Genomic DNA, 55,968 nt, shown 5'->3' with positions numbered 1-55,968 from the left:
CTGCTGCGCCGTGCGCCGGACCTGTCGGCGGTCGAGGATTATCTCAGCCTCGGCTATGTGCCAGACGATGCCTGCATGGTGGCGGGGGTGCGCAAGCTCGGCGCGGGGGAGACGCTGCGTGTCGTGCGGGGACGACCGCTGCCACAGCCGCAGCGCTATTGGGACATCAGCTTCGCCGACCGCAGCAAGTCGTCGCCGCAAGCGCTGGAGGAGGAGCTTGTCGCCCTGATGCGGCAGGCGGTGCGATCCCGCATGGTGGCCGATGTGCCGCTCGGTGCCTTCCTGTCGGGCGGCGTCGATAGCAGCAGTGTCGTGGCCCTGATGGCCGAGGCTTCCAAACAGGCGGTCAAGACCTGCACGATCGGCTTCGATGTCGCGGCGCTCGACGAGACGGCCTACGCCGACCGGATCGCCCGCCGTTTCGCGACCGATCATCGCACGCGGATCGTCTCGCCCGATGATTATGGCTTGATCGACACGCTGGCATTGCATTTCGACGAGCCCTTCGCCGATGCGTCCGCGCTGCCGACCTACCGGGTATGCGAACTGGCGCGGGAGCAGGTGACCGTCGCTTTGTCCGGCGACGGCGCGGACGAGGCCTTTGCCGGCTATCGGCGGCACCGCTTCCAGATGCAGGGGGAGAGGCTGCGCGGCCTGATCCCGGCGTCGGTCAGGGAACCGCTGTTCGGCACGCTCGGCCGCTATTACCCCAAGGCCGATTGGGCGCCGCGTCCCCTGCGCGCCAAATCGACCTTGCTGGAACTGGCGGGCGAGGGCGGGGAAGCCTATGCGGCTTCGGTTGGGGTGACGCCGCATGCGCTGCGGCAGCGATTGTTCAGCCAGGATATGAAGTCGCGGCTCGGCGGCTATCGGGCCGAGGACCGCTACGTCAGGATGATGGCGCAGGCACCCGCGCGCGATCCGCTCGACCGGGCGCAATATGCCGATCTGCGGATCTGGCTGCCCGGCGACATCCTGACCAAGACCGACCGGATGAGCATGGCCGTCAGCCTGGAGGCGCGCGAGCCGCTGCTGGATCATCGCCTGGTGGAGTTCGCGGCGAAGCTGCCCGTGGCGCAGCGTATCCGTGGCAATAGCGGCAAATATCTGATGAAGAAGGCGATGGAGCCGTTCCTGCCGCAGGATATCCTCTACCGCCCGAAAATGGGTTTCGTGACGCCGATCAGCGACTGGTTCCGGGGTGCGCTGGCGGGAGAGGCGACGGCCATCGCGGGTGGATCGGCGCTGGCGAAGACCGGCTGGTTCGACACCCGGATGCTGGGCAAGGTAGCGGCTGACCATAGAGCTGGCATTGCCGATCATGGCCGGCTGCTGTGGCAGTTGCTGATGCTCGACAAGGCGCTGACGCGGCTCTTCGCGATGTGAGCTGCGTGCTCCTTCGATCGCAGGCGCCCCGTTCGAAGCAAGTGCGGAATGGGCAATGGCGGGACGGGGTTCCTGCCTTCGCGGGAACAGGGCGGATTTCAACCTTGCAAGCCATGTCGCACAGTGCCAACGGGGCTGCCAAGCAAAGGCAAGCAAGGCGCAAAGTGTCAGTCTCCAAGGAAATTGTCCGGTTGCGGCTCTATCTGCTGTGTCTGCTGGGGGACATGGCGGGGCTGTTCCTGTCCTTCCTGCTCGCCAACTTCTTCGTGCTGGGCGCGCTATGGGGTGAGCCGGGCAAGCCCCACGGCCTTGTCATGTTCGCGATGATCGCGCCGATCTATGTGCTGCTGGGCGTGCAGGGCGGCGCTTATGGCATCCATATGTTGGACGATGTGCGCCGCGGAATTTTTCGCGGGCTGCTGGCCCTTGCGCAGGCGGCGATGCTGATGCTGCTGATCGTTTATCTGGGAAAGATCGCGGAGCAGTTGTCGCGCCTGACCTTCGTGGTGGGGCTGTGCTTTTCCGCCGTCAGCGTGGCGATCGTGCGGCTGGCGATCGACCGGCTGGGGGCGCGGTTGCTGGGGGAGGTGCCGCATCTTACCGCCGTCATCATGGACGGCGTGACCATCGAGACGCGCCCACATATGGACGTGATAGAGGCGGATGCAGCGGGGCTGCGGCCGGAGCGGCACGATGCTGACATGGCCGCCCGTCTCGCGGCGGCGGTCGGCCTTGCCGAGCGGGTGATCGTCGCCTGCCCGGTGGACCGGATGGGCGACTGGTCGGTGGCGCTCAAGTCGCTCTCCGCGCGGGGGGAGATCGTCGTGCCCGAACTGCTTCGCTTCGCGCCCGCGCGGGTGGATGAGTTTGGCGGCCAGCCGACGATCATCGTAGCGGGCGGCCCCTTCCAGTTCCGCGATCGCATCATCAAGCGGCTCTTCGACATCGTCGTGGCGACGATCGCCACACTGGCGCTTTCGCCGGTCCTGATCGCGGCGGCGCTGGCGGTGAAGCTGACCAGCCCCGGCCCGATCATCTTCCGCCAGCCGCGCATCGGCCGCGATGCGGCGCCCTTCCACATCTACAAGTTCCGGTCGATGCGGGTGGAGGTGAGCGATCGCAAAGCAGACCGGCTGACCGCGCGCGACGATGACCGGGTGACGCCGGTCGGACGTTTCCTGCGCAAGACCAGCATCGATGAACTGCCCCAGCTGTTCAACGTGCTGCGCGGCGACATGAGCATCGTCGGTCCGCGCCCTCATGCGGCCGCCGCCAAGGCGGGCGACAGCCTCTATTGGGAGGTCGATGACCGTTATTGGGAGCGGCACTGTATCAAGCCGGGCATGACCGGGCTGGCCCAGGTGCGAGGGCATCGCGGATCGACCGATCATCATCAGGACCTGATCGATCGGCTCCAGTCGGACCTGGAATATGTCACCAAATGGTCGATCTGGCGCGACCTGCGGATCATCGTCGCGACCATCGGCGTGCTGGTCCATCACAAGGCCTATTGATGAGCGGCATCGACCTGATCGCGGGGGGCGTCCTGCTGCTGTCGCTCGCGGCGGTGGCCTGGCCGTTCCTCTTCTATCCGCTGATCCTGCGGTTGCTGCCGACGCGGGCTGAACATCCGCTCGCGGGTGCGGCGCCGACCGCCTCGCTGCTCTTCTGCGCCTATAATGAGGCGGCAGCGATGCCGGAGAAGCTGGCCAATCTTGCCATGCTGAAGGCGCGGCACCCCGATCTGGAAATCCTGGCCTTCGATGACGGATCGAGTGACGATACGGCGGCGCAGATCAGGGCGCGCGGCGATCTGGTGACACTGGTGCAAGGGCCGGGGCGGAGCGGCAAGGCGCACGGGATGAAGCAGCTTGCGGCGCGGGCGCGGGGTGAAGTGCTGATCTTCACCGACGCCAATGTGCTGCTGGACGCCGACGCCATTGACAATCTGCTGGCTCGCTATGCCGATCCCGAGATTGGCGGCGTGCTGGGGTCGCTGCACTATATCGGGGAGGGGGAGAGCGCGACCGCGTCGGTTGGATCGCTCTACTGGCGGATCGAGGAGCGGCTGAAGGACGAGGAATCGCGCACCGGCAATGTGCTGGGCGCGGATGGGTCGATCTTCTCGATCAGGCGCGCGCTTTATCCATCCTTTCCCGACAGCGTGCTTGACGACCTCACCGTCTCGATGGCGGTCGTCTTTGCCGGCGGGCGGTTGGTGAAAGCGAAAGATGTCATCGCGCGCGAGCGGCTGGTGGCGGGGCGTAGTGACGAATATCGGCGCAAGGTCAGGATCGCGGCGCGCAGCTGGCACACCCATGCGCATCTGAGGCCGCAACTGCGGCAGATGGCAGGCATCGACCGCTTCAAATATGCCTCGCGCAAGATCGTGCGCTGGTTCGGCGGCCTATTCATCCTGACCGGCGCAGTGGCGGCGGGAACATTGGCGATGCGCATTTCGCCCGCGCTTTACATGGTGGGGGGCCTCGGCATCGTCTTCGTGCTGTGGATCGGGCTGCGTTCGAAAAGCGGGCCTTTTGCGGCACTGGTGGACATCATGATCGCCTATGCCGCCACCCTGCAAGGCGTGGTCAAGGGCATGAGCGGGCGGACCGTCACCATCTGGAATCCGGCCAAGTCGCGCTGATCCCTCTCGCCAAAGCGGCGGCATATTGTATAGGCGCATCCGAAGATTGAGCGGAGCCGATGGCGTGATCACTTTCCAGCGGGTGGCGAAGGCCGCCGGCAAGCATCTGACCCGCACCCTGCTGGCCGTGCGCAAGGCGCTGGGCGCCCGGGCGAACCGAGGCTGTCCCGCCTGCGGTCAGGCGGTGGTCGGCTTCTTCCGCTATGGCGACAATGCCGAATGGGGTTGCCCGCGCTGCGGCGCTTCCCCGCGCGAGCGGCTGATGAACCATCTGATCGAGGGTAAGGTGCTGATAGTGCCGGAGCAGGGCGCCGTGCTCCACATGGCGCCCAATGAAGGCAGCCTGGTGCGGCGTTTCTCCGCCGCCGCCGATTATACACCGGCCGATCTCGACCCGGCGCGCTATCAGGTGCCGAACATGCGCCGCGTCGACCTGATGGCGCTCGCCGAGAAGGAGCGCTACGACCTCTTTTACGCCAGCCATGTGATGGAGCATGTGCCGGACGATCATGCGGTGCTGCGTAATATTCATCGCGCGCTGAAGCCAGGTGGGGAGGCGTGGCTGATCGTGCCATTATGGGACAGGCCGACCGAAGACGGAAGCTTCGACATTCCCCCGCGCGAGCGCGAACGGCGTTTCGGCCAGTGGGACCATGTGCGCCAATATGGTTTGGACTTTGCCGACCGTATCCGGGCAGCCGGCTTCGAACTGGAAGAGATCGACGCTAGCGGGATCGATCCCGACGTCCGCCATTTCTTCGCGCTGGATGATCGGCTGTTCCGCGCTCGCAAGCCGCTGGGAACAGCCGCGCAGTGAGCAAGCCGCTCGGCAGGGCGCTGGGCCGGATGGAAGGTTCGGCCCGCGTCCTCGCGCTGATCAAGCTCGCTAATGTCGGCCTGACGCTGATCTGGGGGTTCGCCGTCACCTATGTGTTCGTGCGCGCCTTGCCCCTGGGGGAGTTTCAAGCTTTCCTGCTGCTGGTTGCGTTCGGCAATTTCACCATTTCGGCAGAATTCGGCCTGACCAGCATCATCTATGCGCGGCTGCGGCGGCATTGGCTCGGCCTCGGCAAGGAGGATGTGGGCGGCTTCCGGCTGGAGGAGATGGGTGTGCTCTTCCTCTTCCTGGCGCTGCTGATCCTCGGCGGGCTGGCGATATTGGTGATCGCGCTGGCGGCTGGCGCTTTGCAGACGGGCATGCCGTTGCTGTTCCTGCTGTTCTTCCTTTCGGCCTGCCTCAACCTGCCCGCGCTGCTCGCCAAGCGGGCGTTGGCGGCGGTGGACGGCAATTTCCTGTGGGAGGCGCTCGACTGTCTGCGGCGGGTGATCACCATCGCGTTGCTGCTGCTGATCCTGCGCGGCCTCGATGCGCGCGTGTCGGTGGCGTTGCAGCTCGTCGTCAGCATTGCGGTGATCGGCTATGCGATCGCGCTCGTTCATCGGCGGCTGCGCATGGACGTGGAGCACTGGCTGTCCTTCCGCGTCGGCGGAGGGCATGTGCGCGCGCATTATCTGCGCGATATCGGCGCATCGGCGGCCTTCACCCTGTCCGACATCGTCGCCTATAACGCCCCCTATTTCACCATCGCGCTGGCGTCCCAGGATGCGCGGCCGATGCTGATCTTCGACTTTTTCTTCAAGATGTCGCGCGCGCTCTCGATGCTGGTCCGCGCCACGGTAGAGGCAGCGCTGCCGCGCATCACCCGCGCCTATCATGCGAAAGAGGGGGCGCGCCTGCGTCAGTTGATGCTCCGCGCACTGGGAATGGCCCTGTTTTTCGCCACAGGCGCTTCCGCCGCGCTGCTGCTGTTTGGCGGCTGGATTTTCGAACGGCTGTTCGCTGGCCGGGCGGCAATCGGACGGATCGACCTGCTGCTGATCGATGGGGCGCTGATCGCCCTCGCGGTGATCTGTGTCTCGGTTTATGTGCAAGCCGCGCTGGGGCGATTTGGCCATCTGCTGAAACGGTCGCTGCCTTTCCTTGCCGGCTCACTCTTGAGCGTGCCGATTGCCCGGATCGTGGCGGGGGAGGCGTTCGACCTGCCGTTCCTCAGCCTTTACACGCTGACCTTGGTGGTGGCGGCCTGCCTGCATTCCGTGTCGCTGCGGCGTCTGATGAGGGCGGCGGCATGAAGGTCGTGATGTGCGATCCATCGCTCTTCACCGGGCGCTATGATGACAGCCTCTGTCGGGCGCTGGGCGCAGCGGGGGTCGAGACCACGCTGCTGGCCCGGCCGACGCGGCCGACCGATGCCATCACGCCCCACGCTTATGATTATGCTCCCCACTTCTTCCGCCGCAGCGAAGCGTTACGCAGCCGCCTGGGCGAGGGTCGCGCTTTCCGCCTGGTCAAGGCGGCCGAATATGGGCTGGGCTGCGCCTTCGGCAGCATAGGCCCGCTCGCGGAAACCGACGTGGTTCATTTCCAGTGGCTGCCACTGGCGCCGGCCGACCGGATGTTGCTGAAGCGTGTGAAGGGTCGGACCGCGCTGGTTCACACCGTCCATAACGCAGACGCCTATCATGCCGACGCCGGGCTGCAGGGCAGGGGCTATCGCGCGTTGCTCGACATGTTCGACGCGCTGATCGTGCATGGCGAAACGACGCGCGCCGCTCTGCTCAATCAGGGCTTGGAGGCTGGCCGCATCCATGTGACGCCCCACCCGCCGATGCAACTGGCTCCGGCGGGCACGGCCGATCTGGCGCAGGTGCCCGATCCGATCGTGCCGCGCATCCTCTTCTTCGGCACCATCCGCCCCTATAAGGGCGTGGATCTGCTGATCGAAGCTTGCCTCACGCTCTGGCGCACCGGTCACCGGTTCGAACTCGCGCTCGCCGGCAAGCCCTTCATGGACATCGCGCCCCTACTGGACAGCGTCCGTGCCGCGGGTTTTGGTGAGCGACTGATCACCGATCTCGGCTTCCTCACCGAACCCCGGCTGGGCGCGCATATGAGCAAGGCGGACATTCTGGCCTTCCCTTATCGCCATATCGATTCCAGCGGCGCCTTTCTGTCGGCGCTGCATCATGGCAAACCGATGCTGGTGTCCGATGTCGGCATGTTCGCCAGCCTGCCCGAAGCCGTAGCCGCGCGAGTGACCGCTGGAAATGCGGCCGCGCTTGCGCAAGCGCTCTTGCCCCTCGTAGAAAGCGCGGCCATCAGGCAGGCGCTGGGCGCACAGGCGCGGGCATATGGGGAATCAATGGGTAGCTGGAAGGACATGGCGCTGGCGACGATTGCCATCTATCGATCCGTGCTGGCGGCACGCGCATGAGCCGTCATGCCCGTGAGCTGAGGGATCGCGCGCTGGCCGTCCGGTTGGCGTTGAGGGGACGGGTTCACCAATATCCCGAGGTTCAGGCGCTCCGCCGGTTCCTTACCGCGTTTGACATCGATTGCGTGTTCGACGTGGGCGCCAATCGCGGCCAATATGCGACGATGCTGCGCAAGGATGCGGGCTTCCGGGGTACGATCCTGTCCTTTGAGCCCAACCCGGATATATTCGCCGAACTCGGCCAGCGGGCGGCGTCGGATCGCAAATGGCATGTGTTCAACATGGCGCTTTCCGACTTCGATGGCCCGGCGCGCTTCAACATCATGGCGGCCGATCAGTTCAGTTCATTGAAGGCTCCCTCGCAGCAGCAGGACGCGATCTTCACCGAGCGGAACAAGGTGACGCGCACGGTTGAGATGCAATGCCGCCGGCTGGAGAGCCTGCTTTCGGAACTGAGCCGCACCCATGGTTTTGCTCGGCCTTTCCTCAAGATGGACACGCAGGGCCATGACCTGTCCGTCTGCGAAGGGGCAGGAACCGCCCTCGCGCAGATGTGGGGGGTGCAGACGGAACTCGGCGTGCGGCCGATCTATGAGGGCGGAACAAGCTATCGCGCGATGATCGATTGGCTTGCCGAGCGCGACTTCGTGCCTTCGGCTTTCTTCGCCAACAACAAGGGCCATTTCCCCCTGCTGGTGGAGATGGATGGCATCTTCATCAACCAGGCGCTGCTGCCGCAGGCGCGATGATGGGGGAGGGGACGCGACTGATCGACGCCCGCCGCCTCTTTCTGGCAGGCGCGATCGGCCTGACGCTGTGGTTGGGGGCGACGTTCCTGTGGCACGTCACCTACCGTCATGGCATCAGCCTGGCGGTCATCCTCTTTCTGGATCAGGATTTTCCGGTTCTGCTCGGTGCGGTACTGCTGCTGGCGCTCGCCGCGCCCTGGGCGGAAGGGGTCGGCTGGCGCCTGCCGCTCCCGCGCGCGCGTACGATGGTGCCGGTGATCGTCCTGTTCGGGCTGATCGCATGGGCCGGGCATTATCTCTTGTTTCAGGACTATTCGATCTCCCGCGATGAGGAGGTCGCGCGCTTTGCCGCTGCCTATATGCGGGAGGGGTTCCTGGCCCGGCCGATCCCGATGGAATGGGAGGGATATCGGCGGGCGATCATGCCCGAATTCTTCTCTCCCTTCGGCGCGGCCGATTATTGGACGGCGGCTTATCTGCCGGTGAACAGCGCGATCCAGGCGCTGTTCTGGCAAGCGGGCGATCCCAATCTGGCGGGCCCCGCGCTGCTGATGCTGGGCCTTTTCGCGCTCTGGCGCGTGGCGTTGCACCTCTTTCCGGATCGGCCGGACGCCGTGTGGGTCACGATGCTGCTGGGGCTTTCATCGACCCAGCTTTGGGTGACGGCGATGACGCCCTATGCGATGACGGGGCATTTCGCGCTTAACATGGTATGGCTGGCGCTGGTGCTTCGCGGCGGCGTGGCCGGGCATGTCAGCGCGGGCGTGGTGGCGCTCGCCGCGGCAGGGCTTCACCAATGGCACTTCCCGCCCATCTTCATCGGACCTTTCGTCCTGTGGATGCTGCTTGGCCGGCGGTGGAAGGCGGCGGCGTTCCACATATTGGTGCTGGTCGGCATCGTCATCATCTGGGCGAAGCTGTGGCCCGCCTTCCTCATCCATGTGCTGGGGCAGCCGACGGACGTTCGCCCGTCAGCGGGTGTGGCGGACAAGGTGGGCAGCCTGTTCGAGCGGCTCGGCGACCGCTGGCAGCCGCTGGTCAATCTCAGCCGCTTTGCTGCCTGGAACAACATCCTGATGGTGCCGCTGGCGGCGCTTGGCGTGCTCGCGATGCGCTGGCGGCAAGCGATCAGGGGGCAGGAGATCGCACTGCCGCTGGCGCTGGGCTGCTTTGCTGGTTGCGCGCTGGCGTTGGCGCAGGGCTATGGCTGGGGCTATCGCTACGCCCATGGCTTTATCGGACCCTTCTGCCTGCTGGCGGGGCTGGGCTGGGCGCGTTTTCGGACTGCTGCGATGCGCCCCGTCTTTTTAGGCTTTGGAATCACCCTGATGGTGAGCGCCTATCTGGTGTGGCGGACGCATATGTTCGTCGCGCCTTATGCCGCGAGCCACCGGATGATCGATGCATCGCAAGCCGATGTCGTGCTGGTCGATCCGCGCGGCGGGCTTTACGTCACCGACCTCGTGCGCGGCCGCAATGGCGTGCCCGGCAAGCCTATGGTCATGAACCTTGGCATGTTGACGCTGGATCAGGTGGATGCGCTGTGCAGAAACTATGTGGTGGAGCTGTTCGACCGCGCCGAGTTCCGCCCGCTTGGGGTGCCGCTGGCGCGTTGGAACCTGGGCCGAATGGACGCCCTGCGCGCCCATATGAAGGAAGCGGAGTGCGACAAGCCGGTACAGCCACCGCTGCCCGCAACGCCTGAAGAAGCCTTCAACGCAGCGGGCGACGTGCTGTAACGGCCCTCACTGGCCCTTCATGTAGACGCGCTTGCCGCCGATCCAGGTTTCCAGCACTTGCGTCGTGCTGATATCGACGGGGCGTGCGGTGGTTATGTCGCGGTCGATCAGGATGAAGTCCGCGCGCTGACCCGGAATGAGGCTGCCGAAACGCTTTTCCGCGAAAGCGGCGTAAGCGGCCTGCCGGGTGAAGCCGTCCAGCGCCGCCTCCAGGCTGATCCGCTGTTCGGGCGTCCAGCCGCCGGCGGGCTGGCCGGAGCGGTCCTCGCGCGTCATGGCGGTGGCGATGCCGGGGAAGGGATTGGGGCTTTCCACCGGAGCATCCGACCCGAAGGCGAGCGGGACGCGGTTGTCGAGCATCGCCTTCCAGGCGTAGGCGCCCTTCAGCCGCGCCTCCCCCATGCGCGCCACGGCCATGCGCCAGTCCGATGCTTCATGGGCGGGCTGCATCGATGCGACGATGCCGTTCTGGCTGAAGCGCGGCAGGTCGGCGGGATCGACGATCTGCGCATGTTCGATCCGCCAGCGTCGGTCGCCCTTGTAGGTTTGCGATAGTTCGGTGATCGCATCGAGCAACTCGCTGTTCGCTGCATCCCCGACCGCGTCCACGGCGACCTGGAAATTGTCCATCGCCGCGCGGCTCATGATGTTGCGGAGCTGCGTGGTCGGGATAAGAGACAGGCCGCGCTGGCCTGCGGCATCGGCATAGTCCGCCTTGAGCCAGGCGCCTCGTGACCCCAGCGCACCGTCGAGGCCGAGCTTCACGCCGCCCATGCGCAGATGATCGTCATAGAGCCACGGCGTCGGCTCCGGCCCGGCGATCAGCACCATATTGTCGATGCCGGCGGCGTAAGCCATGATCCGCACCCGTAGCGCGCCCCGGTCGGCGGAGCGGCGGAAGGCCTGCCAATCCTCGATACTGGTGCCCATGTCCGCGACGGCGGTGACGCCCTGACGGAGCAGCGCCTGCTGCGCCTTTTCCAGCGCGATGTCCCGGTCCTTCGGAGCGGGCGTGGGCACCGCCCGCTGGATCAGGTCCATCGCCTTGTCGACGAACACGCCCGAAGGCGTGCCGGCCGCCATATCGATCCGGCCGCCGGGGGGAGCCTTGCTGGCTGCGCTGACGTTCGCCGCGCGCATCGCCGCTGTGTTGGCCCAGCCCGCATGACCGTCCACGCGCTCCAGCCAGACGGGAACATCGCTGACCGCCGCGTCCAGTTCTGCCGCAGTGGGGAAGCGGCCGAGCCCCCAAAGTTCCTGATTCCAGCCGGTGCCGATGATCCACTTGCGGCCGGTATTGGCTGCCGCGAAGGCCCGGATCTTCGCCTGCGCCTCCGCTAGCGACCGGGTGCCGGACAGGTCGAGCGTGATATGGGAGAGGCCATAGCTCATCACATGCGCATGCGCGTCGATCAGCCCGGGAAGCAGCGTCTTGCCGCCTGCGTCCAGCTTGAAGGCAAGCCCCTTGGGCTGTGTGGGCAAGGGGTCGTTCTTGCGGCGCTTCTTCGGGCGAGCCTGTGCCGGCGCCTCATAGCGGCCGGGGATCAGCCTTTCGACCTTGCCTTCGTCATCGATCAGCAGCGCGCCGAAGCGGACCAGCCTGCCGTTGGCGTCAAGCGCGATGCCGTTCACATTGTCGATGACACCCGCCTCAAGGGCGGGTGCGGGCAGAGCGAGCGCGGCGAGCGCCGCGAGCAGTCCAGACTTCATGCGCGCGTGATCCGCCGCACCAGCGCGCTCGTATCCTGCCGGCTGCCGCTCATTGCCTGAACATCGGCATAAAATTGGTCGATCAGCGCGGTCACCGGGAGCGTCGCGCCATTGGCCCGCGCTTCCTCCAGCGCCAATCCCAGATCCTTGCGCATCCAGTCCACCGCAAAACCGAAGTCGAAGCTGTCCTGCGTCATCGTCTTCCAGCGATTGTCCATCTGCCAGCTTTGCGCCGCGCCGCCGGAGATCGCTTCGAACACCTTGTCGAGGTTCAATTCGGCCGCCTGGGCGAAGCGCAATGCCTCGGCCAGGCCCTGGATCACGCCGCCGATGCAGATCTGGTTCACCATCTTGGTCGTCTGGCCCGCGCCAGCGCCGCCGACATGGACGATGCGCGCGGCATAGGCCTGCATCACGATCTTGGCGGCATCCACCGCCGGCTCGGTCCCACCGCACATGATGGAGAGGCGGCCGTTTTCCGCCCCGGCCTGTCCGCCGGAGACCGGGGCATCGACGCAATGAAGGCCCAGGCTCTCGCCCTCCACGAACAGCTGGCGCGCGATGCGGGCGGAAACAGTGGTGTGGTCGATGAACAGGCCGCCCGGCTTCATCACCCGGAACACGCCGTCGCGGCCGAGCGCGATTTGCGCCAGGTCATCGTCCGTTCCCACGCAGCTAATGACGATATCCGCAAATTCGGCCGCCTTGGCGGGGCTGACCGCGACTGCGCCGCCATAGACTTCCGCCCAGCTCTTCGCCTTTCCGATCGACCGGTTATAGACGGTGAGTTGATGCCCCGCCTTTGCCAGATGCCCGGCAATCGGGCCGCCCATGACCCCCAGGCCGATAAAAGCGATATGTGCCATATGCCTCATGCAGTTAAGTGCGTGGCCTTCAGCCATAGGCAGAGTTTTCCATCAGTGCCAGTTCCTTCCGCCGCAATTTTCGGCTAGGGCGCGGCGCATGAACACGCTGAGCAAGATCGAAAGCGCCATGCCGCTGCCCATATCCGTTGACGATATATTGGCGGCGCGCGTGCGTATTTCAGGCTCGGTCGTGCACACGCCGACGCTGGTCAGCCAGACGCTGTCGCAGATGTTCGGCTGCAAGGTGTTCCTGAAGTTCGAAAATCTCCAGTTTACCGCGGCCTATAAGGAACGTGGCGCGCTCAATCGCCTGCTCCAGCTGGACGAAGAAGCGAAGAAGAAGGGCGTGATCGCCGCTTCGGCGGGCAATCATGCGCAGGGGCTTGCTTATCATGGCCGGCGGCTGGGCGTGCCGGTCACCATCGTCATGCCCACCACCACCCCCACGGTGAAGGTGACGCAGACGCAGGGCCATGGTGCGACGGTCGTCCAATATGGCGAGAAGTTCGATGACGCCTACGCCCATGCACGGCTGCTGGAGGTGGAGCAGGGGCTGACCTTCGTTCACCCGTTCGACGAGCCGGACATCATGGCGGGGCAAGGCACCGTTGCTCTCGAAATGCTGGAAGACGCGCCTGAGATCGACACGCTGATCATCCCGATCGGCGGCGGCGGCCTGTTTTCGGGCATGGCGACCGCGGCCAAGGCGATGAAGCCCGACATCCGCATCTACGGCGTTCAGGCGGAGCTTTATCCGTCAATGTACAGCCATATCAAGGCGGCCAAGCTGCCCTGCGACGGTGACACGCTGGCGGAGGGCATCGCCGTGCGCGAGCCGGGCGAACTCACCCGCCGTTTCGTGGAGCGGCTGAGCGACGACGTGCTGCTGGTGAGCGAACGCTATCTGGAGGAGGCCGTCAGCCTGTTGCTCCAGATCGAGAAGACGGTGGTCGAAGGCGCGGGCGCGGCGGGCGTCGCGGCGCTGCTCACCCACAAGGAGCTGTTCGCCGGCCGCAATGTGGGCCTGGTCCTTACCGGCGGCAATATCGACACCAGGCTGCTCGCCAACGTCCTGCTGCGCGATCTTGCGCGGTCGGGGCGGCTTGCACGGCTGCGCATCATCTTGCAGGATCGGCCGGGCGCGCTCTTCCACGTCGCCCGCATCTTCGATCAGGAAGCGGTCAACATTTTGGAGCTGTCGCACCAGCGGATTTTCACCAATCTGCCGGCTAAGGGCCTCAGCCTGGACGTCGAGTGCGAGACGCGGGACGGCGCTCATCTGGAGCGGCTGATAGCGGCTTTGCGTGCCGTCGGATATGAGGTCGCCCCGATCGAGGTCGCCTGACCGGGATTACCTCATCCGCGCCCTATTTTCGTGGTAAATAAACTTTGCACAGGGGCCGGCGAGCGGCATAGTCTATCCATGAATCGACCGCCGTTCAGCATCGTGAGGGAGATGGAAGCGTGAGCGCGCCATTCCGCTTTCCACGTTTCTTCGTGACCAACCCCAGCCCGTGCCCCTATCTGCCGGGCAAGAGCGAGCGGAAGGTCTTTACCGAGCTGTCCGGGGACAACGCGTCGGAGCTTAATGACGCTTTGGGGCGTATTGGGTTCCGTCGCAGCCAGAATGTCGCCTATCGTCCGAGCTGCGCCGATTGCTCCGCCTGCGTATCGGTCCGCGTGGTGGCGAATGAATTCGAGCCTAATGCCACCCAGCGCAGGCTGCTGCGGAAGAATGAGGATCTGGTCATCACGGCGTGCAAGCCCTGGTCGACCGAAGAACAGTTCGCCCTGCTGCAGCGCTATTTGCGTGCCCGTCATCCCGGCGGCGGTATGACCGAGATGGACGAAATGGACTTTGCCGACATGGTCGAGCAAACGCCCGTCGAAAGCCACGTCGTCGAATATCGCGAACCGGGTGTCGATGGGCGGCCCGGCAAGCTCATCGGGGCTTGCCTGACCGACCGGCAGGGCGATGGGCTGTCGATGATCTACAGCTTCTTCGACACCGAGCATGAAGAGCGCAAGGGTCTGGGCAACTTCATCATCATGGACCATATCCTGCGCGCCGCCAAGGCCGGCCTGCCTTATGTCTATCTCGGCTACTGGGTCGAGGGATCGCAGCGGATGGAATATAAGGTTCGCTACCGTCCGCTGGAGAGGCTGAGCCGGAACGGCTGGATCCGCTTCAACCCGGACGAGCAGGTACAGGCCATTCGCGGCGCGACGCAGACGGGCAGCGAGCCGCCGCTGCCACTCGAACTTGCAGGCATCTTCCGCAAATAACTGCGTTCGTTTCGGGCGAACTTCAGGGCTGCAAGGGCGCCGATCGGCGCGCGTGGGCCGCGAAACCCGGCTGGCTTGCGCCGGACCGAATAAGTTAGGCCATTGGAAAGCTTGTTTAACTTTTTCCGCTACTGCATCCTGATGCAGCGAAAAGATAAACAGGGACCAGGGACGCCTTATGGACCGTTTTGCTGACCGACGATTTGGGCAGTGGGATGCGGAACTGGCGCGCGATGCGCAAGACTGGGATTCATTTCATTACCGGAACGAACTGTCGTTCTCGCCGGTTTTCCTGCGGGTTTCGCCGCCCCTGATCCGCTGGATCGCCGATGAACGGGGAAGCGTCATTGCACGCGAGATCGCTTCCGACCTTTTCGCCCGTCATTTCTCATCGGACATGATGGGATCTGAGTGGCGGCGGCTGATCGAGCGAGTCGATCGCCTTGCGCTCGCAAGGGCGGCGATTCAATCCACCGAACCTGAACCGCTGATGGTTCAGATGCGGACGCAAACGGGTGACCTGCGCCGCGGCATCGTGCGAATGGTGCGGGTAGCGGAGCCTGACGAGCAACCCGTCTGGTACGGCACGATCGAGGACGTGCAGGACCGCTACGATCATGAGCGTGCCTCGCTCGCTAGCGCCCTGACCGAAAGCCAGCAACATTATCGCTGGTCGGTGGAACTCAGTCCGCAGGTGCCGTGGACCGCCGATCCGCGCGGCAATATCGAGGAGGTGGGACCGCGCTGGTTCGATCTGACCGGGCTGCCGGCTGGGAAGGCACGGGGGCAGGGATGGCTCAAGGCCCTGCATCCCGATGATGTCGAGCGGACATTGGCCGCATGGGCCGAGAAGCTGCATTCCGGCGAGCCGGTCGACGTCGATTATCGGATACGCCTTTTCAACGGCCACTATCGCTGGATGCGGGCGCGCGCCGCCCCGCGACGAAACGCCCAGGGCGAGATCGTCCGCTGGTATGGCACGCTGGAGGATATCAACGCAGAAAAGCTCGCCCAGCGCGAACTTGCGGATAGCGAGGAACGGTTCCGCCGCGCCGTGGAGTCGGCGCGGCTTGGCATCTGGGATTTCGATGCTTTCCGGCGGACGCGGACATGGTCACGTGAATTTCGCGAGATGCTGGGATTGTCGGACACGGAGCCGGCCACGAGCGAACTTGCTCTGCGCCTGGTCCATCCCGAGGATCGCCCGCGTCTGGCGGCGATGATCGATGCCGTGGCTGCGGGCGAGACGCCACCGCATTTCGAGGCCACTTTGCGGGTGTTCCGTGCCGATACGGGGGCGATGCGGTGGATCAGGAGCATCGGTTGGAGCACCTGTACCGAATCCGGCCGCCCGCTGCGGGTCATAGTCACTTTCCAGGATGTGACGGACGAGCATGAAAGCGAGGAGCGGATACGCTGGGCCGCGACCCACGATCCCATGACGCGCATGCCCAATCGGGCGCTTTGGCAGGCGACGCTGGAGGAGTTGGCGGAAGAGGCGATCAAGACGGGCCGGAGCTTCGGGCTGGTGCTGGTGGATATCGATGATCTCAAGCGGATCAATGACACGCTGGGTCATGATGCGGGCGACGCTCTGTTGTGCGGTTTCGCCGACCGTTTCACTGCGGCGGCACCAGCGGATGCAATCGTCGGACGGCTGGGCGGGGACGAGTTCGGCATGATCGCGCCGTCGCTGACGACAAGCGCCGCGCTCGCAGCGTGGAGCGCGGAACTGCTGGGCGACGTGCGTGCGCCCTACATGCACAATGGTCGTTCCCTTGACTGTGGCATCAGCATGGGCGGCGTTGTCTTCGGTGAACATGGCGATGATGCGACAGAGGTACTGAAGGCGGCGGATCTGGCGCTTTATGCGTCCAAGTCGACCGGACGCGGTCGCCTGACGATGTTCCATTCGAGCCTGCGCGCGGAGGCGCAGCAGCGCGGCTCCATGATCCGCATGGCGCGGCAGGCGATCGAGGACGAGCTGATCGTGCCCTATTACCAGCCGAAGATCGACATGCGTAGCGGGGCGATCCTGGGCTATGAAGCGCTGCTGCGATGGAACCATCCACGTGTCGGCGTGCAACTGCCGTCCAGTATCTCTGCGGCGTTCGACAATGCCGAAATAGCGGTGGAACTGACGGAACGGATGCTGGCGGCGGTCGTCAGGGACGTGAGCGGCTGCCTGCGTGCCGGGCATGATCCGGGCCGGGTCGCGATCAACGCGTCGGCGGCGGACTTCATGCAGCGCGACTTTGCCGGGCATGTGCTCGACTGCCTGGCGCGGGAAAGAATCCCGCCGCAGCATTTCGAGGTGGAGGTCACCGAAACGGTGTTCCTCGGCAGAGGCTCCGAACAGGTGGAGCGGGCGCTGCACCGCCTTTCGGCCGCGGGCGTCCGCATCGCGCTGGATGATTTCGGCACGGGATATGCGTCGCTCAGCCATTTGAAGCAATATCCGGTCAACGTGTTGAAAATCGACAAGAGCTTCGTGAGGAATATCGAGCAGGACGAGGGGGACGCCGTGATCGTCGACGTGATCCTTCGGCTTGGCAACAGCCTTGGCATGGAAGTCGTGGCGGAGGGGGTGGAGACGGGGGGGCAGCGTCAGCGCCTGCTGGCCTGTGGCTGCGCGATCGGGCAGGGCTTCCTGCTGGGCCGGCCGCAGCCCTGGTCGCTGGGGCGCCCAGTGGCGGCCTGACAGGGCGGCCTATTTGGCGGAGAGGGTGACCGCCTCGACCTTGTTGCCGTCCGGATCGAAGACGAAGGCGCCATAATAATGCGCATCATAATTGGGGCGCACGCCCGGCGCCCCTGCGTCAGTGCCGCCCAGTTCCAGTGCGAGGCGGTGAAATTCGCGGACGGCTTCGCGGTCGCCTGCCTCGAAACAGATATGGACGCCATTTCCGGCGCTGGCTGCTTCTCCGTTGACCGGCGTCTCCACACTGAAGATGACGTCGTTCACGCCATAATCGAGTGAATGAGGATAATCGCGTACGCTGCGGTAGCCGAGCAGCGCCATCAGCGGATCGTAAAATGCGCGTGCCCGCTCGATATCATTAGAGCCGACTGAAACATGATGGATCATCCGCTTCCTCCCTTGGCAAGCGCCCGAGGCGCGCGGGTAAGACTATCGCGAGGCCGCTCTCGTTCCCTTGTGCCGCACCGCTTATTTGCAGTGGCAGCTGCGCCGCGCACCGCCTTTACGGCGAGCGACCTTCTCGGTGACATAGCTGGTGGTGGTCGTGACCGCAGGCTGGATCACCACCGTCGTCGTGACACCCGGATGATAATAGCCCCCGGCGATATAGCCGGGCGCATGCGTCGTAGTAACTAACGGGTCGCCCGGCCTAGCGGGAGTGGGCGACCAACGGGAGTCCGCATAGGGCGGGGCATCATAATCGACGCCGGGTCCGCCGCTGACGCGCCCTTCGAAGCGGCCCTCATATTCTCCGCTCCGGACCCTGCCATCTTCATCGCGCCATGTCCCAGTCCAGCGGCCTTCATAGCCATAAGGCGGACTGTCGGGGGCGGTAACCTCATCATCATAGCCGATGCCGGACGGAGGCGGAGCATCCTGATCCGGATGATCCCAGGCGATGTCGCTGTGCACCTCCCTGACGCGGCCGTACCGGTCGGTCATCACCGCGTCGTCATAATAGCGCGACCAGCCATAGCCGCTCGCCGGAACGGGCAGGCCGTAGGCGCCATAGTTGGCGATGCCGTAGGCGGGGCTAATCCAGTATCGCGGCAGGACGTAGCCGACGACGGGGCGGCGGTAGGCGGCCCAGCCGCCCGGGGCGCGCCAGCCCGCGATCCAGCGGCCATTCTGGAGCGGTCCCCAGCGGTGCGCGATCATTCGGCCAGTTCCCATTGAGACGGGCCTTGCAGCGCCGGACCAGGCAGCGCGTTCGGCCGAGGCCGGCGCCGAGCAGGCAAGGGTAAGGCCCGTGCCCACCAGAAGGATGCTCCAGAACCTCATGCTCAACTCCCTGCCACCCGCCGCCTGCTCAACGCGCTGCGTGGTTAACGCCTGTTTAGCATGATGATCCGCACCGTTCCACGTACGGAAGGCGCTTCGGCTGTCTCGAAACGGGGCAGGATGGATCGGTAGAGGCGGCTGGCGAGGGCGCTGACGAGCGCCTCGAGCCCAGCCTGATCTTCGCTGTCGAAGCGGGCGCGCAGCGGACTGTCGAGATCGAGAACGGCGATCACGCGGCCGTCCTGCATCACCGGGACGACGATCTCGGAGGCGCTGGCGGCATCGCAGGCGATATGGCCGGGGAAGGCGTGGACATCCTCCACCCGTTGTGTCCGGCCGCTCGCCGCCGCAGCGCCGCAGACGCCCTTGCCAACCGGGATACGAATGCAGGCGGGCTTGCCCTGAAAGGGGCCGAGCACCAGTTCGTCATCCGCCATGCGGTAGAATCCGGCCCAATTGAGATCGGGCAGAAACTGCCAGATCAGCGCCGCGACATTGGCCATATTGGCGATGCCGTCGGACTCCCCAGCCGTGATCGCCTCGGCCGCGGCGCGCAGGTCATCATAAAGGGTCGACTTGTCGGCATTGGCCGCGGGCGCGAAATCATACATGGTGCGCGATATAGGGCGCCGCCTCGCGCGCGGCCAGTGGCGTCAGTCGAACCGGACCTTGCCGCGTCCAGCCTTGACGGAACTGCGTGCCTTCTTGGCGTCGACGCGGCGCGCCTTGGCCGCCTTTCCCGGCCTGGTCGGCTTGCGGTGCTTGGGAACGATCGTCGCCTCACGGATCAGATCTACCAGGCGGGCGACGACCTCCTGCCGGTTCATCAACTGGGAGCGTGAACCTTCGGAGCGGAGGATGAGCACGCCTTCCGCGGTCATCCGCCGGCCGGCAATGGCAGTAAGGCGGTGCTTGACCGCGTCCGGCAAGGAAGGGCTGTTCGCGACATCGAAGCGAAGTTGAACCGCGCTGTCGGTCGTGTTCACATGCTGGCCGCCCGCGCCGGTCGACCGCACGAAACTCTCCGACAGTTCGTCGCTGTCTATGGAGATGGTGCGGGTTATCGGGATCGCGGCCAAGCGGTCAGATTCCCGCTTCGTCCAGATATTCCGCGCCAAAGCCCGCCGCCGCGAAGCTCGGCGGAAGGGGCGCGGTGGCCTCCGCGGGCGGCTTCTCGCCGCGTGGAATGCTCAGGAAGCGGCTGTGGAGCAGCATGGTTTCGCTGCCCTGTCCATAGACCGGATCACCGACGATGCCGAAGCCGAGGCCATGCAGGGCGTGCGCACGGATCTGGTGCGTGCGGCCGGTCCGTGGAGTGAAAGCGATCAGCGCGCGGCTGCCCCTGACCGCGATCCTGCGCCAGTCGGTCGCCGCCGCCTTACCCTCCCGCGCGGGGATCATGCGCCAGCCCTTGGCCGCGCTGCTGATCTTCTTGAGCGCCAGTTCGATCGTGCCGCTTTCCTCCTCCGGCACGCCATCCACGACCGCGACATAGCGCTTCGAAACGGTCCCGGCTTCAAAGGCGGCGGCGTAGCGCTTGTGCGCCTTGGGATTGCGGGCGAGCAGCAGGCAGCCGCTGGTGTCCCGATCCAGCCGATGGACCGGCAGCGGCCATCGCTGAAAGCCGAACGTCAAGGACGAGAGATGGTTTTCCAGGCTCAGCGATCCGTCGCGCGGCGCATCGACCGGCAATCCGGCGGGCTTGTCGATGATGAGCGCCTCGCCATCGATGAAAATTACTCGGTCGTGAAGCAGGCTCAATGGGCAGGTCCGTAGATCAGGGGAGCGATTGACGCGCGTGCGCCTTCCTATAGGGGGTGGAGCCGATGAACAACAGGGGGGACAGCGCGCGTCCGATCTCGGCGCCATCGCAATGGGTGCCCGGCGGCGGACGGCTTGAATGGATCGATGTCGCGCGCGGCATCGGCATCCTGGCTGTCGTTATCGGCCATGTGTGGACGCGCGGTCCGCTGCGCGACGCCATGTACAGTTTCCACATGCCGCTCTTCTTCCTGCTGTCGGGCCTGCTAACCCGGCCGCAGCCGGTTGCCGCCTTCGCGCTGCGTCAGTTGACGACGCAGATGCGTCCCTACGCCGCCTTTCTGCTGCTGCTGATCGTAGCGGATCAGATCATCGAGCCGATGAAGGGCGGACGGCCGATATTCGACGATTGGCCCGCCGATCTGCTGCCTATCCTGTTAGGCGGAGGCTGGCTGCGCGGCCCCTATACCATCTTCTGGTTCGTGCCTTGCCTGATGGCGGGGCGCGTCCTGTTCAACATGGCCCTGTCGCGCTGGCCCGATCCGGTCGGCTGGCAGTGGGCTGTGGCGATGCCGCTGTGCCTGCTGATCGCCCATGTCGCTGGAGCGCTGACCGATATCTCGCCCTTGGGGCTGCTGGCGGTGCCGATGGCGCTGTTCCTGCTCTGGATTGGCGCGGCCTGGCAGCGGGTGGCCTGGCGGCGCTGGATGTGGGGGCCGCTGACCCTGCTGTCGGGGGCCGGGCTGACGCTGATGCCCCCGCTCAACATGAAGGCGGGGGATTATGGCTGGCCGCTGCTATCGATCGCCGCCGCCGTCGCGACCTGCCTGCTGCTGCTCCGCCTGTCGGTGAGGGTGGCGCCATTTGGCGGGTGGCTCTCGGCGATCGGGCGAGCGTCGCTCGTCATCATGTATCTGCATGTAGCGGTCATCCACTATCTCTCGCCATATTCCGCAAAATTATGGCTGCTGATGGCGGCCTTGCTGCTGCCGATTGGCGCCTATTATCTGATCCGATCGATACCGGTCGCGCGGCGCATTTTTCTTTAATCGAGGTGCGAAGGCAGAAAGGGACCGACGCTGTCGATGCGTCGATCCCCTCCCGCGGGTTGATGCCTTGCGACCCAAGGCTCAACAACTGCATCGTCAGGGACGAGGCAGCGATGCTTTATCCATGCAGCTTGATCGCCGTCTCCGCGATCCGGCGGCCCTGATAGCGTGCCCCTTCCAGTTCCTCTTCCCCCGGCTGGCGGCTGCCGTCGCCATCGGCGATCGTCGTTGCGCCATAGGGAGCTCCGCCGCGGACCTTGTCGACGCCCATCTGCGCCTGAAAACCATAGTCCAGCCCAACGATCACCATGCCGAAATGCAACAAGTTGGTGATGATCGAGAAGAGCGTGGTTTCCTGCCCGCCATGCTGGCTCGCCGTGGAGGTGAAGGCGCCGCCGACCTTGCCGTTAAGCGCGCCGCGTGCCCACAGGCCGCCGGCCTGATCGAGGAACGCGGCCATCTGGCTAGACATGCGGCCAAAGCGCGTGCCGGTGCCGATGATGATCGCATCATATTCCGCGAGATCCGCCACGGCCGCAATCGGCGCGTCCTGATCCAGCTTGAACCCGGCGTTTCGCGCGACCTCCAGCGGCGCGGTTTCAGGCACGCGCTTGATGTCGACCTGCGCGCCGGCAGAAGCAGCGCCCTCCGCTATAGCCCGTGCCATTGTTTCGATGTGGCCGTAGGAGGAATAATAGAGAACCAGAACCTTCGCCATGAATGTCTCCAATCAGCTTAATGTATTGATACGAAATAAGTTTCAGCGAGAGGTTGGCCGCCCGCATCGGGGGGAGGCAGTGAAGCGAGCAGGGGGGAACTCGCTTCGACGCGGGCGGCCGAAGACCCGTCCAGGGGAGGAGCAGGACGGGTCTATTCGCTATCGACCAGGACGATCTCGCTGTCCTCGATCGCAGTGATGGTCAGCTGCCGACCGCCCAGGATCGCAGCACCATCCCTCTGCTCAAACAGCTGGCCATCAATTTCTATCCGGCCCGTCGCGGGGACAAGGTAGAGATGACGACCTTCGCCGCTGTCATAGGTTACCGTTTCACCCGCTTTGATCGTGCCGCCCAGCAGTCGGGCATCGGCACGGATGCGCAGCGCTTCCCTGTCCTCATCATAGCCGCTCGCCAGCACCACCAGCTTTCCGGAGCGATCGCCCTTGGGAAAGGGCTTGGCACCCCAGCTTGGCGACCCGCCTGTCTCGCGGGGGATGACCCAGATCTGGAACAGAGTGGTCGTCTCATCCTCCAGATTATACTCGGCGTGGCGGATACCGGTGCCGGCGCTCATTACCTGCACGTCGCCGGCTTCGGTGCGGCCCTTGTTGCCAAGGCTGTCCTGATGCGTGATCGCGCCCTTGCGGACATAGGTGATGATCTCCATGTCGCTGTGCGGGTGCGGCGGGAAGCCGGAGCGGGCGGCGATCTCGTCGTCGTTCCACACGCGGATGGCGCCCCAGTTCATCCGGGCAGGATCATGATAGTCCGCGAAGGAAAAATGATGCCGGGCGTTCAGCCAGCCATGATCGGCATGGCCCAGCGACGCGAAGGGGCGGCGCTCGATGCGGCTGCCGACGGTCGTGCTCATGACGCATTCCTTTCAAATCTTGCATCTTGCCGGAGCTTCCGGCTTGCATTGCGCCAATCTAGCGATCAGGATCGTTTCTTAAACAAGCGACATTGAAACGGATTGTTTCACTTATGCGACTTCCTGATTTCGAAGCCTGGGCGATGTTCGCCGCGGTCGTCGAGCATCGCAGCTTTACCGACGCCGCCAAGGCGCTGAGCGTTTCCAAGGCTACCGTTTCCAAGGCGGTGAGCCGGCTGGAGCAGCATCTCGACACCAGCCTGTTCAGCCGCACCAGCCGCCGCCTGGCCCTGACGGAGAGCGGCAAGCGCCTTGCCGATCATGCGGCGCGGATATTGGCTGAGGGCCAGGCGGCGGAGGAAGCGGCGAGGGACGAGACGGCGGAGCTTTCCGGCACCGTGCGACTAGGGGCGCCGATGACGTTCGGCCTGCTCCGCATCGCGCCCCTGATCGCCGAGTTCACCAATCTCAATCCGCTGATCGATATCGACCTGCACCTGTCGGACGCCCGCATCGACCTGGTCGAGATGGGGCTGGACGCAACCATCCGCATCGCCGAGATGCCCGACAGTTCACTGCGGGCACGCCGTCTGGCCGACGTCAACATGCACGTCGTCGCCTCCCCTGCCTATCTGGCGGAGCGCGGCCGGCCAGCCCATCCCTCGGACCTGAGCGGGCATGACTGCCTGTGCTATTCGAACGTCAGTACGCCCGACGTATGGCGCTTTTCAGGGCCTGGGCAGCAGAATGTGGCGGTCAAGGTCCGCGCCCGCCTGACCGTGAACAGTGGGGAAGCGATGCTGCCCGCGCTGCGTGCTGGGGTCGGCGTTGCCCGATTGCCAGATTTCATCGTGGGGAAGGATCTCGCGTCGGGCGAACTGGAGGAGTTTCTCGCCGACTGGCGCCCGACGCCGCTCGGCATCCATCTAGTAACGCCCCCCTCCCGGCTGAGACCTACGCGGGTGGATGCGCTGCTTGACTTCATCGCGCAGCACCACGGCTGTTGATTGATGATATCGATTAAATCGGCCTTGACTCGTTCTGAATCATTTCGACCGTGAAACGTGCCAAAGTGATTCAAACCGCACGACTCGTGGATTCCTGCGGGTTATCGAAAAATTAACCTTTGTCCTTCAGAAGTTTTTTGGTTAATGATTTGGTGCGGAAGCCGTTCTGTGGGGGTGAACGGACCTGCTACGCAAAGGGGCTCACACATGCGCGTGCTGCTAATCGAAGACGAACCGACGACTGCCCGGGCGATCGAGCTGATGCTCACGACCGAGGGGTTCAACGTCTACACCACGGATCTCGGCGAAGAGGGCCTGGATCTGGGCAAGCTCTACGACTACGACATCATCTGTCTGGATCTCAACCTGCCGGACATGCATGGCTACGACGTGCTCAAGAAGCTGCGTGCCGCCAAGGTGCAAACGCCGGTGCTCATTCTGTCGGGCATCGCCGAAATGGACAGCAAGGTGCGCTCCTTCGGTTTCGGCGCCGACGATTATGTCACCAAGCCCTTCCATCGCGAAGAACTGATCGCGCGCATCCATGCTGTGGTGCGCCGTTCGAAGGGGCATTCGCAATCGGTCATCCGCACCGGCAAGCTGGCGGTCAACCTGGACGCGAAGACCGTCGAGGTCGATGGCAATCGGGTGCATCTGACGGGCAAGGAATATGCGATGCTGGAGCTGCTCTCGCTGCGCAAGGGCACGACGCTCACCAAGGAGATGTTCCTCAACCATCTTTATGGCGGGATGGATGAGCCGGAACTGAAGATCATTGACGTCTTCATCTGCAAGCTGCGCAAGAAGCTGGCGCTGGCTTGCGGCGGCGAGAATTATATCGAGACCGTGTGGGGCCGCGGCTATGTGCTGCGCGATCCCGATGAGGCGGAGGAGCTGGCGGCGAAGGTCGCCTGATCCGCGTGACGCGCAATAAACAGCGAGGGGCCGGTCCGAGAGGATTTCCGGCCCTTTTACTTGCCGCCACGTTTCAGGACGGCGGCGGCCATTTCGAGACGGTCTTCTGAAGGGTGCGGAAGCCGGGCCGCCTGCTGTCCTTCGACGGCTGATATTGCGGCGGTACCTGATAGCTGCTCTCGGACGATCGCTCGGCCCGACTCTTGACCGCTTCGGGATCAATCTCACCCTCGAGCTCAACGCCGAACGATTGCCCCTTGGCCCAAGCAATCTTGCCCTGCACCGCCGGGCTGTCGGGCAGGTGGAGCGTAACGCTCTCGCCGACCATCAGAGGCGCCTCGCACTTGCCGCCCATTCCGCGCTCCGACACGTCACGCACCAGGATGTCGATCAGCCCGTGACGAGGATGTGCCATGCGGGCCTTCAACAGACGGCGTTGCCGATCGTGGGAGCGCTTGGAAGAAAAGTCCGGTTCAGTTCCACTCATCGATTTGATCAGTTCTCTGCATCCCGATGGTGGCCGATTCAGCGGTACCGCACCGCTGAAGCTGACAGGCATGTACCCCAGATGGGGGATAAACAAAAGCGGGAGCGGGCTAACCTGCTTAAATCAATGCGAGTCGCGCAGACGAGGAAGGCCGACGATCATGGCGATCGCCGGCCTTGTTCGGTCAGGCGGAGGAGCGGTGAGATGGCTGAAAGCCGTTGCGGGGGGCACCGCTCCTGGTGGGGTTATTGTGCCGCCTGATCCGAAGAGGAGTTGTTCGATCCTGAAGCCTGTCCGCTGCCGGACAGCTGACCGGCGGCATCGATGGAGGCCGCACCGTTAGCCGCGTTAGCCGCTCCGCCCAGCGTGCCCGATGCGCTGCCGGCTGCACTGCCTGCGGCCGACTTGGCGCTGGACAGGCCGGAGGCGGCGCGGTCACGGGTGGCACTGGCCGCTGCTTCACCCCGTGCTCTGGCGTTGCCGGCAGCGGTGGCAGCGCGGTCCCGAACGGCGCCGGCAGTGCTGCCCGCCTGATCCCGCAGGCCGCCGACCGCGCTCTGCACGTCGCTGGTGCCCAGCGTGTCAGCGGTCAGGCTGCCGCTTGCCGACCCGCCTGCCGAGCCGGCGGCACTGCCACTGCGCTTCTTGCCATGGCGGTTGACCGAGCCGCTCGCGTCGCCGCTGGCGCGTCCGTGGCCCGATCCGCTCGCGCCGACGCGGCCATTTTCAAGATCGATGCTGCGGTCGAGCCCGATGCCGCCCGAGCCGCCCAGGCTGCCACCGAGCGAACCGCCGACGCCGCCCAACGCGCCGCCCAGGCCGCCGCCAAGACCGCCGCCTCCGCCGCCGCCCAGCAACTGGGCCGAGGCAGGAGCCGCAGTCAGGGCTGCGAGACAGGCGGCGGCAAGAATGAACTTCACTTTCATCGATCGTCTCCTTGTTCGTTGTCGATCCGATGATGGGACAACGGGAGCCGAACCGACTTTAATCCCCGACCACAGAAAAAAACTAATAACATACTGAGAGTTAACCGATATTTCTGCAGGACCCGCAGATGATGCCATTGCCTGCTGCTCGGCCCGCGGCTTTCGCCTCTGCCCGCAGCGTGCTGAGGCTGCCCGCTTCGAACAGCCGCCCTGCAACGAGAGGGGCGGCGAAGGATGTGCCGCGCACCGGCCCCTTCCCCCCGTCCATCCGGGCTGCGTTCATGTCCGCTCCGGGCGCGGCGAAGTCGACATGGCGCGCCCGGCCGGCCTCCGGCAGCGGGCGGCCGCGCGCATCCACGCCGGTGACTGCAATGACTTCGGGGTAAGAAGCCGGGTAGGCGGGGGGAGCGGCGGGGCCGTCATTGCCGACTGCGGCAACCACCGTGACACCTTTCTCCCGCGCGAGCCGGATGGCGCCCGCCAACAGCGGATTGTCAGGCCCGACCAGACTGATCGTCACGACGCTCGATCCGCGTGCCGCGAGCCATCCCAATGCCCGCGCGATGGCGAACGCGCTACCGCCGGCGGGGTCGTCGCCATAAACATCCGCCACGAGCAAGGGCGCGCCGGGGGCGGCCCCGCGGATGGTGCCTGACCCGGCGATCAGCGAGGCGACGGCCGTTCCATGGGCGCTCGCCCGGGGCGCGCCCTTGGCGAAACCTTGCTGCTCGAGCGGTCCGTTCAGCGCGGGGTGCCGGGCCACGCCGCCATCGATAAGCCCCGCAGAGCGGCTGTTGACCCTGCTGCTACCCGCTAGAGCCGATGCGGCGAGGCTGACGGCATGGCCGCTCGGGAAATAAAGATTGTCGGCGCTCGCCTTCGCCTCGGGCGCAACCGAGCGGACATGGCGCAGCGCCTTCGCAAGGCTTCGGTCCTTCGGGACGGCGAGGCGCGTGACGGGTAGGTCCAACCCCTCGATATTCGTGTTTTCCACGCCATAACCTGCCGATCGTAGCGCTTCGATGCTTTGCGCCTTGGCGCCGATCAGCAGGATCAGACCCCGTCTGGCCGGCTCGCGGCGGTCATCCAGTTCGATGATGTCGCCATGCCGGCGGAGCAGGTCGCTGATCCGTGCCGACCGCGCGGCGATGAGCCGGGAAGGGGAAAGGCGCTCCAGGGGACTGCGGTCGAGTGCTCCCTGGACCCCGTCCAGCAGGCCCGGCAGCACTCTGCCGACCTCGCCGCCGACTTGCCCCAGCCTTTCTCCCGCCGAGGGAAGAAGTTGGGCCTGAACGCCTGAAGCGGTTAGCAGCAGGCCGGCGGCGATCCATTTGCGTGGCAATTTCATCTCGACCTCTTTGGCGCGAGAGGACCGGGCAGCAGTCCTTTCGCTTGCAAAATGATTCATCATCCGAAAATTTCCGATATCAGTCGGCGTTCACGGATTAAACGACACGAGATGAACGTTTCATCCTTCGACGGCACAGTTATGGAGCGTGAATGTCCTTCGAGAGCGACCTGCTGGCGTTATTGCCCCGGCTGCGGCGCTTTGCGGCCAGCCTTTCGCGGGATCGTGCCGATGGTGATGATCTGTGCCAGGCTGCACTGGAAAAGGCGCTGCGCGCGCGCGACCAGTGGCAGCCGGGAACGAGACTGGACAGCTGGATGTATCGGATCATGCGTAACCTGTGGATAGACGAGGGCCGCTCTCGCCAGCGTGCGGCGCGCACCTTCGCCCCGGAAGAGGCTGGCGAGCATATCGGCCATGCCGGCGACCGCGATGTAGAGGCGCACGTCATGCTGTCCGACGTCGACCGCGCCATGCAGTCTCTGCCGGACGAACAGCGCGAGGCCATCGCCCTCGTGCTGGTGGAAGGGCTCTCCTACAAGGAAGCGGCTGAGATTTTGGCGATACCCATGGGTACGCTGACCTCTCGCCTGGTGCGCGGGCGGGGGGCGCTGATCGAATTGCTCGGGGAAGCCGCATGACGGATATTGACGAAGCAACGCTGATCGCCTGGGTCGATGGCGAACTGGACGAGGTCACGCGGCGAAGGGTCGACCGTGCCGTAGCAGAGGATGCGGCCTTGGCGGCCCGGCTCGACATGCACCGCCGCCTGCGCGAGCGGCTTTCCGGGCATTATGCGCCGATCGAGGCCGAACCTGTCCCCCCGTCGATGCGCGCGCTGCTCAAGGAAGAGGAGAGGGTCGTTCCGCTCCGTCCCCGTGCATCGCGCTGGCGCAGTTGGGGAACGGGCGCCGCTATTGCCGCCAGCCTTGTGCTGGGCCTCGGGATCGGCCGGCTGGCGAGTGATCCGGTCGGGCCGGTGGGCGTTCGCAGTGGCGTCATGGTGGCGCAAGGGCCGCTTGCGTCGGCGCTCGAGACGCAGCTTGCCTCTGCTCAGGAGAGCGCTCCACTGCGCATCGGCCTCAGCTTCCAGCGAAAAGGCGGCGGGTGGTGCCGCAGCTTCGAAGGCGAAGCCGCCTCGGGCGTCGCCTGCCGGGGCGAGCATGGCTGGAAGGTGGAGCAGCTGGTTCCGGGAAGCGGGCAGAGCGGCGCCTATCGCCAGGCATCCTCGGCTGATAGCCGGGTCATGGCAACGGTCGAGGCGCTGATGGCGAGCGCGCCCGCTGATGCACGCCAGGAAGCAGAGGCGCGGGCCAAGGGCTGGCGCTGATGAATCAGCCCTCGGTCTGGACGAACCAGCGCTCCGTTCCTTCCAGACCGATCGCCGTGAGCCGTCCGGTGCGATAGGCGCCGGTGTCGATGCCGATCCGGTTATGGCGGATATCGATGTCTTCCCGGATGCTGTGGCCGTGGATCACCATCCGGCCATGATCGCCGCGATGCGACAGGAAATCCTGCCTGATCCAGCGTAAGTCGGCAGGGTCTTGCGCCTCCAGCGGAATATGCGGCCGGACGCCGGCATGGACGAACAGATAGCCGCCTATGATCAGCCGGTCTTCAAAGCCGTCGAGAAAATCCACATGGTCGCGCGGAATGTTCGCCAGCATCCAGCGTGCCAGATCCTCATCGCTGATCGCGGCGCATTCCTCCGCGCTCAATCCGTAGCTCAGCAGCGTCTCGACACCGCCGATGCGCCGGAAGAAGCGAGCCGTCTGAACGTTTCCGCGTGCGGCTGCGATGAACACTTCCTCATGATTGCCCTTGATGAAACGCCAATCGCCCCCAGACTGCGGGAGGCGCATAGCCCGCTCGACCACCTGTGCCGACAGTCGACCGCGGTCGACCAGGTCGCCCAGCAGGATTGTCAATCGAGGCAGGGGCGGGCGCCTGGCTTCATCCTGCTCGATCATCGCCAGCAGTTCCGCCAGCAAATCATCGCGCCCGTGAATGTCGCCGATCGCATAGATGCGCAGCGCTTCGCTGACGTCGGGGAGCACCGCCTGCTCTTCTTCAGTCGCGGCCTTCCGGCGGCGAAAGGGCGTCAGCAAGGCGGGCAATCTGCCGATCATTTCCGCAATGTTGCACAGGCTCAGAGGCGCGGCAATGTCACGCCCTGCTGGCCCATATATTTGCCCGCCCGGTCGGCATAGCTCGTCTCGCACGGTTCATTTCCCTTGAGGAAAAGGAACTGGCAGGCGCCTTCATTGGCGTAGATCTTGGCAGGAAGCGGCGTGGTGTTGGAAAATTCTAGCGTTACATGGCCCTCCCAGCCCGGCTCCAGCGGGGTGACGTTCACGATGATGCCGCAGCGCGCATAGGTGGATTTGCCGAGGCAGATCACCAGCACGTCGCGCGGCACGCGGAAATATTCGACCGTTCGGGCGAGCGCGAAACTGTTGGGCGGAATGATGCAGCAGTCGGTCTTGCGATCGACGAAGCTGTTCGCGGCGAAATCCTTGGGGTCCACCACTGCGCTGTCGACATTGGTGAAGATCTTGAACTCGTCGGCCACACGGGCGTCATAGCCGTAGGAGGAGAGGCCATAGCTGATGCACCCGTCGCGCCGCTGGCTCTCGACGAAGGGCTCGATCATGCCGTGCTGCTGGGCCTGCTCGCGTATCCACTTATCCGACAATATGGACATTGTAGTTCAATTCTTCCCTGCTGAGATGTTCAGGTCGGCCGGACCGAAGGCAAAAGGCAATAGTTCAGCGACCCTATGTTCGGCCATGGCGTCTCCTTCGGCCGCCGCGCAGTGTATGGCAAGGGGGCGGCCCGCCATCTGCTCCGCTTCGTTCAAAATCTGACGGCAACGGCCACAAGGGGTGACGATGCCCGTGCCCGAAACGCCGCCATTCGCGTCAACGGGCCCGCCGGCCACCGCGATGGCTTCCACGTCGCGCAGGCGCCCAAGCGCATTGACGCTCCCTAATGCCACCGCTTCGGCGCAGAGCGACAGGCCATAGCTCGCATTCTCGAAATTGCAGCCGGTGACGATCGTGCCGTCGGTCAGCCGTACCGCCGCGCCTACGGCAAAGCGGCTGTAGGGCGCATGGGCGTTAGTCATCGCCTTGCGCGCCGCCTGGATCAGTTCTGTCGTCCTGTTCATGGCGCCACCACGTCCCACCGCACCGGACCTTCGACGCCGTCGATATGCCGCATGTCGCTGGCTGTCCACATCACCCATTTGCGCGCGTCGGGATCGGGAGGCAGAAAATTCCGCTCCAGCCACAGCGTCCGGTTGATCCCGGAAGAAATATCGTAGCGCTCATCGAATTCGCGCGAGAGGTTGAGTACGACTGGCTTGCCTGCGTGACTCTCGACCAGATTGACCAGCGTGTTCAGTTCGGAAAGCACCGCATCGCGACCGGGACTGACTGTGCAGGCGGGGTCGATCGCCAGCCTGATGACCGGGGGTAGTGCGGCATTGTCGCGTGGAACGGTGGTGATGAAGCGCGTCGCCTGATCGGTCGCGCGGGCGCACAGGCTGAAGTCGAGCGTGGCGCCGTAACGCAACCCTGCGGCGCGCGCTTCCCGCCAGTTACGGGCGAAGCTGGGGTCGCGAAAGGCCGCCCCCTTGGATGCGCGCATATAGGCGAAGTCCGCTCCCTGCGCGGCAAGAGTGGCCCAGTCGATCGCGCCATTATCCGCCGTCACGGACACGCCCTGGGTCGGAAACTTATCGCGCGCAGGCGCCCAGTCGCGCGCATAGAGCCACGCCCCGACGCCAATGGCACCCAGGATGATCAACCCCACGCAGATACGCGCCAGCAACTGGCCGATACTCAACTGACGGATGCCCCTTACCCCTTGATATGCAGGACGCAGATGAGCGTGAAGAGGCGACGGGCCGTGTCGAAGTCGACCTTGATCTTGCCTTCCAGCCGCTCGATCAGCGTTTCCGCGGCCGCATTGTGAATGCCGCGGCGCGCCATGTCCACTGTCTCGATCTGTGCCGGCGACGCGTTGCTGATCGCCTGATAATAGCTGTCGCAAATGGCGAAATAATCCCGGATCGGCCGGCGGAAGCGGCCCAAGCTCAGGATGATTGCCTCCAGCGGATCGCCATTGTCCCGCTTGATCTCTATGACCAACCGGCCTTCCTCGACCCGCAACAGCACCTTGTAGGGGCCGGCATAGCCATCCTCATGCACGCGCTGCGGCTCGAAATAATTGTCCTCCAGCAGGTCGAAGATGGCGATACGCCGTTCCTGTTCGACATCGGCATTGCGCCAGAGGATCGTCCGCTCGTCGAGCGTGATATCGATGATGCGCGGATCAGCCATGGACGCTATGGTCAGTGCGGCGGCGCCGGTGGAAAAGCAACCGGGAAAAGGGAGGGTACTTCTTTCCACAGCTTTTCCCAATCGTTTCAACCTTGAGCCTTGCGCCGGTGCGGACCGGAAGCGATGAGGGGGCAATGGTCGAACTGGTACAAATCAACCCTGCCGCAGAAGCTGGCATCCCCGAACTTCCCCGCAATGTCGAGGCGGAGGCGGCGCTGCTCGGCGCGCTGATGATCGACAACCGCATCGCCGAAGATGTCCAACTGAAGCTGAAGCCGGAGCATTTCTTCGAGCCTCTGCATGGCCGCGTCTATGAAGCGATCATGCGCCTGGTCGAGCGTGACATGGTGGCGAATCCGGTGACGCTCAAGCCCATGATGGAGCAGGACCCGGCGCTGAAGGAACTGGGCGGCATCGGCTATCTGGCGCAACTGACCGGAAACGGTGCGGCGCTGCTGGGCGCGCGTGACTTCGCGACCCAGATCTACGACCTCGCGCTGCTGCGGCAGCTTGTTCATGTCGGCCGCGAACTGGTTGAAAATGCGCTGGATACCAGTGAGGATGTCAATCCGCGCGAGCAGATCGAGCAGGCAGAGGTCGCTCTTTACAAGGTTTCTGAAGGCGAGGGCGAAACCGGCTCGGTCAAGAGCTTTGCCACGGCGACGACGATGGCGGTTCAGGTGGCGGAGCGCGCGCTCAACAGCGGCGGCCATGTTTCGGGCATCACCACCGGCATCAACAGCCTGAACGAGAAGATCGGCGGCATGCATAATTCGGATCTCATGATCCTGGCGGGTCGTCCGGGTATGGGCAAGACGTCGCTCGCCACCAACATCGCCTATAATGCCGCCTCACGCTGGCTGCGTGACCATGCCGACGGCATTCCGCCGGAAAAGAATATGGGGGCCAAGACCGCTTTCTTCAGCCTGGAAATGTCCGCCGACCAGTTGGCAACCCGCGTCCTCGCCGAGCAGTCGGGCATCAGCGGCGAAGCGCTGCGCATGGGCAAGATCAGCCGTGCCGATTTCCAGAATCTCTCCCGCGCGGCGCGTGAGTTGCAGGAATTGCCGCTCTTCATCGATGACACGCCCGGGCTGACGATCGCTGCGCTGCGGACGCGGGCCCGCAGGCTGAAGCGCCGTCACGACATCGGCTTCGTCGTTGTCGATTATCTCCAACTGCTGCAAGGCACCGGGAAAGGGGACAACCGCGTCAATGAAATTTCGGAAATTTCGCGTGGTTTGAAGACCTTGGCGAAGGAACTTAACTGCCCGGTTCTGGCATTGTCGCAGCTCAGCCGCGCCGTCGAACAGCGTGAGGACAAGCGGCCGCAGCTCTCCGACCTTCGTGAATCGGGCTCGATCGAGCAGGACGCCGACATGGTCTGGTTCGTGTTCCGCGAGGATTATTATGTCGCCGCCAAGGAGCCGGGGAACAAGGAGAGCGCCGAGCATCTCGAATGGGCGCAGGAGATGGAGCGCATCTACGGCTTGGCCGAGGTGATTGTCGCCAAGCAGCGCCATGGTTCGACCGGCCGCATCCGGATGAAGTTCGACGCCAAGATCACTCGCTTCTCCGATCTGGCGGAAGGCAGCTACCTTGACGATTATGAGTAATAGCTTCTGTTTCTAGAGCGTTGTCTGGCGATGCTGCGGGATCTTCTTCAGACGAAAGCCTGAAATATCAGCGCCAGCCCGATCATGCTGACCAGATAGGCGATGGTGCGGACGACCGGCACGCCAATGCCGTAGAGCGGCAGATAAACGGCGCGCGCGCCCAACCATAGCCATCCGCCGATCGCGGTCCATTCGCTGGTCCGCCCGGCGATCACCACTCCGATCAGGGTGATGATCGCGATAGGGTAGGTTTCGAGGAAATTGGCCTGGGCACGGACGAAGCGTCCCGTCACCGGGTCAAGCGGCGGAAGGCTCTCGTCCCGCGCGCCCATATTCCATTTGGTGCCATATTGCTTGGTCTTGAGGTGCGCGGCGGCGAAAATGTGAACGAGCAGCAGCACACAGCTCCAGGCAAGGATCCTCAGTTCGACCGCCATCATATTCCCCTTTGTTCGCAGCAGGATGCAGACGCAGCGATCCTACGCCCGGAAGATGCCCGGCGTCACCATAAACTATTCTTCCCCCTCAGTGGGCGAGGGAGGGAGCCGCGCGAGGCGCGGCGGAAGGGTGAGGGGGTGAGGGGTAACGCTGGCCCAAGGGGCACGCACCCTCAACCAACTTCGCCTAACTCGCTGCGCGAGCAAGGCTCCGTATCCTTCTCCCATCAAGGGAGAAGGATCGCGGAAGGCGCTAAAGCCTTCAGAAAACCGGCTGGTTGGCCGGGTCTTCCGGATCGACCGCAGGTTCGGGAAGCGGGGAAACAGGGGAATGGATGCCGCATTCGACCTTGTCCCAGCCCCGCCAACGGCCCGCGCGCGGGTCTTCACCCGGCAGCACCTTGGACGTGCACGGTTCACACCCGATCGACAAATAGCCCTGCGCCTCCAGCGGGTGCCGCGGGAGATCATGCGCCTCGAAATAGGCTTCCAGATCGTCCTTGGTCCAGTCGCCCAGCGGATTGATCTTCAGGCGGCCATCCTCGATCTCGAAGCGCGGCAGGTTCTGGCGCGTCACGGATTGAAAAGCCTTCCGCCCCGAAATCCACGCGTCCAGCCCCTGCTTCGCGCGTGCCATCGGCTCCACCTTGCGGATTTCGCAGCAGCCGTCGGGATCGTAAGACCAGCGCAGGCCCGTCTCATCCTTCTTCGCCAGCACGTCCGCATTGGGCACCACCGCGCGACTGTCGGTGAAGCCGAGCGTGTTGATCAGCGTTTCCCGATAACCGAGCGTCTCCGCAAACATCTTCAGCGTGTCGACGAAGATCACCGGCACTGTCCGGTCCGCCTTCGCAACGAGATCGAGCAGCACGGCGCTTTCTGTGCCGAACGAGGACACGACGGCGACATTCCCCTCCAAGCCCTCCGCAAAGACCGTCTTCAGCATCGTCAAAGCGTCGATGCCCTCGAAGCGCGCGTTGAGTGCATCCGCGTCCGCCTGGGTGAAGGCAGGGCGGGCATCGATCACATCGAGTTGGCGGGCAGGTTCAGCCATTTATTTTCTCCGGATGCCGCTTTGCCCAAACCGGGCTGCGGCCATCCACAGTCTTCTGATAGACATCGGCATAGCGGTTCAGGGCACGCTCAACCGCAGCGTCGTCCAGCGCCTTGTCGGGCCGGAAGCTGTCGAAGCCGCAGCGGCGCATGGCCGACAGTTGATCGACAAGAACATCACCCACCGCGCGCAATTCGCCAACATAGCCGGCCTCGCGTAAAATGCGCGCCGCCGAATAGCCGCGTCCGTCGCCATAAGCGGGGAAGTTCACCTCCACCAGCGACAGGCGGTCGAGATAGGGCAGCAATTCGCGCGCATCCTCGCCTGCCTCGATCCGCACTGCGGTCGAGTTGGACTGACCAGTGAAGGATTCGACGGTTACGGCCGGTTCCTGCGCGGCTTCGCCGTCGCGGAAAGACAGGAACTCAACCATAGATCGCCTCCTTGAAGGGCTTCATGCCGATGCGGCGGTAGGTATCGAGGAAGCGCTCGCCTTCCTCTCGCTGCGTGAGGTAAATGTCGGTGACCTTTTCGATCGCATCAACCACGCCATCCTCGGAAAAGCCCGGTCCGGTGATCTGACCGAGCGAGGCATCCTCCGCGCCCGAGCCACCGAGCGAGAGCTGGAAATTCTCCACGCCCTTACGGTCGACGCCCAGCACGCCGATATGACCGGCATGATGATGGCCGCAGGCATTGATGCAGCCGGAAATCTTGATCTTGAGTTCGCCTAGGTCCGCCTGCCGCTCCGCCGTGCCGAACCGTTCAGACAATTTTTGTGCGAGCGGGATCGACCGTGCGTTGGCAAGGCTGCAATAATCAAGGCCGGGGCAAGCGATGATGTCGGTAATGAGGTCCAGATTGGCTTCCGCCAGGCCCGCTTCGTCCAGCTTCTGCCAGATCGCGTACAGATCAGCCTTCTTCACATGCGGCAGGACGAGATTCTGCGCATGGGTGACGCGCAGTTCGTCGAAACTGTAGCGCTCCGCCAGATCAGCCGCCAATTCGATCTGCTCGGCCGAGGCGTCGCCGGGAATGCCGCCGCGCGGCTTCAGGCTGATGTTGACGATGGCATAGCCGGGCTGCCGATGCGCGGCGACCTGACGATCGGCCCACAGCGCGAACGCCGGATCGGTGCGATCGATCTCATCCGACAGGCCGCTTTCATATGCGGGACCTGCGAAGAAGGGGCGGATGCGATCCAGTTCCTCGGTAGGCGGATTGAGGCCCAGTATGCGCATATGCGCATATTCTTCCTCAACCTGGCGCTTATATTCCTCAACGCCCAGTTCGTGGACCAGGATCTTGATCCGCGCCTTATATTTGTTGTCGCGCCGGCCATAGCGATTATAGACGCGCAGGCACGCCTCCAGATAAGATACGATCTCATCTTCAGGTACGAAGTCATTGATAAGAGGCGCAACCATGGGGGTGCGGCCCATGCCGCCACCGGCATAGACTTCCGCGCCGATCTTGCCGTCGCGCGATACCAGCTTGAGGCCGATATCGTGCAGCCGCATCGCCGCGCGATCCTCCTCAGCCGCGATCACGCAAATCTTGAACTTGCGCGGCAGATAGGTGAATTCGGGATGGAAGGTCGACCACTGGCGCAGCAGTTCGGCCCAGGGGCGGGGATCGGTCACTTCATCCGCCGCAACGCCCGCATATTGATCTGAAGAGATATTGCGGATGCAGTTGCCGCTGGTCTGGATGGCATGCATCTCGACCGTCGCCAGTTCAGCCAGAATGTCCGGCGCGTCGGCCAGCTTGATCCAGTTATACTGAAGGTTCGTGCGCGTGGTGAAGTGGCCGTAGCCCTTGTCATATTTGCGCGCGATCTCGCCCAGCTTGCGCATCTGCCTGCCCGAGAGCGTGCCATAGGGAATGGCGACGCGCAGCATATAAGCGTGCAGCTGCAGATAGAGGCCGTTCATCAGGCGCAGCGGCTTGAACTGATCCTCGGTCAGTTGCCCGCTCAGGCGGCGCTGCACCTGATCGCGAAATTCCTCGACGCGCGCGTCGACGATGGACTGGTCATAGCTGTCATAACGATACATGGTCAGATCACCCAATTGCCGGCATCGGCGTCATTCGGTTTCAGCGTCAGGTCGGGGCGCACGGTCGGGCCGAACGCGCGGATGCGGTCCTTGATATGTGCGGGCCGCACGCCTTCATCGGTCACCGTCGCATCGATCACATAGGCGCCGACGACGCGCAGAGCGGCTTCCTCCGAACGGGCGAGTTCTTCGCCCTTCTGGCCGACGTCGACAGACTCCCCGACATGCCGCGACCAACCGTCGCCCGCCCACCAGATCACGTCCCCGGTGCCGAGGTCATTGCCGGTCAAAATCTTCACGAATGCATCTCCGCCCCAATATTCCCTTGTGCAGGCAATGCAGCCAGCACATCCTGCGCGAGCGCATAGGCCGCGACTTCGCCGACCACAATAAGGGCCGGACTTTTAACTCCCTCCCGCGCGACCATATTGCCCAGATCGGCAAGCAAGGTGCGCAACGTGCGCATGTCGGCGCGGGTGCCATTTTCCAGCACGGCGACAGGAATGGCCGGCGACACGCCATCGGCGATCAGCTTGTCGGCGATATCATTCGCGGTAGCAACGCCCATGTAGATAACGAGCGTTCGGCCCTTGCCCGCGAGGCCTGACCAGTCCTGATCGGTCAGCCCCTTGCATTGCCCCGCGACGAAGCTGACCGCGCTCGCCGCATCGCGATGCGTCAGGGGCAGTTGCGCCTGCGCTGCGCAGCCGACGGCCGCACTGACGCCGGGTACTATCTCCACCGGCACGCCCGCGGCGCGGCAGGCCTCCATTTCCTCGCCGCCACGGCCGAAGATGAACGGATCGCCGCCCTTCAGCCGCACCACGATCCGGCCCGTCAGCGCAAGATCGACCAGCAGCGCGTTGATCCCGTCCTGCGGCACCGAATGGCGGCTGCGCTGCTTGGCGACGGAAATCAGTTCCGCCTCGGGGGAAGCCAGCGCCAAAATCTCTGCCGAAACAAGGCCATCATGCACGATCACCTGTGCTTCGCCGATCAGCCGGGCGGCGCGCAGCGTCAGCAGTTCCGGATCGCCCGGACCCGCGCCGACGAGGTAGACGGTAGCAGGGATTTTTTCAGCCATGCCGGCCAGATGGCGAAAAGGGCGAGCAGTTTCAATTCAGAATGCTTTTGCCGGGCCGTAGGAAAATTTGGGGCGGAAGGGGCAGGCCCGAACGGCGCTGATCCGTGTGACTAAAAGCGCGCTTCAATCACCCATGCGGCTGGTGTCGACGTCCTTCAAGCCGACGCCGATCGTCGCGCGCGGCTGCTCCATCTCCGCGGAAGCGACCGGGTAAGCGCAATAATCGGCCGCATAATAGGCGCTGGGGCGGTGGTTCCCCGAAATCCCCACGCCGCCGAAGGGTGCGGAGGAGGAGGCGCCGATCGTTGGCCGGTTCCAGTTGACGATCCCGGCGCGGATATTGGCCCAAAACTGGTTATATTGATCCGGCGTTCCGCCCACCAGCGCTGCGGACAAGCCATAGCGCGTGTTGTTCGCTTCCCGAATGGCGGCTTCGAAATCGGGCACGCGCACCACCTGCAACAAGGGTCCGAACAGCTCTATGTCCGGCCGCTCGGCCATGCCGGTCACGTCGATGATCGCCGGGGTCAGGAACGGCAGCCCCTTCGTCGTGCGGACCATATGCTTGATCGGCTTGCCGCCGTTGCTCATCAGGTAAAGGAAGCTTTCGGTCAGCTGGTCCGCCGCCTGATTGTCGATCACCGGTCCCATATAGGGAACCGGATCGGCATGGGGATGACCCACGATCAGCCGGTCGGCGAGCTTCTTGACCTCGGCGATCAGTGTGTCGGCCAGGCTTTCCTTCACGATCAGCCGGCTCGCCGCCGTGCAGCGCTGGCCGCTCGACAGGAAAGCCGATTGCACAATCAGCGCCGCCGCGCTCGCCATATCGGCGGTGTCCCAAGCGACGACGGGATTATTCCCGCCCATCTCCAGAGCCAATATTTTTCCCGGATTGGCCGCGAACTGGCGGTTGATCGCGATCCCGGTCTGCGCCGATCCTGTGAACAGCACGCCGCGGACATCGGGATGGGCGGCCAGCGCCTTGCCCTCCTCCGGTCCGCCCAACACCAGCCTGATGACGTCCTCCGGAACGCCTGCTTCATGATAGAAGCGCACCAGCATCTCGCCCACCGCCGGCGTCTTTTCGGACGGCTTGAACAGCACCGCATTGCCCGCGAGCAGGGCAGGAACGATGTGGCCGTTGGGCAGATGCGCCGGAAAATTATAGGGGCCAAGCACCGCCATCACGCCATGCGGCTTATGCCGGACGGATTGCCGCGCGCCCATCGCCGCTTCAAGTCGCCGCTGTCCGGTCCGCTCCGAATAGGCTGACACGGATATGTCGACCTTGTTCATCACCGCGGTAACTTCGGTTCGCGCGTCCCACAGCGGCTTGCCGGTTTCGCGCGCGATCAGGTCGGCCAGCGCTTCCTCGTTCGCGCGGACGACGTTGACGAAGCGGCGCAGCGTTTCAATGCGGTAAGCGATCGGCTGAGCCGCCCATCGCGGCCATGCGGCGCAGGCGCGGGCGACCTCCGCCTCCACGTCGCTGGCAGTCCCCTGCCACAAGAGAGCGCCAGTGGCAGGTTCCGTGGAAGTCAGCTGTGCGGACATGGTTTGGATATGGCGGATGTTTGCGCGTTAGGGAAGGGGCGGGGCATCGCCGAGTGCATCCCCCATGCGCCGGATCGCGGCCACTTTCGCATGCAGCGGCGCCCATTCATCGTCCTTGTCGATTGCGCTCCAGATCGCCTCCACCTCATCGATGTGCATGGAGCAGGGCGAAGCGTCTGACCAATAAGGATGATCCTTCACTTGGCTTTCCTCAAAGTCGCTGATCGCGTCCCGGAAGGGCGCCCATGCTTCTCCCGCATAATCCGAGCAAGCGCGTGGGTCGCCACCCCGCCAATCCTGGAAGAAGCGGTCGATCTGCGTCTCGCTCGCCGCCAAGCCGCGCACTGCTGCCTCGATCATGGGCGAGGCGTCGCCCGTGGGCTTGACGCCAAGCCGCCAGCAGAAGCGCCGGACCATCGCCTTTCCGTACAACTGCGGAAACCGCTCCAACTGCTGGATCAGCGGCTCGGCCTCAACGATCGGGCGAAGCGAAACTGCCAGTTGCGCGACGTCCCAATGGATCGCCTCCGCCTGCCGGCCGAAGGCGTAGAGGCCCGCATGATCGAAATAGGCTGCGGTGAAGGCCGGCTCCCACAGTGGCGTGAAGCGCCAGGGGCCATAGTCGAAACTCTCGCCTGTCACGTTGATATTGTCGCTGTTGAGCACGCCGTGCACGAAGCCGGCGACCATATAGCTCGCGGCCAGATCGGCGGCCCGCTCCACGACGCGCCCTAGCAGTTGCGCGGGCGGGTTTTCGCCTGGTGTCTCCTTATAGAGTTTCGTCAGCGCATAATCGGTGAGCCGCTCCAGCAGGGCCTTGTCATCGAAATAGGCGGCACGCTGGAACGATCCGATGCGGATGTGCGAATGGCTGAGCCGCACCATGACGGCAGCGCGGGTAGGCGACGGCTCGTCATTGCGCGCCAGCGCTTCGCCGGTTTCGATGATCGAGAAGGTCTTGGACGTGTTGACGCCCAGTGCTTCGAGCATTTCCGTCGCCAATATCTCGCGCACGCCGCCCTTCAGCGTCAGCCGTCCATCGCCGAAGCGGCTATAGGGCGTCTGCCCCGACCCCTTGGTCCCAAGGTCGAGCAGCCGCCCCGCGCCGTCGCGCAATTGGGCGTAGAGAAAGCCGCGCCCGTCGCCGATGTCGGGATTGTAAACGCGGAACTGGTGCCCGTGGTAACGCAGCGCCAAAGGCTGTGGCAGGGAGCCGTCGAGCGGCGCAAACCGCCCGAAATGCCGCAGCCAATCGTCGTCGCTCAGCCCTTCGAGTCCGACCGTTGTCGCCCAGCGGTCGTTGCGGAAGCGCAGGATCGTCTGTGGAAAATCCGCCGCTGTCACCGGATCGGCAAAATCAGGCTGTAAGGCCAGGATATCATTGGCGGGGCTGAATTTGGCGGGTTGCAGGGGAGAGCGCATGCGGCGATATGTGGGGGGCAGGGTGGAAGGATCAAGCGGATTGAGCAGTTACACCGACGGATATTGGTGGTCGCCCGACGGGTTGCGCCTTCATTATCGCGACTATGCCGGGGGAGGGAATGACCGTCCGCCGCTGCTCTGCCTGCCGGGGCTGACCCGCAATGCCCGCGACTTCGAGCCGCTGGCCGAGCGTCTCGCCAGGGAATGGCGGCTGATTTGCCCCGATATGCGCGGCCGCGCTGAAAGCGCGCAGGCCAAGGACCCGATGACCTATGTCCCGCTCACCTATCTGCAGGACATCAGCCGATTGCTTGCGGACCTGGCCGTTCCCCGCTTCGTCGCCATCGGCACGTCGCTGGGCGGCCTCATCACCATGCTGATGGCTGCGACCCATCGTGAATGGCTGGCGGGCGCGCTGCTGAACGATGTCGGGCCGACGCTGGAAGAGGCGGGGCTGGCGCGCATCCGCACCTATGTCGGCAACGGTCAGTCGCACCCCAGTTGGGTTCATGCCGCCCGCGCTCTCGAGGAGGCGAACAGCGACATCTACCCTCGCTATGACCTTGAGCAGTGGCTGGCCATGGCCAAGCGCCTTTATCGCCTGAACAGCGCGGGGCGAGTGGTTCTCGACTATGACATGCGGATCGCTGAGCCGTTGCGCGTTGCGGGCGGCGAGGCGGTTGTGGACATGTGGCCGGTGATGCAGGCCTTTTGCGGCATCCCCACGCTGATCCTGCGCGGCGAACGCTCCGACCTGCTGAGCGATGCCACGGCCCGGCGCATGGTGCAGGAGATCGGGGAGACTGCCGAGCTCGCCACCATTGCCGATGTCGGCCACCCCCCGGTGCTGGACGAGCCGGAGTCCGTAGCCGCGATCGATCGGCTGCTCGCCCGGGTTCTCAATGGCTGAAGCGGATCGCCGGCCGCCCCGGCTGCTTCATGTTCATGGCAGCTTTTCATTGGGCGGCAAGGAAGCACGCGCCGTCAGGCTGATGAACCTGTGGGGCAAGCGCGCGCATCACAGCATCGTCAGCGCCGCGCCGCAGTTGATGAGCGCGCGGGATGCTATCGATCCGGCAATCGAAGTCGAGTTCCCCGATCCGCCGCCGATGGCGGGGAAGCCTGCGCTTGGCCGCTACAAGGCCATTGCGCAGTTCCTCTCCGGCTTCGACCTGATCCTCAGCTATAATTGGGGCGCGATGGACGCCGTGATGGCGCATCGCCTGCATCAGAAATCGCTCCGGCTGCCGCCGCTGATCCACCATGAAGACGGCTTCAACGCCGATGAGGCGAACGGGCTGAAGGCCCGACGCAACCTCTATCGGCGTCTCGCATTGCGGCGGGTGGAGGCCTTGGTCGTTCCCTCGATCCAACTGGAACATCTCGCGCGCAAGACCTGGCGGCAGCCGGCCAGCAAGGTGCATCTGATCCGCAACGGCATCGACACCGCGCGCTATGCAGAGACCCCCGCCAGCGATGCAATTCCGGGCCTTGGTCGCACGCCGGGGAAGCTGGTGGTCGGTACATTGGCCGGACTGCGCCCGGTCAAGAACATCCCCCGTCTGGTCCGTGCCGTCGCGGCTCATCGTGACCGGCTGCAACTGGTGGTGGTGGGCGAGGGGCCGGAGCGCAACGCCATCTTCGCCGAAGCCCAGGCGAATGGGCTCGACGACATTTGCATGGTTGGCTTCCTTAGCGAACCGTGGCGGTTTATCGGCCTGTTCGACATTTTCGCCCTGTCGTCCGACAGCGAGCAATTTCCCATTTCGCTGGTGGAGGCGATGGCAGCGGGCCTGCCGATCGCCTCCACCGACGTGGGGGATGTGGCCACGATGGTGGCCCCGGAAAACCGTCCCTTCGTCGTACCGGATGAGCCGGCTCTGGCGGACGCCCTCGGCGCTTTGGCGGCCGATCCTGCGTTGCGCAATCGACTGGGGGAGGCCAATCGCCACCGCGCCCGGCGCGACTTCACCGAAGAGGCGATGGTTGCCGCCTATTCAGCGCTTTACGGTCAGGCACTATCCAGCCCCCATATTTTGCGGTAGGGCGCGCGCCAATATTCGTCTTCCGACCGCAAAGCTGCTATAGCGCGGCTTTTATGTGGCGGGGGGCTAAGAGCTTTTGCGCGGGAGATTGCGTTGTTCAAGGGTCTGAAGCCCATCATCTACGGCGGCCGGGAAGTCTGGCCTCTGGTCGAGGGCGGCAAGGGCGTTGCGGTGTCCAACCATGCGAGTTCCGGCGCCTGGGCGGCGGCGGGCGGCATCGGCACCGTTTCGGCGGTGAACGCCGACAGCTATGACAGCTTCGGCAACATCATTCCCCAGATCTATCATGGCCGCACCCGGCGCGACCGGCATGAGGAACTGATCGCCTATGCCATCGACGGCGCGGTCGAGCAGGTGAAGCGCGCGTTCGAAATCGCGGGCGGCAAGGGCGCGATCAACATCAACGTGCTGTGGGAAATGGGCGGCGCTCAGCGCGTGCTGCATGGCGTCCTTGAAAAGACCAGGGGCATGGTTGCGGGCGTGACCTGCGGCGCTGGCATGCCCTACAAGCTCTCGGAAATCGCGGCATCCTACGGTGTCAGCTATCTGCCGATCGTCAGTTCCGGCCGGGCCTTCCGCGCGCTGTGGAAGCGGGCTTATTCCAAGGCATCGGAATGGCTGGCAGCCGTGGTTTATGAAGACCCGTGGCTGGCGGGGGGGCATAATGGCCTCTCCAACGCCGAAGACCCCAAAGTGCCGCAGGACCCCTATCCGCGCGTTCGCGACCTGCGCGCGACCATGCGCGAAGGCGGCATTTCCGACGATGTGCCGATCGTAATGGCCGGCGGCGTCTGGCATCTGAAGGACTGGAACGACTGGATCGACAATCCGGAACTGGGCGCCATCGCCTTTCAGTTCGGCACCCGTCCGCTGCTGACGCAGGAAAGCCCCATTCCGCAGGAGTGGAAGGAGCGCCTGACGCAGCTGGAGCCGGGTGACGTGCTGCTCCACCGCTTCTCGCCGACGGGCTTCTACAGTTCGGCTGTTCGCAATCCTTTCCTGCGCCAACTGGAAGCGCGATCCGAACGGCAGATCGCCTTCAGCACCGAGCAGGCGGGCGATCACACGCATCAACTTGACGCAGGCGTGAAGGGCAAGAATTTCTGGGTGACCCGCAACGACCTGCTGCGCGCCCGCGAATGGGTGGGGCAGGGCTTTGCCTCCGCGCTCAAGACGCCGGACAACACGCTGGTGTTCGTGACCGAGGAAGAACGGGCGGAGATCAAGAAGGACCAGACCGACTGCATGGGCTGCCTCAGCCAGTGTGCATTCTCCAGCTGGATGGACAGCGAAACCAACTCGACCGGCCGGCTCGCCGATCCGCGCAGCTTCTGCATCCAGAAGTCGCTTCAGGAAGCAGTGCATGGTGGCGACCTCGACAAGAATCTGCTGTTCGCCGGCCATGGCGCCTATAAGTTCAAGCAGGACCCCTTCTACTCGAACGGGTTCGTGCCGACGGTGAAGCAACTCGTTGACCGCATCCTGACCGGGCACTGATGGCGGAAATTCAAGGACTTGCGGTGCTGCGCTATGACACACCGCATTATGAGATCGTGCGGGCTGGCCAGTTCGTGGTTTGCGCCGTCTCGGGCGCGCGCATCGACCTTGAGGACCTGAAATATTGGAGCGCGGAATTCCAGGAGGCCTATCGCGGGCCTGAAGAGGCCACGCGCTCCTTCCTCAAACATCGCGGTTTGGCCTAGGTCGCTGAGTCGGCGGGCAGTTCGGCGGATTTCCACCTACTTTCATCGCAGGTCGGCTATTCCTTTTTCCGTACGGATGGTTTATCCTTTCTGAAGAACGGCGAAGACCGTTATGGAGAGGAAGGATAGATGATGTCCCGTATCGACATCTTTGGTGATCGACTTTGTATCGTGACCAGCCTGTTGATCGTCGGCTGGTTCATCTACGATGTAGCGTTCTGACGAACTGCTCCTCTTCTCCAGGCTGATACTGCTCTCGGCCGGTGGTCCGCCGTGGCACCGTATCGTCGCCCTTGTCTCTTGAAAGCTGGCATCGGCTGCTCTCAAGCAAAGCTATCTTCCTAAATATCTATCATGCAAGTAGAGAGATCGTGAGCGCAACGCTCCGCGGCTTTTGAAGGATGTCAGCTTGCTCCGCGTCAACAACGGCTAAAGCGCACGGTACTGATGCGGCTACGCAAGGTTTCGTGTTCCCCAAATTGGAGAAGACGATGACCAGAAAATCAGTGATTGCCCGCCATCGCCGAAGCCGCGTCCATGCCAGCCAGCAGGCCCGCCTTCCGCATTCATCATGGGCGCGCGGAACGGGGCGCTCCGACGTCGCGGCGGAACTGGCGCCGGAGGAATTCTGGAGCCGCTTAGGCCTGTAGCTCCGGGCAGGACGACTGCCCCCCTAGAGTATCGAGTCTGCAATAAGGACCGTCGGGCTGAGCTTGTCGAAGCCCACTCCTTTTCTTAATGAGAAAGGGGGCCGCCTGGAGTCCCTGCCAAGGCAGGCGATCAGGACAGTGTTCGACAAGGTGGCCGAACGGGAGGGAGGTGATCCCGGGACGTATCGCGCGCTCTACCGGAATACGACGGTCTTGCCGCCGTTCACCAGCACGCGCCGATCGGCGAGCCATCCCACCGCGCGCGCCAGCACCTGTGCTTCGATGTCGCGACCGATGCGGATCATGTCTTCAGGCGTGGCGCGATGGTCGATGCGTTCCACCGCCTGCTCGATGATCGGGCCCTCGTCGAGGTCGGCGGTCACGAAATGGGCGGTCGCGCCGATCAGCTTCACGCCGCGCTCATGCGCCCGGTGATAGGGCCGCGCTCCCTTGAAGCCGGGGAGGAAGCTATGATGGATGTTGACGCAGCGCGCGGCCAACCGCTCCGTCAACTGTTCCGACAGCACCTGCATATAACGTGCAAGGATCAGATATTCCGAGCGGGTACGTTCGAAAATATCCAGGATCATCGCTTCCTGCGCAGCCTTTTCGCCGTTCGCGGGAAGTTCGTGATAGGGGATGCCGTGCCATTCAGTGATCCGGCGCATGTCCGGGTGGTTCGACACCACGCCCATGATATCGACCCCCAGCGTTCCGGTCTGCCACCGGTGGAGGAGATCGGCCAGACAATGCGATCCCTTCGACACCGCCAGCAGCATGCGCGGCTTTTCGTCTGCCCCGGTCAGCCGCCAGTCCATGCCGAAGCGGGCGCCCACCCCTTCAAAGGCTCGGCGTAGTTCCTCGGTGCCGGTGATCCGCGAATCGGTCGCCTCGAACGCGACGCGCATGAAGAAACGGCCAGCCTCCCGATCAGCATATTGCTGGCTGTCGGTGATGAAGCCGCCTCGCTCTGCCAGAAATTGGCTCACCGCTGCAACGATGCCGACGCCATCGGCGCAGGCCAGGGTCAACACCCAGGATGGAATAATCGCCTTGCTCAACACCAGCTTCCCCGCATTTGCCGCTGGGTGTTGCCTTAAGCCGGGTTGCTGATCAACCCGTTACCGCTGCTGCGACTGTCCCGCGCTGGTCATCGCAAAGATGCCGGTGGCATTGGCGGTGTCGAAGGAGAGGTCCAGCTTGCCCGTGGCGGGGTCGATGTCCCGGCTGATGAACTCGTAGAAGGAACCGGGCACCATACGCAGTTCATCATTCGCAAACAGCCGTTCCACCGTATCTGCTCGCAATGCGGTCTGGCGCACGCGGCCGGTGCTGGAGATTTCCAGCTTTTCCTTGATCGGCCAATCCTCGGCCTTCAGCCGCTCCGCGAGCGCAGCAACATTCGCCACCCGGTCGGTCGCATGATTGAAGGCATTGCCCTCTGTCGCGATCCATCCCGCCTCGTGTGAGCGCGTTAGCAGCAACTCATAATCCGCTACGTCCGCTGGCTCATGCTGCCTGGAGAAGGCGCTGACGATGACTGGCAATGCGGCAGCAGCCTCCTTGAGCCCTACGGGTATGTCCTCCGCATATTTGTCGAGAATGCGCGTTGCCTCCGGCGTCAGCGGATCGCGCGACGTCCCGAAGACACGCGCTGCCACCTCGGCAAATTCCGGGTCGAACCGGCCGACATGCAATTCCGACAGGAAGAATTGCGGGATGGCTTCCGGAAAGTCGCGGTGCCGGTAGGCGCGGCCCGTCATCTTCAGCCGGTCCAGCGGATAGACGGCCGCCATCTCATAGCCGAGCGGTTCAAGGATGCGGGTGAAGGCCTCTTGGCCGGGAGGCAAGGCACCTGTGGGACCGTGCGGCAATCGGACGGTGCGCAGCGCGCCATGGTCGAAGACGACCTTGCCCCCGCGCGCCGTCAATTCTGCAACATAAGCTGCGCCGCTCGGAACACGTTCCAGCAAACCGGCAAAAAGCGCGACATTGAGCGCCATGGCAAAGGCTGCCCGGGAAACATCGGGACCTGCCTCTGCGAGCAGGACCGGATCGATGTCCAGCGCGTCGATCGCAGTCCGGTCGGCCCGGCCTGTCGGTGTGGCTCGCAGCAGGGCGCTGATCATTGCCTCGGGCATTTACGGCCTCCTGTGGACGCCATCCTTATCGCGCGGAGCGTAGAAAATTCCAAGCCTTGCCGGGACTCACATCTTGCGGGGCATGCACTCGGACCCGGCGGCCTTGATCGCGCCGCAGAGCCTCACCGCCTCGGCATTGCTGGACAATGGGCCTGCCTGAAGCCGCGTAATGCCTCCGCTGGTCGTGATATAGGGTTGATAGGCGGACAGCCCGCCGACCTTGGCCCGCAGTTGGCTCCACAGCGTCCGCGCCCGGCTTTCCGCGCTGAACGCGCCTATCTGCACGCGCCAATTTCCGGCGCTTTTGACCGCAGGAGGGGCGGGCGGAGCCGCCGTTTTGACGGGTGCCGGCTTCGGCTTTGGCTTTGGCGCTGGCGGAGGCGGGGTGACGGCCTCGGGTTGCTGCGCGCCCGCTGCGGAAGGGGGAAGCTCGGCAGTTCTGATCGGCGCGGGCGCGGGACGGGTAACGCCAGTCCCGCCATCGGGCTCACCACCCGGCATTGCCGCCATGCCACGCGCCAGGGCCGTGCCCTTTTCGCGCTGATCCTGCGGGATATATTTGTCCATCTGCGTCAGGCTGCGCGTCGCCTGCGCCAGCCCGGACTGGGACGCGCGGGTCATCAGCGCATAGGCCCGCACCCAATTCTTGGCCGCCAGATCGCCGTTGAAGAGGGCGGTGCCCACAATATATTGCGCGCGCGGTTCGCCTCTGTCGGCGGCGCGCTCCAGATAGGGCATGGCGCCGGCCCGATCACCCTGACGAAAGAGCAACAGGCCAAGATTATCCTCCGCCCGTGCATGGCCCTGCGCCGCGGCCTTGCGATACCATTGCAGCGCGGTGTCCGGATCAGCCTTGACCCCGCGGCCCAGCTTATAGGCCTGACCCAGATTGAACTGCGCGTCGGGATCGCCCGCCTGGGCGAGCGGCTGCCATTCGGCGACCGCTTTGCCATAATCGCCCTGCTGCCAGGCATCGACGCCCGTCTTTACATCGGCCAGCAAAGGCTGCGCCATGCCCAGCGCCGTCCCGGCGGCCAGCACAACCCATAAACGCTTCATGTACACGCTCCCTCACGGACAGGTTCGACGCACGCTATGACTTAACGAGGTTAATAGCGACTTAGCGCAAATAACAGCCCTTTACCGAAGGGCTGCGAACCTGTCGGCTACGTTAACCAAATCTTAGGCGGGGCCATGGCAATCCGGCAGGGAATTGAATTTTCTGGGGGAAGTTGCGTGCGGATTCTTGCATTGGCATCGCAAAAGGGAGGGTCGGGCAAGACCACCCTGTCAGGCCATCTGGCCGTTCAGGCCCAGCTGTCGGGCGCGGGTCCGGTCGTGCTGATCGACATCGATCCGCAGGGGTCGCTCGCCGACTGGTGGAACGAGCGCGAGGCCGAACTTCCCGCGTTCGCCCAGACCACGGTGGCCCGGCTCGCCGCAGACCTCGAGATATTGCGCCAGCAGGGCTTCAAGCTGGCGGTCATCGATACGCCGCCCGCCATCACCATGGCGATTCAGAGTGTCATTTCGGTTGCCGAACTGATCGTCGTTCCCACCCGCCCAAGCCCTCACGATCTACGCGCCGTTGGCGCTACGGTCGACCTGTGCGAGCGCGCGGGCAAGCCGCTGATCTTCGTGGTCAACGCCGCCACGCCCAAGGCCCGGATCACGTCCGAAGCAGCGGTTGCGCTGTCCCAACATGGGACGGTGGCGCCGGTCACGCTGCATCACCGCACGGACTTCGCCGCGTCGATGATCGACGGCCGCACCGTGATGGAGGTGGACCCCAACGGCCGCTCCGCAGGCGAAGTCACGCAGTTGTGGACCTATGTGTCGGATCGGCTCGAAAAGAATTTCCGCCGCACCGTCTTCTCCGTGCCGCACGGCACCGTGGGCACGGCCGGCACCGTCCGACCCGCGAATGGCGGCTTCGGCCGCCGCGTCATGGGCCAGTGAGGGGGATAGACATCATGGCTGAACCGAAACCCCTCGCTTCCCTGACCTCCGGCCTTCTCGCCCGCAAGGGCGCGGCATCGCCTGCAATGCGCCGGCCGATGATGGGCTTTGGCATGACAGCTGGCGCGACCGCATTGCAGGAGGATCTTGGCTGGAACGACATGGGATTTGACGTCACCCAGCCCGAGCCTGCGCCTGTTGAAGCGCGCTCCGTGGCGGGGCTGACGCCCATGACGCCGATCCCCGCCGCTGCGCCGGTGCCGCCGGTGGTGACCGAGCGGGAGGAACTGGCGGAGCGGATCGCCCAGCCGGCTCCGCCGAAGAAAGTCCGAAAGGCGAACAAGCCGTCCAAGATAGAGGCCGCAGCCGTCACGGTAGGCCGCAAGGCGGCGTTCACCCTGCGCTTGGATGGCGACCGGCATTTGAAGCTGCGCCTTGCCAGCGCGGTCGCGCGCCGGTCGGCGCAGCAGATCGTGACAGAGGCGCTCGACACGTACCTCAGCAGCATTCCCGAGATCGATCGTCTGGCGCAGCAACTGCCGCGCGGTGGCGACAAGAATTGAGCAGAGGCAGCAGCATGAAGCGGACAGCTTTCACGAAGGCGGCGATTTCCTCGCTGATCGTCGGAACGACCATGGTGGGATGCACCGGCGCCGCTTTCCGCCCCTCCGCCATCGCGCCGCAACGCGAGAACAGCGCGGATCGGCTCGCCATCGCCACGCAGAAGGCACTGGCCGATCATGACACTGGCCGAGCAATCGCGGCGGCCGAGGCGGCGGTTCAGACCGCGCCGCGCGACGTTGGCTATCGTCAGTTGCTGGGGCGAGCATATATGGCTGCGGGCCGCTTCGCTTCGGCGGAAACGGCGCTGACCGACGCCATGACGCTGGGTAGCAAGGACGCATCGACCATCGTCAGCCTCGCACTCGTGCAGGCGGCGCTTGGGAAGAATGAGGCAGCGCGCCAGCTGCTTGGCGCGAATGCGGACAATGTGCCTGCGGGAGACTATGGTCTTGCCATGGCGATGGCGGGCGACCCCGATGAAGGGGTGCGCATCCTGTCCGAAATGATCCACGATCCTTCCGCCACCGCGCGCACGCGCCAAAACCTCGCCTATGCTTACGCGCTGGCGGGACGATGGAAGGATGCGCGCGTGATGGCGGGCTTCGATCTGGAACCGCTCGCCGCCAACCAGCGTGTTGCGCAATGGGCCCAGACCGCTGCGCCCGGCGCTGCGCCGCAGCGGGTGGCTGCGTTGATGGGCGTGACGATCGATGCGGCGGACGCCGGCCAGCCGGTGGCTCTTGCGCTCGCGCCCGAAACGGCGCCCGTGCAGATGGCGCAAGCGGCGCCGGTCGAGGAAGTGTCTTCGCCACCAGCGACAGAAGCATCGCCTGCTGAGATGGCGGCTGTCGAGCCGATTGCCGCGCCTGCTCCGGTGATCCAGGCCCTGTCCGCGCCGGTGTCGGAGGCGGTGCGCATCGCCGCTCCCCGCCCGGCCGCTACCCTGCGGCGCAGCGCTGCTCCCGTGGGCGCACATCAGGTTGCGTTCAGGCCTGCGGGCAAGGGTAACAGCCATTGGGTGGTTCAGCTAGGCGCCTATGACAATAATGCGATTGCCAAGGAAAAATGGTATGCCATGGCGCGCAGCAACAGCATGATCGCATCGCTGCCCGTCGTGACCAGCCAGATTACCGTTAATGGCGCAACCTATGCGCGCCTTGCCCTCAGCGGCTTCGACGATCGTGCAGAGGCCGTGGCCCTCTGCCGCGCGATCAAGACGCGCAGAGGCCAATGTTTCGTGCGCGAAAATGCGCCGGACGCAGCCCCGCAGCGCTGGGCGCTCACCGCTCGACCGCGCCAGCTTGCCTCGCGCTGAGCTGGGGCGCGGCGAAGACGCCGTTATAGCCTATGAAGAGGGGGGCGGACCTGCGGGTGCCGCCCTTTTCCTTTTGGCACGTCGTGCGTGGGGGCGGGGCCAGGAACCTGGTTGCTCGTGGGCGTTTCCGCGGTGAGGTGAAGCCACCAACATCATCAGCGTATACGAAAACATGGCGGCGTACCTGCCGCCGCGCATCTCAACTATCGGAAGTCCGGCCATTTTTGTACCCGCCGGAAAGGGTAATAGTGGCTCCCCGAGTAGGATTCGAACCTACGGCCATTCGATTAACAGTCGAATGCTCTACCGCTGAGCTATCGGGGAGCAGCCTGACTTGCGCCGGGCAGGCCGCGCATATGCAGCCAGATTTTCCTGTTGGCAAGCGCCAAATTCAACTTTTTTTCAGGCGATGAATTGCTCCGCTGCGATGCGGTCATCCAGCGTGTGTTCCGGGTCGAAAAGCAGGGTGAGTGGCGTCGCGCGGTCGATCCTGACTTCCACATGCGCGATATCGCGCACCTCACGCTGGTCGGCTACCGCGCTGACGGGGCGCTTGACCGGGTCGAGTACCGAGAATTCGATGATCGTATTTTCCGGCAATATTGCGCCGCGCCACCGGCGGGGACGGAAGGGACTGATCGGCGTCAAGGCCATCAGGGCCGAACCCAGCGGCAGGATCGGGCCATGGGCGGAAAGATTATAGGCGGTCGATCCGGCAGGGGTTGCGACCAGCACGCCATCGCACACCAGTTCGGGCAGTACGGTGCGCTCGTTGACCTTCACCTCCAGTTTCGCCGTCTGGCGCGTTTCGCGCAGAAGCGACACCTCGTTGATCGCGGGAATGGAAAAGCGTTCCCCATCGACCGTATCCACCGTCATCCGCAGCGGATTGACCTTGAAATGCTTGGCCGCGTCTATCCGCTGCTCCAGCCGCTCCAGCCGCCACTCGTTCATCAGGAAGCCGACCGTGCCCAGGTTCATGCCGAAAACGGGCAAGATGCGCCGCCCCTCCAGCATCGAATGCAGTGTCTGCAGCATGAAGCCGTCACCGCCGAGCGCAATCACCATGTCGGCCTGCTCTACGGGCACGAAGTCATAGGCTCCGCGCAGCCGATCTTCCGCCGCCTTGGCGGGGGGAGTAGGGGACGCGACCAGGGCGCGCCGCACTTCGACGCTCATCCGCCGGTGGAACTCATGTGGCGCCGAACGGCAGGCTGCAGGCCCTTGCCGATCTGGAAGTCGTGCTTCGCGGGCTTGAGCCGCAACGCCCGGTCGATCAGTGGCTCGACAGCGCCCAGGCCGCCCGTTCGGAAGGCCGTCTTCAGGTCGACATGGTCGTCATGGCCTAGGCACATGAAAATCTTGCCCTCGCACGTTATGCGCATGCGATTGCAGTCGGAGCAGAAATTTTGGGTGAGCGGGGTGATGAGACCGAGCCTGGCGTTCATCCCCGCGACCGAATGATAGCGCGCCGGGCCCCCCGTGCGATGGCCGACAGGCGTCAGCGGATGATGCTGCCGGATCATGTCGGCGACCTGCGTCAGCGGGAGATAATGATCTGTCCTGTCCTCGCCCGTGTCGCCCAGCGGCATGGTTTCGATCAGCGTCAGGTCGAAGCCCTGGCTGTCGCACCAGCGGATCATCGGCAGGATCTCATCCTCGTTGATGCCCTTCAACGCCACCATGTTGATCTTGACCGCCAGTCCGGCCGATCGGGCGGCGCGCAGACCCTCGAACACCTGACGAATGTCGCCATTGCGCGTCACATGGGCGAAGCGATCGGGGTCGAGGCTGTCGAGGCTGACATTGATGCGCCTGATCCCGGCGTCGTAAAGATCGTCAGCATGCTGAGCCAGCCGCGTCCCGTTGGTGGTGAGCGTCAACTCCTCCAGCCCGTCGCCCAGATGCCGGCCGATCCTGCGGGCAAGGTCGGTGATGTCACGGCGCACCAGCGGCTCGCCGCCCGTGAGCCTGATCTTGCGGATGCCGCGCGCAATGAACAGATCGGCCAGCAGCGCGATCTCCTCCAGCGTCAGCACACGGTCCTTGGGGAGGAAAGTCATGCGCTCCGCCATGCAATAACGGCAGCGCAGATCGCAGCGGTCCGTAACAGAGATCCGCAAATAGCTGATCCGTCGGCCAAGCGCATCAGTCAGCATATTGCGCGGAAGGGTGACCGTCTCCATCGGCCGGAAGCTAGGCGATGACCCCGTCATGCGCAAGTATCACAGTGCGGCTTGCAGGAGCGTGAACAGGTCGGTAACCGATTTCTGCTATCGATCGGCCATGCGCCGTCCCAAGGAGTATCATCTGTGAGCGGGCGAACCGCACTGGACGGCCAGCGCAGTCTCTTCATCCTCTCCCCCGGCGATCGCGACGGTCTTTCCCAAGCGGCGGCCGAGGCGGGCTGGCGGGCGATGGCGGCTCGGCGGCCAACAGATGCGGCGCAGCGCTTCCTGCACAGCGACGCGCAGATCGCGCTGGTCGACATGCGCGGCGTCGCGGAGGGCGACATTCGGTTGATCGCGTCCATCGTGCCGGCGGTCGATGCCGGCTGCGGGGCGTTGGTCGCTCTGGTGGATGCGCGCGAACTCGCCGCCGTGCCGGCCCTGCTCGCGGCGGGGGCCACCCATTTCCTGGGCGCGCCTTTCACGCAGGAGGCGATGCGCGCCACGCTTGCCTCCGCGCAGCGGCTTGTCGATCGGCTGGGCGGCGGCGTCACCCATAGCGCGCGGGCGCAACGCATCCGGCGCGGCGACGCGCTCTTCTGGGAAATGGAACCTGGTTGCGGGACCATCCGCCTCAGCGACAATCTGGCGCGTCATCTGGGCGTCGAGCAGGATCGCATCAGTACTGCACGCTTCATCCGCCGGCTGCCCCGGCCGGAGCGGCGCTCCGTGATCGCGGCCTTGAGGGGCATGATGCGATCGGGCCGGGCCGAAGCCTTCGCCCACGCGGCGCCTGGTCAGCCGGGCGATCGGCTCGTCCACCATCTGCGCCTGATCGATGGCTTGGTCGCCGCCGATGTCGAATGGCTGTCGGAAGCGCATGGACGGGAAGCGGCCGGCCGGGATGAACTGACCGGGCTGCGCTCGCGGCAGGCGGCGCTCGACTGGCTCGACCGCCGGCAGGGGCTGGCGACCACGGCGCTGCTGTTGTCGATCAGTCAATTCGACCGCATGAACGCGGCCTATGGCCAGGTCGTCGGCGATGCCCTGCTTGGCCGCATCGCCCGCCGGATCGAGCGCATGACGGCGGATGCCGCGCCTGACGCGATGGTGGCGCGGATCGCCGGCACCGAATTTCTCATCGGCCTGGTCGGCGACGCTGCCACGAGCGATCGGGCAACCTTCCTCGCGCGCCAGCTGATCGGCGCCATCGGTCGTCCGTTCAGCGCGGGCGATCATCTTATCCGCCTGACGGCGCGCTGCGGCATAGCCCAGTCACGGGCGGACGATGATGCGACCGCGCTCCTGCGCCGAGCAGGGACCGCGCTGTCGGACGCACGGCAGGCGGGCGGCGAGGGGATACGCATCTTCTCCGCCGAAAAGCGCAGCCGGCAGGTCGATGCCGACCAGCTGGAAACCGACCTTCGCCTCGCCCTGCATCGGGGCGAGATCGGGATCGTCTTCCAGCCGCAATATGCCGTCGAGGGTGAGGCGGTGGTCGGCGTAGAGGCGCTCGCCCGCTGGAATCATCCACAATATGGCTCGCTGGGTGCCGGCATGCTGTTCGCGACGGCGGAGCGGTCCGACTATATGCTGCCGCTCTCCGCCCACATCCAGGCGGAAGCGTTGCGGCAGGCGGCGGGCTGGCCGCGAGCCTTGTCCCATCTTCGCCTGTCGATCAACGTCACGGCGGCGGATATCGCGCAGCCCGGTTTCATGCCGCAGTTCCTGAATTTAATCGACACCAGCGGCTTTCCCCGCTCCCGCCTGACGGTTGAGATTACCGAAAGCGGCCTGATCGAAGATGTCGGGGCGGCCGCCACCCTCCTCACCGCGCTGCGCGACGAGGGGCTGGCGGTCGCAGTCGATGATTTCGGTACGGGCTATTCCAGCCTTGCTTACCTCAAGAGCCTGCCGCTCGATTATCTGAAGATCGACAGCGGCCTCGCCCAGGATATCGCGGGCACCGCCCGCGACCGCATCGTCGTGCGGGGCGTGATCCACATGGCGAAATCGCTCGGCCTCAAGGTGATCGCAGAGGGCGTCGAAACAGAGCAGCAGCTAGACCTGCTGACGCGGGAGGGGTGCGATTATTATCAGGGCTTCCTGCGCTCGGCGGGTGTGTCC

General features: G+C 64.5%; 55 protein-coding genes, 1 tRNA gene and 1 pseudogene (2 of these 57 only partly in view). 26 read left to right on the top strand and 31 right to left on the bottom strand.

All coding sequences use genetic code 11. The annotated features are described in order from the left end of the window. The 8 genes from L858_RS0108690 to L858_RS0108655 form a co-directional block, all read left to right on the top strand. Positions 1 to 1,386 carry the 3' portion of an XrtA/PEP-CTERM system amidotransferase gene (locus L858_RS0108690; protein WP_022682762.1) on the top strand. Its footprint begins 510 nt before the window's first position, so only the last 1,386 of its 1,896 coding nucleotides appear in the window; its start codon lies off the left edge, out of view; its stop codon occupies positions 1,384 to 1,386. A 113-nt stretch (positions 1,387 to 1,499) separates the two neighbouring features. Beyond that, on the top strand, positions 1,500 to 2,900 hold the full coding sequence (locus tag L858_RS0108685) for a sugar transferase (protein WP_193742856.1): 1,401 nt from the start codon (positions 1,500 to 1,502) through the stop codon (positions 2,898 to 2,900). Next, a complete protein-coding gene (locus tag L858_RS0108680; RefSeq protein WP_022682760.1) occupies positions 2,900 to 4,033 on the top strand; it encodes a glycosyltransferase in 1,134 nt (377 codons plus the stop codon). The genes L858_RS0108685 and L858_RS0108680 overlap by 1 nt, the downstream gene beginning before the upstream one ends. A gap of 64 nt (positions 4,034 to 4,097) precedes the next feature. Next, entirely contained in the window at positions 4,098 to 4,850 is a 753-nt protein-coding gene (locus L858_RS0108675; protein ID WP_028055959.1) for a class I SAM-dependent methyltransferase, read from the top strand. A gap of 29 nt (positions 4,851 to 4,879) precedes the next feature. Further along, positions 4,880 to 6,166 carry a polysaccharide biosynthesis protein gene (locus tag L858_RS0108670; RefSeq protein WP_028055958.1) on the top strand — a complete coding sequence of 429 codons (1,287 nt, stop codon included), beginning with the start codon at positions 4,880 to 4,882 and terminating at the stop codon, positions 6,164 to 6,166. Then, positions 6,163 to 7,308 carry a glycosyltransferase family 4 protein gene (locus tag L858_RS0108665; RefSeq protein ID WP_022682757.1) on the top strand — a complete coding sequence of 382 codons (1,146 nt, stop codon included), beginning with the start codon at positions 6,163 to 6,165 and terminating at the stop codon, positions 7,306 to 7,308. Before L858_RS0108670 ends, L858_RS0108665 begins: the two co-directional genes overlap by 4 nt. Continuing rightward, positions 7,305 to 8,057 (top strand): FkbM family methyltransferase, encoded by a 753-nt coding sequence (locus L858_RS0108660; RefSeq protein WP_022682756.1) that lies wholly within the window; start codon positions 7,305 to 7,307, stop codon positions 8,055 to 8,057. Before L858_RS0108665 ends, L858_RS0108660 begins: the two co-directional genes overlap by 4 nt. After that, positions 8,057 to 9,796, top strand: a complete 1,740-nt coding sequence (locus tag L858_RS0108655; RefSeq protein ID WP_022682755.1) for a hypothetical protein — start codon at positions 8,057 to 8,059, stop codon at positions 9,794 to 9,796. The genes L858_RS0108660 and L858_RS0108655 overlap by 1 nt, the downstream gene beginning before the upstream one ends. Positions 9,797 to 9,802: 6 nt before the next feature. Here L858_RS0108655 and L858_RS0108650 read toward each other — a convergent pair whose 3' ends face one another. Both L858_RS0108650 and L858_RS0108645 read right to left on the bottom strand, forming a co-directional pair. Continuing rightward, positions 9,803 to 11,506 (bottom strand): amidohydrolase, encoded by a 1,704-nt coding sequence (locus tag L858_RS0108650; protein WP_022682754.1) that lies wholly within the window; start codon positions 11,504 to 11,506, stop codon positions 9,803 to 9,805. Beyond that, complete coding sequence (locus L858_RS0108645) at positions 11,503 to 12,372, bottom strand: NAD(P)-dependent oxidoreductase (protein ID WP_022682753.1); 870 nt, start codon at positions 12,370 to 12,372, stop codon at positions 11,503 to 11,505. The genes L858_RS0108650 and L858_RS0108645 overlap by 4 nt, the downstream gene beginning before the upstream one ends. A 97-nt stretch (positions 12,373 to 12,469) precedes the next feature. On the opposite strand from L858_RS0108645, the gene L858_RS0108640 reads away from it, so the two are divergent. From L858_RS0108640 to L858_RS0108630, 3 genes are all read left to right on the top strand, one after another. Further along, positions 12,470 to 13,717: a threonine ammonia-lyase gene (locus L858_RS0108640; protein ID WP_022682752.1), complete on the top strand. Its 1,248-nt coding sequence runs from the start codon at positions 12,470 to 12,472 to the stop codon at positions 13,715 to 13,717. A 119-nt stretch (positions 13,718 to 13,836) separates the two neighbouring features. Further along, the gene (locus L858_RS0108635; protein ID WP_022682751.1) at positions 13,837 to 14,658 is read left to right on the top strand and encodes an arginyltransferase; all 822 of its coding nucleotides are present in this window, start codon (positions 13,837 to 13,839) and stop codon (positions 14,656 to 14,658) included. A 178-nt stretch (positions 14,659 to 14,836) separates the two neighbouring features. Continuing rightward, on the top strand, positions 14,837 to 17,359 hold the full coding sequence (locus L858_RS0108630; protein ID WP_022682750.1) for a putative bifunctional diguanylate cyclase/phosphodiesterase: 2,523 nt from the start codon (positions 14,837 to 14,839) through the stop codon (positions 17,357 to 17,359). 9 nt (positions 17,360 to 17,368) lie between these two features. On the opposite strand, the gene L858_RS0108625 is transcribed toward L858_RS0108630, so the two are convergent. The 5 genes and pseudogenes from L858_RS0108625 to L858_RS0108605 form a co-directional block, all read right to left on the bottom strand. Next, positions 17,369 to 17,746 (bottom strand): VOC family protein, encoded by a 378-nt coding sequence (locus tag L858_RS0108625; RefSeq protein ID WP_022682749.1) that lies wholly within the window; start codon positions 17,744 to 17,746, stop codon positions 17,369 to 17,371. A gap of 81 nt (positions 17,747 to 17,827) precedes the next feature. Next, a complete protein-coding gene (locus L858_RS0108620; protein ID WP_022682748.1) occupies positions 17,828 to 18,640 on the bottom strand; it encodes an RcnB family protein in 813 nt (270 codons plus the stop codon). Between the two features lie 131 nt (positions 18,641 to 18,771). After that, positions 18,772 to 19,251 (bottom strand): annotated as a pseudogene (locus L858_RS19875) (GAF domain-containing protein); the annotation flags it as partial. 42 nt (positions 19,252 to 19,293) lie between these two features. Continuing rightward, positions 19,294 to 19,719, bottom strand: a complete 426-nt coding sequence (arfB, locus tag L858_RS0108610) for an alternative ribosome rescue aminoacyl-tRNA hydrolase ArfB (protein WP_022682746.1) — start codon at positions 19,717 to 19,719, stop codon at positions 19,294 to 19,296. A 4-nt stretch (positions 19,720 to 19,723) separates the two neighbouring features. Further along, positions 19,724 to 20,401 (bottom strand): RluA family pseudouridine synthase, encoded by a 678-nt coding sequence (locus L858_RS0108605; protein WP_022682745.1) that lies wholly within the window; start codon positions 20,399 to 20,401, stop codon positions 19,724 to 19,726. Positions 20,402 to 20,466: 65 nt separating this feature from the next. Between L858_RS0108605 and L858_RS0108600 the strand changes: the two genes are divergently transcribed. Continuing rightward, a complete protein-coding gene (locus tag L858_RS0108600; protein WP_022682744.1) occupies positions 20,467 to 21,450 on the top strand; it encodes an acyltransferase family protein in 984 nt (327 codons plus the stop codon). 118 nt (positions 21,451 to 21,568) lie between these two features. Here L858_RS0108600 and wrbA read toward each other — a convergent pair whose 3' ends face one another. Further along, positions 21,569 to 22,168: an NAD(P)H:quinone oxidoreductase gene (gene wrbA / locus L858_RS0108595; RefSeq protein ID WP_022682743.1), complete on the bottom strand. Its 600-nt coding sequence runs from the start codon at positions 22,166 to 22,168 to the stop codon at positions 21,569 to 21,571. Between the two features lie 152 nt (positions 22,169 to 22,320). Continuing rightward, positions 22,321 to 23,040, bottom strand: coding sequence for a pirin family protein (locus L858_RS0108590; protein WP_022682742.1), 720 nt, complete (start codon positions 23,038 to 23,040; stop codon positions 22,321 to 22,323). Positions 23,041 to 23,153: 113 nt separating this feature from the next. Between L858_RS0108590 and L858_RS0108585 the strand changes: the two genes are divergently transcribed. Continuing rightward, on the top strand, positions 23,154 to 24,047 hold the full coding sequence (locus L858_RS0108585; protein ID WP_022682741.1) for a LysR family transcriptional regulator: 894 nt from the start codon (positions 23,154 to 23,156) through the stop codon (positions 24,045 to 24,047). A 207-nt stretch (positions 24,048 to 24,254) separates the two neighbouring features. Further along, positions 24,255 to 24,962, top strand: a complete 708-nt coding sequence (gene ctrA / locus L858_RS0108580; protein WP_022682740.1) for a response regulator transcription factor CtrA — start codon at positions 24,255 to 24,257, stop codon at positions 24,960 to 24,962. Between the two features lie 73 nt (positions 24,963 to 25,035). On the opposite strand, the gene L858_RS0108575 is transcribed toward ctrA, so the two are convergent. From L858_RS0108575 to L858_RS0108565, 3 genes are all read right to left on the bottom strand, one after another. Next, on the bottom strand, positions 25,036 to 25,377 hold the full coding sequence (locus L858_RS0108575; protein WP_238564946.1) for a PilZ domain-containing protein: 342 nt from the start codon (positions 25,375 to 25,377) through the stop codon (positions 25,036 to 25,038). Positions 25,378 to 25,694: 317 nt separating this feature from the next. Then, entirely contained in the window at positions 25,695 to 26,375 is a 681-nt protein-coding gene (locus L858_RS0108570; RefSeq protein ID WP_022682738.1) for a hypothetical protein, read from the bottom strand. 100 nt (positions 26,376 to 26,475) lie between these two features. Then, positions 26,476 to 27,783: a S8 family serine peptidase gene (locus tag L858_RS0108565; RefSeq protein ID WP_028055956.1), complete on the bottom strand. Its 1,308-nt coding sequence runs from the start codon at positions 27,781 to 27,783 to the stop codon at positions 26,476 to 26,478. Between the two features lie 92 nt (positions 27,784 to 27,875). On the opposite strand from L858_RS0108565, the gene L858_RS0108560 reads away from it, so the two are divergent. Continuing rightward, a complete protein-coding gene (locus L858_RS0108560) occupies positions 27,876 to 28,364 on the top strand; it encodes an RNA polymerase sigma factor (RefSeq protein WP_022682736.1) in 489 nt (162 codons plus the stop codon). Continuing rightward, the gene (locus L858_RS0108555) at positions 28,361 to 29,053 is read left to right on the top strand and encodes an anti-sigma factor family protein (RefSeq protein WP_022682735.1); all 693 of its coding nucleotides are present in this window, start codon (positions 28,361 to 28,363) and stop codon (positions 29,051 to 29,053) included. The genes L858_RS0108560 and L858_RS0108555 overlap by 4 nt, the downstream gene beginning before the upstream one ends. 4 nt (positions 29,054 to 29,057) lie before the next feature. Here L858_RS0108555 and L858_RS0108550 read toward each other — a convergent pair whose 3' ends face one another. From L858_RS0108550 to L858_RS0108530, 5 genes are read right to left on the bottom strand one after another with little or no spacing between them, the layout of a single operon-like run. Then, positions 29,058 to 29,831: a metallophosphoesterase gene (locus L858_RS0108550; protein WP_028055955.1), complete on the bottom strand. Its 774-nt coding sequence runs from the start codon at positions 29,829 to 29,831 to the stop codon at positions 29,058 to 29,060. A 41-nt stretch (positions 29,832 to 29,872) separates the two neighbouring features. Then, complete coding sequence (dcd, locus tag L858_RS0108545) at positions 29,873 to 30,427, bottom strand: dCTP deaminase (protein WP_022682733.1); 555 nt, start codon at positions 30,425 to 30,427, stop codon at positions 29,873 to 29,875. Positions 30,428 to 30,433: 6 nt separating this feature from the next. Continuing rightward, positions 30,434 to 30,892: a cytidine deaminase gene (locus L858_RS0108540; RefSeq protein WP_022682732.1), complete on the bottom strand. Its 459-nt coding sequence runs from the start codon at positions 30,890 to 30,892 to the stop codon at positions 30,434 to 30,436. Then, entirely contained in the window at positions 30,889 to 31,554 is a 666-nt protein-coding gene (locus L858_RS0108535; RefSeq protein WP_420801829.1) for a GH25 family lysozyme, read from the bottom strand. Before L858_RS0108535 ends, L858_RS0108540 begins: the two co-directional genes overlap by 4 nt. A gap of 32 nt (positions 31,555 to 31,586) precedes the next feature. Further along, positions 31,587 to 32,069 carry a UPF0262 family protein gene (locus L858_RS0108530; protein WP_022682730.1) on the bottom strand — a complete coding sequence of 161 codons (483 nt, stop codon included), beginning with the start codon at positions 32,067 to 32,069 and terminating at the stop codon, positions 31,587 to 31,589. Positions 32,070 to 32,203: 134 nt separating this feature from the next. Here L858_RS0108530 and L858_RS0108525 point away from each other — a divergent pair, with 134 nt between their 5' ends. After that, positions 32,204 to 33,685 carry a replicative DNA helicase gene (locus L858_RS0108525; RefSeq protein ID WP_022682729.1) on the top strand — a complete coding sequence of 494 codons (1,482 nt, stop codon included), beginning with the start codon at positions 32,204 to 32,206 and terminating at the stop codon, positions 33,683 to 33,685. Positions 33,686 to 33,732: 47 nt separating this feature from the next. On the opposite strand, the gene L858_RS0108520 is transcribed toward L858_RS0108525, so the two are convergent. The 8 genes from L858_RS0108520 to L858_RS0108485 form a co-directional block, all read right to left on the bottom strand. Next, positions 33,733 to 34,122, bottom strand: coding sequence for an MAPEG family protein (locus L858_RS0108520; protein WP_022682728.1), 390 nt, complete (start codon positions 34,120 to 34,122; stop codon positions 33,733 to 33,735). A 262-nt stretch (positions 34,123 to 34,384) separates the two neighbouring features. After that, a complete protein-coding gene (locus L858_RS0108515; RefSeq protein WP_022682727.1) occupies positions 34,385 to 35,176 on the bottom strand; it encodes a phosphoadenylyl-sulfate reductase in 792 nt (263 codons plus the stop codon). Then, positions 35,169 to 35,609 carry a DUF934 domain-containing protein gene (locus tag L858_RS0108510; protein WP_022682726.1) on the bottom strand — a complete coding sequence of 147 codons (441 nt, stop codon included), beginning with the start codon at positions 35,607 to 35,609 and terminating at the stop codon, positions 35,169 to 35,171. The genes L858_RS0108515 and L858_RS0108510 overlap by 8 nt, the downstream gene beginning before the upstream one ends. Next, positions 35,602 to 37,233 carry a nitrite/sulfite reductase gene (locus L858_RS0108505; RefSeq protein ID WP_022682725.1) on the bottom strand — a complete coding sequence of 544 codons (1,632 nt, stop codon included), beginning with the start codon at positions 37,231 to 37,233 and terminating at the stop codon, positions 35,602 to 35,604. The genes L858_RS0108510 and L858_RS0108505 overlap by 8 nt, the downstream gene beginning before the upstream one ends. 2 nt (positions 37,234 to 37,235) lie before the next feature. Next, a complete protein-coding gene (locus L858_RS0108500; protein ID WP_022682724.1) occupies positions 37,236 to 37,532 on the bottom strand; it encodes a DUF2849 domain-containing protein in 297 nt (98 codons plus the stop codon). Next, the gene (cobA, locus tag L858_RS0108495) at positions 37,529 to 38,317 is read right to left on the bottom strand and encodes a uroporphyrinogen-III C-methyltransferase (protein WP_022682723.1); all 789 of its coding nucleotides are present in this window, start codon (positions 38,315 to 38,317) and stop codon (positions 37,529 to 37,531) included. The genes L858_RS0108500 and cobA overlap by 4 nt, the downstream gene beginning before the upstream one ends. Before the next feature lie 123 nt (positions 38,318 to 38,440). Continuing rightward, on the bottom strand, positions 38,441 to 39,874 hold the full coding sequence (gene astD, locus L858_RS0108490) for a succinylglutamate-semialdehyde dehydrogenase (protein WP_022682722.1): 1,434 nt from the start codon (positions 39,872 to 39,874) through the stop codon (positions 38,441 to 38,443). Between the two features lie 27 nt (positions 39,875 to 39,901). After that, positions 39,902 to 41,296, bottom strand: coding sequence for a protein adenylyltransferase SelO family protein (locus L858_RS0108485; RefSeq protein WP_022682721.1), 1,395 nt, complete (start codon positions 41,294 to 41,296; stop codon positions 39,902 to 39,904). 40 nt (positions 41,297 to 41,336) lie between these two features. Here L858_RS0108485 and L858_RS0108480 point away from each other — a divergent pair, with 40 nt between their 5' ends. The 5 genes from L858_RS0108480 (at position 41,337) to L858_RS21950 (ending at position 45,694) form a co-directional block, all read left to right on the top strand. Beyond that, positions 41,337 to 42,206, top strand: coding sequence for an alpha/beta fold hydrolase (locus tag L858_RS0108480; protein WP_022682720.1), 870 nt, complete (start codon positions 41,337 to 41,339; stop codon positions 42,204 to 42,206). Further along, positions 42,199 to 43,341 (top strand): glycosyltransferase family 4 protein, encoded by a 1,143-nt coding sequence (locus tag L858_RS0108475; protein ID WP_022682719.1) that lies wholly within the window; start codon positions 42,199 to 42,201, stop codon positions 43,339 to 43,341. Before L858_RS0108480 ends, L858_RS0108475 begins: the two co-directional genes overlap by 8 nt. 93 nt (positions 43,342 to 43,434) lie before the next feature. Then, entirely contained in the window at positions 43,435 to 44,838 is a 1,404-nt protein-coding gene (locus tag L858_RS0108470; RefSeq protein WP_022682718.1) for an NAD(P)H-dependent flavin oxidoreductase, read from the top strand. Continuing rightward, complete coding sequence (locus tag L858_RS0108465; RefSeq protein WP_022682717.1) at positions 44,838 to 45,044, top strand: DUF2093 domain-containing protein; 207 nt, start codon at positions 44,838 to 44,840, stop codon at positions 45,042 to 45,044. Before L858_RS0108470 ends, L858_RS0108465 begins: the two co-directional genes overlap by 1 nt. Before the next feature lie 491 nt (positions 45,045 to 45,535). Further along, complete coding sequence (locus L858_RS21950; protein ID WP_193742855.1) at positions 45,536 to 45,694, top strand: hypothetical protein; 159 nt, start codon at positions 45,536 to 45,538, stop codon at positions 45,692 to 45,694. 194 nt (positions 45,695 to 45,888) lie between these two features. On the opposite strand, the gene purU is transcribed toward L858_RS21950, so the two are convergent. The 3 genes from purU to L858_RS0108445 all read right to left on the bottom strand — a co-directional run bounded on the left by purU (position 45,889) and on the right by L858_RS0108445 (position 48,894). Then, positions 45,889 to 46,728: a formyltetrahydrofolate deformylase gene (gene purU / locus L858_RS0108455; RefSeq protein ID WP_420801828.1), complete on the bottom strand. Its 840-nt coding sequence runs from the start codon at positions 46,726 to 46,728 to the stop codon at positions 45,889 to 45,891. 87 nt (positions 46,729 to 46,815) lie between these two features. Next, complete coding sequence (locus L858_RS0108450; RefSeq protein ID WP_022682714.1) at positions 46,816 to 47,835, bottom strand: 2-oxoadipate dioxygenase/decarboxylase family protein; 1,020 nt, start codon at positions 47,833 to 47,835, stop codon at positions 46,816 to 46,818. 66 nt (positions 47,836 to 47,901) lie between these two features. Continuing rightward, complete coding sequence (locus L858_RS0108445) at positions 47,902 to 48,894, bottom strand: SPOR domain-containing protein (RefSeq protein ID WP_022682713.1); 993 nt, start codon at positions 48,892 to 48,894, stop codon at positions 47,902 to 47,904. Positions 48,895 to 49,071: 177 nt separating this feature from the next. On the opposite strand from L858_RS0108445, the gene L858_RS0108440 reads away from it, so the two are divergent. Genes L858_RS0108440 through L858_RS0108430 form a run of 3 tightly spaced genes read left to right on the top strand, consistent with a single transcriptional unit; the run spans position 49,072 to position 51,673 of the window. Beyond that, positions 49,072 to 49,794: a ParA family protein gene (locus tag L858_RS0108440; RefSeq protein WP_022682712.1), complete on the top strand. Its 723-nt coding sequence runs from the start codon at positions 49,072 to 49,074 to the stop codon at positions 49,792 to 49,794. Positions 49,795 to 49,808: 14 nt separating this feature from the next. Beyond that, on the top strand, positions 49,809 to 50,357 hold the full coding sequence (locus L858_RS0108435; protein WP_022682711.1) for a hypothetical protein: 549 nt from the start codon (positions 49,809 to 49,811) through the stop codon (positions 50,355 to 50,357). A gap of 14 nt (positions 50,358 to 50,371) precedes the next feature. Continuing rightward, the gene (locus L858_RS0108430) at positions 50,372 to 51,673 is read left to right on the top strand and encodes an SPOR domain-containing protein (protein WP_022682710.1); all 1,302 of its coding nucleotides are present in this window, start codon (positions 50,372 to 50,374) and stop codon (positions 51,671 to 51,673) included. A 249-nt stretch (positions 51,674 to 51,922) separates the two neighbouring features. On the opposite strand, the gene L858_RS0108425 is transcribed toward L858_RS0108430, so the two are convergent. The 3 genes from L858_RS0108425 to moaA all read right to left on the bottom strand — a co-directional run bounded on the left by L858_RS0108425 (position 51,923) and on the right by moaA (position 53,889). Next, a tRNA-Asn gene (locus L858_RS0108425) sits at positions 51,923 to 51,997 on the bottom strand. Between the two features lie 78 nt (positions 51,998 to 52,075). Continuing rightward, positions 52,076 to 52,852: an NAD kinase gene (locus L858_RS0108420; RefSeq protein WP_022682709.1), complete on the bottom strand. Its 777-nt coding sequence runs from the start codon at positions 52,850 to 52,852 to the stop codon at positions 52,076 to 52,078. After that, complete coding sequence (moaA, locus tag L858_RS0108415; RefSeq protein WP_238564945.1) at positions 52,849 to 53,889, bottom strand: GTP 3',8-cyclase MoaA; 1,041 nt, start codon at positions 53,887 to 53,889, stop codon at positions 52,849 to 52,851. The genes L858_RS0108420 and moaA overlap by 4 nt, the downstream gene beginning before the upstream one ends. A 96-nt stretch (positions 53,890 to 53,985) precedes the next feature. Here moaA and L858_RS0108410 point away from each other — a divergent pair, with 96 nt between their 5' ends. Continuing rightward, a protein-coding gene (locus tag L858_RS0108410; RefSeq protein ID WP_022682707.1) for a putative bifunctional diguanylate cyclase/phosphodiesterase crosses the window boundary here: on the top strand, positions 53,986 to 55,968 show its 5' portion. The gene runs 36 nt beyond the window's last position; only the first 1,983 of its 2,019 coding nucleotides appear in the window; its start codon is at positions 53,986 to 53,988; the stop codon falls past the right edge of the window.

Source organism: Sphingobium bisphenolivorans (assembly GCF_000412635.1).
Classification (GTDB): domain Bacteria; phylum Pseudomonadota; class Alphaproteobacteria; order Sphingomonadales; family Sphingomonadaceae; genus Sphingobium; species Sphingobium bisphenolivorans.
The sequence above is the reverse complement of the archived record's forward strand: the minus strand, read 5'-3'. Positions and strand labels throughout refer to the sequence as shown.

Bases quoted from the DNA above. Each gene is read 5' to 3' on its own strand.
- L858_RS0108685 (WP_193742856.1), top strand. From the start codon at position 1,500: ATGTCGCACAGTGCCAACGGGGCTGCCAAGCAAAGGCAAGCAAGGCGC.
- L858_RS0108680 (WP_022682760.1), top strand. From the start codon at position 2,900: ATGAGCGGCATCGACCTGATCGCGGGGGGCGTCCTGCTGCTGTCGCTC.
- L858_RS0108670 (WP_028055958.1), top strand. From the start codon at position 4,880: ATGGAAGGTTCGGCCCGCGTCCTCGCGCTGATCAAGCTCGCTAATGTC.
- L858_RS0108665 (WP_022682757.1), top strand. From the start codon at position 6,163: ATGAAGGTCGTGATGTGCGATCCATCGCTCTTCACCGGGCGCTATGAT.
- L858_RS0108660 (WP_022682756.1), top strand. From the start codon at position 7,305: ATGAGCCGTCATGCCCGTGAGCTGAGGGATCGCGCGCTGGCCGTCCGG.
- L858_RS0108655 (WP_022682755.1), top strand. From the start codon at position 8,057: ATGGGGGAGGGGACGCGACTGATCGACGCCCGCCGCCTCTTTCTGGCA.
- L858_RS0108650 (WP_022682754.1), bottom strand. From the start codon at position 11,506: ATGAAGTCTGGACTGCTCGCGGCGCTCGCCGCGCTCGCTCTGCCCGCA.
- L858_RS0108645 (WP_022682753.1), bottom strand. From the start codon at position 12,372: ATGGCACATATCGCTTTTATCGGCCTGGGGGTCATGGGCGGCCCGATT.
- L858_RS0108640 (WP_022682752.1), top strand. From the start codon at position 12,470: ATGAACACGCTGAGCAAGATCGAAAGCGCCATGCCGCTGCCCATATCC.
- L858_RS0108630 (WP_022682750.1), top strand. From the start codon at position 14,837: ATGGACCGTTTTGCTGACCGACGATTTGGGCAGTGGGATGCGGAACTG.
- L858_RS0108625 (WP_022682749.1), bottom strand. From the start codon at position 17,746: ATGATCCATCATGTTTCAGTCGGCTCTAATGATATCGAGCGGGCACGC.
- L858_RS0108620 (WP_022682748.1), bottom strand. From the start codon at position 18,640: ATGAGGTTCTGGAGCATCCTTCTGGTGGGCACGGGCCTTACCCTTGCC.
- L858_RS0108600 (WP_022682744.1), top strand. From the start codon at position 20,467: ATGAACAACAGGGGGGACAGCGCGCGTCCGATCTCGGCGCCATCGCAA.
- wrbA (WP_022682743.1), bottom strand. From the start codon at position 22,168: ATGGCGAAGGTTCTGGTTCTCTATTATTCCTCCTACGGCCACATCGAA.
- L858_RS0108590 (WP_022682742.1), bottom strand. From the start codon at position 23,040: ATGAGCACGACCGTCGGCAGCCGCATCGAGCGCCGCCCCTTCGCGTCG.
- L858_RS0108585 (WP_022682741.1), top strand. From the start codon at position 23,154: ATGCGACTTCCTGATTTCGAAGCCTGGGCGATGTTCGCCGCGGTCGTC.
- ctrA (WP_022682740.1), top strand. From the start codon at position 24,255: ATGCGCGTGCTGCTAATCGAAGACGAACCGACGACTGCCCGGGCGATC.
- L858_RS0108575 (WP_238564946.1), bottom strand. From the start codon at position 25,377: ATGGCACATCCTCGTCACGGGCTGATCGACATCCTGGTGCGTGACGTG.
- L858_RS0108570 (WP_022682738.1), bottom strand. From the start codon at position 26,375: ATGAAAGTGAAGTTCATTCTTGCCGCCGCCTGTCTCGCAGCCCTGACT.
- L858_RS0108565 (WP_028055956.1), bottom strand. From the start codon at position 27,783: ATGAATCATTTTGCAAGCGAAAGGACTGCTGCCCGGTCCTCTCGCGCC.
- L858_RS0108560 (WP_022682736.1), top strand. From the start codon at position 27,876: ATGTCCTTCGAGAGCGACCTGCTGGCGTTATTGCCCCGGCTGCGGCGC.
- L858_RS0108555 (WP_022682735.1), top strand. From the start codon at position 28,361: ATGACGGATATTGACGAAGCAACGCTGATCGCCTGGGTCGATGGCGAA.
- dcd (WP_022682733.1), bottom strand. From the start codon at position 30,427: ATGTCCATATTGTCGGATAAGTGGATACGCGAGCAGGCCCAGCAGCAC.
- L858_RS0108540 (WP_022682732.1), bottom strand. From the start codon at position 30,892: ATGAACAGGACGACAGAACTGATCCAGGCGGCGCGCAAGGCGATGACT.
- L858_RS0108530 (WP_022682730.1), bottom strand. From the start codon at position 32,069: ATGGCTGATCCGCGCATCATCGATATCACGCTCGACGAGCGGACGATC.
- L858_RS0108525 (WP_022682729.1), top strand. From the start codon at position 32,204: ATGGTCGAACTGGTACAAATCAACCCTGCCGCAGAAGCTGGCATCCCC.
- L858_RS0108520 (WP_022682728.1), bottom strand. From the start codon at position 34,122: ATGGCGGTCGAACTGAGGATCCTTGCCTGGAGCTGTGTGCTGCTGCTC.
- L858_RS0108515 (WP_022682727.1), bottom strand. From the start codon at position 35,176: ATGGCTGAACCTGCCCGCCAACTCGATGTGATCGATGCCCGCCCTGCC.
- L858_RS0108510 (WP_022682726.1), bottom strand. From the start codon at position 35,609: ATGGTTGAGTTCCTGTCTTTCCGCGACGGCGAAGCCGCGCAGGAACCG.
- L858_RS0108505 (WP_022682725.1), bottom strand. From the start codon at position 37,233: ATGTATCGTTATGACAGCTATGACCAGTCCATCGTCGACGCGCGCGTC.
- cobA (WP_022682723.1), bottom strand. From the start codon at position 38,317: ATGGCTGAAAAAATCCCTGCTACCGTCTACCTCGTCGGCGCGGGTCCG.
- astD (WP_022682722.1), bottom strand. From the start codon at position 39,874: ATGTCCGCACAGCTGACTTCCACGGAACCTGCCACTGGCGCTCTCTTG.
- L858_RS0108485 (WP_022682721.1), bottom strand. From the start codon at position 41,296: ATGCGCTCTCCCCTGCAACCCGCCAAATTCAGCCCCGCCAATGATATC.
- L858_RS0108475 (WP_022682719.1), top strand. From the start codon at position 42,199: ATGGCTGAAGCGGATCGCCGGCCGCCCCGGCTGCTTCATGTTCATGGC.
- L858_RS0108465 (WP_022682717.1), top strand. From the start codon at position 44,838: ATGGCGGAAATTCAAGGACTTGCGGTGCTGCGCTATGACACACCGCAT.
- L858_RS21950 (WP_193742855.1), top strand. From the start codon at position 45,536: ATGACCAGAAAATCAGTGATTGCCCGCCATCGCCGAAGCCGCGTCCAT.
- L858_RS0108450 (WP_022682714.1), bottom strand. From the start codon at position 47,835: ATGCCCGAGGCAATGATCAGCGCCCTGCTGCGAGCCACACCGACAGGC.
- L858_RS0108445 (WP_022682713.1), bottom strand. From the start codon at position 48,894: ATGAAGCGTTTATGGGTTGTGCTGGCCGCCGGGACGGCGCTGGGCATG.
- L858_RS0108435 (WP_022682711.1), top strand. From the start codon at position 49,809: ATGGCTGAACCGAAACCCCTCGCTTCCCTGACCTCCGGCCTTCTCGCC.
- L858_RS0108430 (WP_022682710.1), top strand. From the start codon at position 50,372: ATGAAGCGGACAGCTTTCACGAAGGCGGCGATTTCCTCGCTGATCGTC.
- L858_RS0108420 (WP_022682709.1), bottom strand. From the start codon at position 52,852: ATGAGCGTCGAAGTGCGGCGCGCCCTGGTCGCGTCCCCTACTCCCCCC.
- moaA (WP_238564945.1), bottom strand. From the start codon at position 53,889: ATGACGGGGTCATCGCCTAGCTTCCGGCCGATGGAGACGGTCACCCTT.